Raw genomic sequence first — 57671 nt, forward strand, 5'->3', positions numbered from 1 at the left:
TCCCCTGCTCCCCAAGGAGAATCACCCATGCCCGTATCGTCCCGTAATCTTCCCGGCCGGCGTCCGCTCCTCACACTTCTCGCCCTGTCCGGCCTCGTCCTCCCGGTCGCCGCCTGCGGCAGCGGCTCGGACTCCGCCAAGACGTCCGACGCCAATCCCTACGGCCTGATCGAGGCCGGCACCATCAGATCCGCGACCCAGACCGGCCAGCCACCCTTCGCCTACGCCAAGGACTCCGGTCAACCCACCGGATTCATCGTCGACTTGACCGACGAGGCGGCCAAACGTCTTGGCCTCGAGGTCGATTACAAGTCGACGTCGATCACCGGATCGCTGGCCGGTCTGACCGCCGGGCAGTTCGACCTGGCCTCGTCCGGGGTCGGGGTCACCGCGGAGCGGGCGAAGAGCGTCGACTTCACCAAGCCGCTGTTCTGGAGCACCGTGACCGCCCTGACGACCTCGAAGAGCACGATCTCCACCTTCGCCGGCTTCAACGGCGAACGGGTCGGCGTGGTGACCGGTTCCTGCCGCGGGTTGTCACGCTCGGTGCGGACGGCCGCCTGGACCAGGCGCCGGTGCCGGAGCTGACCGCGTTGCGGAGGGAGTGCGAGGAGGTGGCGCCGGGCGCGCTGACCGAGCCGTACACCCGACTCGGCGCCGTACGCGGGGACCAGCTGGACATCGAGACCACCCTGCGCCTCGCCCCCGGATCGACCGCCCGGCTCGTGGTCCGCGAGACACCGGACGGCGCGGAGCGCACCGTCGTGGAGGTGAGCCGGACGCACGACGGAGGCGGCACTCTCCTGCTGCACCGTGAGACGAGCAGCCTCGATCCGACGGTCGACATCGAACCCCGGTACGGCGAGCTCCCGTTGGGCGAGGACGGCCGGGTGGATCTGCGCGTCCTCGTCGACCACTCCGCGCTGGAGATCTTCGCCAACGGGCGTGCTCTGACCGCCCGCGTCTACCCCACCCGCCCGGACGAGGCGATGGGCGTCGGTATCGGTGCCGACGGCGACGTGGCCCTGGAGCGGTTCGCCGCCTGGCAGCTGGCGTCGGCCTGCACCGACGGACCCCGGCCGCTGTGGCCGTGACGGCCTCATGTACTGCCACGGCCCGGTTCCCCGGCGCATGAATCGGCAGCTACCAGGCGAAAAGACCTGATGAGAGTCCGCATCGTAAACAGGTTGTACCGCACTACGCGTATAGTTTCGCTGTGAGCAACTACAGTCCAGATACTGAAACGACAGGTTCGCAGTCCGGCGGAGTGCAGTCCGTGGACCGTGCCATCAGCGTGCTGGAGATCCTGGCCCAGCGTGGCGAGGCCGGTGTCAGTGAGGTGGCCGGCGAGATCGAGGTTCACAAGTCGACCGCGTTCCGGCTGCTCGGCGCCCTGGAGGCGCGCGGACTGGTGGAGCAGGCGGGCGAACGCGGCAAGTACCGGCTCGGGTTCGGGATCGTGCGGCTGGCCGGCGCGGTCACCGGGCGCATCGACATCACCCAGCAGGGCCGCCCGGTCTGCGAGCGCCTCGCCGAGGAGATCGGCGAGACCGTCAACATCGCCGTCATGCAGGAGCAGTACGCGATCAACCTGTACGAGGTCCGCGGCCCCGGCGCCGTCACCGCGCACAACTGGGTGGGAGAACTCACCCCGTTGCACGCCACCTCCAGCGGCAAGGCCCTGCTGGCCCACCTGCCCGCCAAGGAGCGCGCCACGCTGCTGGCGGAGGCCGGCCTGAAGAAGGTGACCCCGCACACCATCACCTCGAAGTCGAAGCTGGAGAAGAACCTCGCCGAGGCACGGGAGCGCGGATACACCTGGACGCTGGAGGAGTTGGAGGTCGGGCTGCACGCCATGGCCGCGCCGGTGCGCGACCGGGACGGCGAGGTCATCGCGGCGGTGAGCGCCTCGGGACCGGCGTACCGGTTCACCGAGGAGCGTCTGCACGAACTCGCCCCGGTGCTGGTCAAGGGCGCCGAGGAGATCAGCCACCGCATGGGTTACCTGGGCTGACCCCTCCCCTTGGCTCACCCCTGGCTGATCCCCAGGCGCTCGTTGACCCAGTCGTGGAACGTTCCAATGTGGTGCTCGCTCGGTACCAGCACCCCGCCCTTGGCGTACATCCGGGAGCTCATCCCGGGCTGCGTGCGCTCGCACGCCTCGAAGTCCTGGCGGTTGACCCGGTCGAAGAGTTCCACGGACCGGCTGACGTCCTTGCCGCTCTCGACGACGTGCGGGAGGTAGAGCCAGTCGCACTCGACGATCGTGCGGTCGACGGCCACCGGGTACATCCGGTGGAAGATCACATGGTCGGGGACGAGGTTGATGAACACCTGCGGCTTGATGGTGATCGCGTAGTAGCGGCGGTCCTGGTCCTCGCTCACCCCGGGGATGCGGTCGAGGCCCTCCGAGCCGTCGACGGTGAATCCCTGCACCTCCTCGCCGAACTCGGCGCCGTGGCCGACGTAGTACTGGGCGGCGTAGCCGTCGGCGAACTCCGGTAGCACCTCGGTGAGTTCGGGGTGGATCGTGGCGCAGTGGTAGCACTCCATGAAGTTCTCGATGATGAGCTTCCAGTTGGCCTTGACGTCGTAGACGATGCGTCTGCCCACCGAGAGGTGGTCGATGTCGTAGTGCTCCAGCAGCTCGACGTCGCCGAGCCGGGTGACGACCTCGCTGATGACGTCCTCGTCGAACGACGGCGGGTTCTCCGCCAGGTTGACCCACACATAGCCGAGCCATTCGCGGACGGCGACGCTCACCAGGCCGAACTCGGTGCGGCCGACGTCGGGCATCTTGGTGAGGTTGGGCGCCGCGACGAGTTTGCCGTTCAGGTCGTACGTCCAGGCGTGGTACGGGCATTGGAAGGCCCGTTTCACCTCGCCGGTCTCCTCCGTGCAGAGCTTGGCGCCGCGGTGCCGGCAGACGTTGAAGTAGGCGCGTATCGAGTTGTCGCGGGCGCGGGTGATCAGGATGCTCTCGCGGCCCACGTCGACGGTCCGGAAGGCGCCGGGCTTGGCCAGCTCGGAGGAGCGCACGGCGCAGAACCACATCGTCTCGAAGATGCGTTCCTGTTCCTGGGCGAAGAGGTCCGGGTCCGTGTAGGAGGAGCCGGGCAGGGTGGCGATCAGGCTGTCCGGCAGGCTGGTCGAGGTCACAGTGCGCTCCTCCGAGAACGTCGTGGGTCGGTCATTCACGCGCCGGGCAGAGCGACTCCGGACGGTGTGGTCGGACGGTGTTGTACGTATCAACTCGCCGTAGCGGCAAGCTGTTTGCGCCACCGCATGAACAGCCGCGGCTGGTTCATCGCGAGCACGGCGACCGGCTGCCCGGCACACCGGTAGACGGCGAGGAAACTGCGGTCGCCCGGGGCGCCCTCCTCGACGGTCACACTGTCGGCACCGGCCGCGTGACCGGCGAACTGGATCTTCACGCCGTACTGGTCCGACCAGAAGTACGGCGGTCTCGGCGCCCCCGCCTCCACCGCACCCCACGACAACAGCGCGGCCACGGCCGCATCGGGCCGCTCCCGCGCCCCGGTCCAGTGCTCGACCCGCCGGTGCGAACCCGCCTGCGGGTCATACCAGTTGGCACAGTCCCCTACGGCGACCACGCCGGCGAGGCTGGTGCGGCCGTCGGCACCGCACTTGACGCCGTTGTCGAGCTCGACCCCCGAACCCTCCAGCCACTCGACGCACGGCCGCGCGCCGACACCGACAACGACCATGTCGGCGGGGACAGTTCGCCCGTCCTCCAGCAGCACGGCGTCGACGCGGGCCTCCCCGCTCAGGCCTTTCACCCCGACACCGCACAACAGCCGTACGCCGTGGGCCTCGTGGAGGGCGGAGACGACACCGCCCATGGTCTCGCCGAGCGGTCCCGCGAGGGGGGTCGGCGCGGCCTCGATCACCGTCACATCGAGTCCGAGGGCGTACGCCGTGGAGGCGACCTCGGCGCCGATGAAGCCGCCGCCGATCACCACCAGCCGCCCGCCCAGGGCGAGTTCGTCGCGCAGGGCGCGGGCGTCGTCCAGGGTGCGCAGGGTGTGCACCCCGGCCAGTCCGTCCGTGCCGGGCAGGTTCCGCGCCGCCGCGCCGGTCGCGACGACCACGCCGTCGGCCCGCACCTCCCGCCCGTCGTCGAGGAGCAACACCCGCTCCACGCCGTCGACTTGGAGCCCGACGGCACGGGCACCGAGCAGCCACTCCGCGCGCAGGTCCTCGTCATCCATCTCCAGCAGGAGATCGTCTTCACTGACGGTCCCGGCGAGGAACTCCTTGGACAACGGCGGCCTGTCGTACGGGCGATGGGGTTCGTCGCCGATGACGACGAGTCGTCCGTCGTAGCCCTGTTTCCGCAGTGAGCGCGCCGCCGACAGCCCGGCCAGCGAGGCGCCCACCACGGCCACGGTCCTCACGCGGGGCCCGAGGCGAGCCGGGCCGCGACACAGGGCGGCAGGTTCGGGGCGTCCGTGGACGGCACGACGTAGATCATGCCGTCCTGAACGAGCACCTCGTGCGTACGCACCGGGCGCTTGGCCGGCGGGGCGTCCACGGCACCGGTCCGCAGGTCGAACTTCGAAGCGTGCAGCGGGCATTCCACCTCGCAGCCCTCCAGCCAGCCGTCCGCGAGCGAGGCGTCCTGGTGGGTGCACGTGTCGTCGATGGCGAAGACCTCGCCGTCGTCGGTGTGGAACACCGAAACCGGCGGATCGATGTCGAGCCGGTAGGCCTCGCCTCGCGGCAGATCCACGAGAAGGCACGCGGGAATCATCATGACACCTCGGTGCGTATAGCGAAACGGATTGCGGTAAGCGCAACGTCAGTTTGAGGGCGGCCCCAAACCGTTGTCAAGGTATTCAGGGGCCGGGCGAAGCCCTTACCCAGTGTTGCTTTTCACGCAACATCGCGCGCCATCAGCAACACCGTGCAGGGCTCAGAACCCGCGGTCGATCCACTCCTGAAGATGCGGAGCCTCGGCGCCGACGGTCGTCGTATCCCCATGTCCGGTGTATACGACGGTGTCCCCCGGCAGACCGAGCAGCCGGTCCCGGATCGAGTCGACGATGGTCGGGAAGTGGGAGTACGACCGCCCCGTGGCCCCCGGCCCGCCCGCGAAGAGCGTGTCGCCGCTGAAGAGGGCGTTCAGCGCGGGCGCGTACAGGCAGACGGCGCCGGGTGCGTGCCCGGGCGTGTGCAGCACGGTCAGCTCGACCCCCGCGACCACCACGATCTGCCCGTCGGCCAGTTCACCGCCGGGCGCCCGGTCCGGGTGGGTCTGTTTCCACAGCGGCAGGTCGTCCGGGTGCAGCCAGATCGTGGCGCCGGTGCGGTCGGCGAGTTCGGGCGCCGCGTCGATGTGGTCGTTGTGGGCGTGGGTACAGATGACGGCGACGAGTCGGCGGTCGCCGACCGCCTCCGCGATGGCGTCGGCGTCGTGGGCGGCGTCGATGACGACGACCTCGTGGTCGTCACCGATGATCCAGACGTTGTTGTCGACGTCCCAGGTGCCGCCGTCGAGCGTGAACTGCCCTGCGGTGACGAGGTGTTCGATACGCGCGGCCATCAGAACACCACCACCGAACGCAGCACATCGCCGCCGTGCATCCGCTCGAAGGCCTTCTCTACATCCTCCAGCGCGATGGTCTCCGTGACGAAGGCGTCCAGATCCAGCCGCCCCTGGAGATACAGGTCGATCAGCATGGGGAAGTCGCGGGAGGGCAGGCAGTCGCCGTACCAGGACGACTTGAGCGAGCCGCCGCGACCGAACACGTCCAGGAGCGGGAGTTCGAGCTTCATCTCGGGGGTGGGAACGCCGACGAGAACGACCGTCCCGGCGAGATCACGGCCGTAGAACGCCTGCTTGTACGTCTCAGGGCGGCCGACCGCCTCGATGACGACGTCGGCGCCGAAGCCGCCGGTCAGTTCACGGATGGCCTCGACGGCGTCGGACTCCTTGGAGTTCACGGTGTGCGTGGCGCCCAGCGAGCGGGCCTTCTCCAACTTCCGGTCATCAATGTCTACGGCGATGATCCGCGCCGCGCCCGCGAGCCGGGCCCCGGCGATCGCCGCGTCGCCGACCCCGCCACAGCCGATGACGGCGACGCTGTCACCGCGCCCGACGTTGCCCGTATTGATGGCCGCGCCGATGCCGGCCATCACGCCACAGCCCAGCAACCCGGCGGCGGCAGCCGACGCGGCCCGGTCCACCTTGGTGCACTGGCCCGCCGCGACCAGGGTCTTCTCGGCGAAGGCGCCGATGCCGAGCGCGGGTGAGAGTTCCGTGCCGTCGAGCAGGGTCATCTTCTGCTTGGCGTTGTGGGTGTTGAAGCAGTACTGCGGCCGTCCGCGCCGACAGGCCCGGCAATTCCCGCACACGGCACGCCAGTTGAGGATCACGAAGTCGCCGGGGGCGACATCGGTGACGCCCTCCCCCACCGACTCCACGACGCCCGCGGCCTCGTGCCCGAGCAGGAACGGGAAGTCGTCGTTGATACCGCCCTCGCGATAGTGCAGATCGGTGTGGCAGACCCCGCACGCCTCGACCTTCACCAGCGCCTCGCCCGGGCCGGGGTCGGGGACGACGATCGTCTCCAGGCTGACGGGGGCACCCTTGCCTCGCGCGACGACAGCACGGACCTGATGCGTCATGGCCACTCCTCCGCTGGTGAGAGAGCTGAGCGGAACGTCACTCGGAACGTCACTCGGAACATCGCTCAGAACGTTGCTCATTGCGGCACGCTTCGCGCATGCCGCAACACAGCATCACGGAGGGTCGTACGGGGGTCAAGGATTCGGAGAGGCGGGCACCGCTGACATCACCGGCCGCCGAGCCCCCGCAGAAAGGTGTCGACGACCATGTCGGCCGCCTGGGCATCGGTGAGTTCGGGTAGTTGCTGCGAGGCCAGGTGCATGAGCTGCGGCAGCAGTGAACTCGCCCATGCGGCCGGAACGTCGGCACGCAGGAGGCCCTCGCCGGTGGAACGTTCCAGGAACGCATCAACCTCCCGGATCAAGGCGTCACGCCGATCGCGGATCGTTTCGTCGGCCTTCATCCGGGCGAGTTCCACGGGCCACTTGCGATTGACGCCGATGATCCCCTCGACGTACCGGTGCAGGGCGACGGCGACGGGCGCCTCGCGCAGCCTGGCGTCCTCGACGGCCCGCTCGATGGCCTCGACGCGGGCCTCATAGATGGCCGCCAGCAGTTCCTCGCGGGAGGCGAACCGCCGGTAGACGGTGCGCCGGTCGACTCCCGCCTCGGCGGCGATGGCGGCGATGCTCGCGCCCGGATCGGCGGCGAGCATGCGCGCCCCGGTCGTCAGGACGGCTTCGAGGTTGCGTACGGCGTCGGCTCTCACGCAGCGAAGTATAGCCCGCTACCACCACACACCTGGGGCACTGTCAAAGGTAAGTGCTACATTGAAGTGACAGTTACTGGAATCAGTCACCCTTGGCCTCCCCGGGAGAGAGCACATGATCACCTACGACCGACTCTTCATCGCGGGTTCGTGGACCGTTCCGAGCAGCCCCGAGCTGCTCGACATCCGGTCACCGCACGACCGCACGGTGATCGGCCGCGCCGCGCAGGCCCGCCCCGCCGACATCGACCGGGCCGTGGCCGCAGCCCGCGCCGCCTTCGACGAGGGGCCCTGGCCGCGCACCGCACCCGCGGAACGCATCGCCGTCATCCGCCGACTCAACGCCCTGCGCGAGGCCGACGCCGAGAAGATCGCGGCGCTGATCTCGGCGGAGAACGGTTCGGCCGGCTGGTTCACGCTGGCCGGGCAACCGGGACTCGGGCGGCAGGCGGGCGCCTACCTCAAGGCGGCCGAGGAGCTGGGCTGGGAAGAGACCCTGACCCCGTCCGACCCCGACTCCCCCACCCGGAGCGTGCTGCGCCGCGAACCCATCGGTGTCGTGGCCGCCGTCATCCCGTGGAACTCCCCGTTCTCCGCGGCCCTGGCCAAGGTCATCCCAGCATTGCTGGCCGGGAACACGGTCGTCCTCAAGGTGTCCCCCGAGAACTCGCTCAGCATGGACTTCCTCGCCGAACTCCTGGAACGGTCCAACCTGCCGGAGGGCGTGATCAGCGTCCTGCCCGCCGATCGCGAGACCAGCGAGTACCTGGTGTCGCACCCCGACGTGGACAAGATCGCGTTCACCGGCTCGACCGGGGCCGGCCGCAGGATCGCGTCCATCGCGGGCGAGCAGCTGAAGCGGGTCAGCTTGGAGCTGGGCGGCAAGTCGGCCGCCGTCATCCTGGCCGACGCCGACGTCCAACAGGCCGTACAGGGACTGAAGTTCGCCTCACTGCTCAACAACGGCGAGGCGTGCATCGCGCAGACCCGCGTCCTCGCGCCGCGCAGCCGGTACGAGGAAGTCGTGTCCGCCTTGAAGAACCTCGTCGAGTCGCTCAAGGTCGGCGACCCGAACGACCCCGACACCTTCATCGGCCCGATGGTCCGCCCCGACCAGCAGCAGCGCGTGCGCGACTACATCGAACTCGGCATCAAGGAAGGCGCCCGCCTCGTCACCGGCGGCCCTCAGATCCCGCCCGGCCTCGAAGGCGGCAACTACGTCACCCCGACCGTCTTCGCCGACGTGGACAACTCGATGCGGATCGCCCAGGAGGAGATCTTTGGACCGGTCCTCGTCGTCATCCCCTACGACGACGAGGACGACGCCGTACGGATCGCCAACGACTCGGAGTACGGCCTCTCCGGCGGGGTCTGGTCCGCCGACCAGGCCCGTGCGCTCGCCGTCGCCCGCCGCCTGCGCACCGGAACCGTCACCGTGAACGGCGCGCCCATCGCCTTCGACGGCCCCTTCGGCGGCTACAAGGCCAGCGGAATCGGCCGCGAGTACGGGGCAGTTGGGCTCGCGCAGTATGTGGAGTACAAGACCGTCACCCTGTGACTCGGGGTCGGACTGCGACCCGGCTTCGGCTTCGGCTTCGGCTTCGGCTTCGGCTTCGGCTTCGGCTTCGGCTTCGGCTTCGGCTTCGGCTTCGGCTTCGGCTTCGGCGACATCGTTGCCGTTGCAGCCGCTGCTACGAGGGCGGGACGTCCGCCTCCTGTGCGGCTGCCGTGTCGAGGTCCCGCCATGCTTCCTCGGTCAGATCGGTGACGGCCCAACTGGCGGCCGACACAACCTCCTCAGGGGTGCGGAAACCCGCGACCACGCAGGCCACGCCGGGGTCGCGCAGCGGGAACCGCAGGGCGGCATGCGGGAGTTCGGTGCCGTGTCGACCTGCCACCTCGGCGAGAAGCCGAGCACGACGCAGTGCCGAATCCGACGCGGGGCCGTAGTCGAAGGTGGCGTCAGCCGAGGGGTAAGGACGGCTGAGCAGACCGGAGTTGAACGGAGCGGCGGCCACCACCGCAACCCCGCGTTCGGCACACGCGTCCAGCAAGGGGCGAGCGGTGCGGTCGAGGAGGGTCCACCGCCCGGCCACCATCACGGCGTCGACGTCCGCCTCCGCGACGACGCGCAGCAGCGGGGCGACCGTGTTCGCGCCGACGCCGACGGCACCGATGACACCTTGGTCGCGCAGCGCGATCAGCGTGGGCAGGGCCTGGCCGAGGGCAGCGTCCAAGTGGTCGTCGGGATCGTGGACGTAGACGATGTCCACATGGTCCAACCGCAGGCGTTTCAGGCTGCCTTCGAGACTTCGCAGGACACCGTCCCGTGAGTAGTCGGGGCGGCGGATCAGTGTGTCGGGTACGGCGAAGCCTCCTGCCGTCAGGTCGGATCCGGTGGGTGCCGGGTGTGGTTCCAGCAGTCGGCCGACCTTGGTGGAGAGGGTGAACTCCGTTCGTGGGCGGTGGGCGAGGGCGTCGCCGAGCCGCCGTTCGGACAGGCCGAGGCCGTAGTGCGGGGCGGTGTCGTAGTAGCGCACCCCCATGTCCCAGGCGGCATCGAGGGTGGCCTGTGCCTGGCGGTCGTCGATCGGGCCGTAGAGGTTGCCGATGGGGGCGGCGCCGAATCCCAGCGTGCTGACCTGGACGCTCGTGCGGCCGAGTGGGTCTGCTCTCACGAGATTCCCGCTTCCACGGCCCTCGCCGCACAGAGAAGGATCTGCTTCATCCAGCAGGCAGGACCCTAAGGATGGGATTCATTTCGCGCAACACCCCAGCAGGCATGCGTAGTTCATTGGTTTTTGTCAGCATCTTCGCAGGGCTGCATACCGAGATCTGTCCGATCTCTTCCCAACTCACAGCGGCAGTGCCATATTGGCCGCGGAAAATGAACCTGATTCATTCGTGACGCAAGAGGGGTTCGCCTTGGGTGACTCAACACCGGCCTACCGTCCGGGGTACGAGCTGGTCGCGGAGCAGCTGCTGGAGTACATCGCCCAGCAGAACCTGCGGCCCGGCGACCGCCTCCCCACCGAACAGGGCCTGGCCGAGATCCTGGGAGCATCCCGCAACGTGACCCGGGAGGCCGTGAAGGTGCTGGCCGCCATCGGCCGGCTCCAAGTGCGGCGCGGCGCCGGCATCTTCGTCGCCGCCTCGGTCGGCGGGCTGTTGGACGACGAGCTCTCGCACTTCCGGCCGACCGGCATGGAAGACGTCCGGATGCTCCTGGACTACCGCAAGGTGATCGAGTCGGAGACAGCTCGCCGTGCCGCCTCCCACGCGACCCCGATCGAGGTGCGGGCCATCCGGGAGAGCGCGGAGAGTTCCTTGACGGCGGCCACGATGAACGACGTGGACACCTTCGCCAAGGCGGACGCGGCCTTCCACGATTCGGTGGGGGCCGCCTCGCACAACGTGTTCCTCAGGGCGAGCGTCGCCGGTGTGCGGCGCCTGGCGTCCCAGTCCGACGTGCTGCTCTTCCACGGTGACGTGCCCGGATCGCTGGAAGTCGCCGCGCATCAGCACGTGGCCATAGCGGAGGCGGTCGCCGCGGGGGCGGCCGATCTCGCCGAACGGCTCATGGTGGAACACATCGGCACCACGCAGAGCCAGTTCGAGCGGAAGATCCGCGACCGGCTGTTCAGTACCGACGCTCAAGAGGCCCCCGAGGGACCTCCGGGGCGCTCTCAATAGATGGCAGCACCGGGGCTCCACCACCGTCCGCGGAGGCGGCAGCCCCGTAACCCGGCCGGCCTCGCATGTGCCGCAGCACGGCGATCGGGCCGCCCGACGCCCTGAAGTTCCGGTGGACGACCGGGACTTGCAGGTATCAACCTCCCTCAGGCGATTGGATACGTGTGTCTCATCCGTCTGCGCGCAGGGGCGCCCTCGTGCCGCTGCGAAGAAGTTTCACGGCCGCCTGCTCGGTGGCCGTTGTGGCCGCCCTGCTGAATGCCGGCCCGGCCCAGGCGGCTCCCCGGTCGCCGGACCTGAATGTCTATGTCTCCCCGACCGGTCGGGACGTGGGATCGGGAACCGCCGCCCAGCCCTTCAAGACCCTCGACCACGCGCGGGACTACGTGCGCGACGTCAAGCAGAAGGCCAAGGGCGACATCCATGTCCGGCTCCTGTCCGGCACCTACCAGCTCAGCCGTACGTTCGCCCTGACCGCCCGGGACTCCGGCCGCGACGGACACCGGATCTTCTACGAGGCCGCCCCCGGCGCGCACCCCGTGATCAGCGGGGGCAAGCAGGTCACCGGCTGGACCCCGGCCGACTCGGCAGGGAAGGTCTACAAGGCCAAGGTGGGTGACTTCGACACCCGACAGCTGTATGTGGACGGTGAGTTGGAGACCCGGGCGCGGAGCGGCAAGAACCCCGCCGGGTTCAGCCAGACCGCCACCGGCTACGCCTTCACCGACTCCGCCCTCAACACCTACAAGCGTCCCTCGGACCTGGAGGTCGTCAACTCCTGGGGCTGGAAGCTGATGCGCTGCCCCGTGCAGTCGATCGCCGACTACAAGATGACGATGCAGCAGCCCTGTTGGCACAACGCGCATCTCCAGCAGGGCCAGGAGATCCAGAACCCGACCTGGCTGGAGAACGCCCGCGAACTGTTGGACACGCCCGGTGAGTGGTACCTGGACAAGGGTGCGGGCGAGATCTACTACATGCCCAAGGCCGGCCAGAACCTGTCCACCGCGAACGTCACCGTGCCGCTGGTGCAGGACCTGGTGGACATCGACGGCACCAGGACCGCCCCGGTGAGCAACGTGTCCTTCGAGGGCATCACCTTCTCCAACTCCACCTGGCTCGCGCCCAGTTCCTCCGAGGGCCTCATCGAGGGCCAGGCCGGTTTCCGGATGGTCGGCAACGACCCCACCTTCGACGCGACCCGCCTGAAGTGGCAGAAGACGCCCGGCGCCGTCAACGTCGACTACGGCCACGGCATCGGCTTCGAGGGCAACACCTTCACCCAACTCGGCGCGGTCGGGCTGAACTTGAACACCGGCACCCAGGGCACCGACATCACGGGCAACGTCTTCCGCCAGATCGCCGCCACCGGCATCCAGATAGGCGGGGTCGAGGTGATCGACGCCCACCCCGACGACCCCCGGGACATCACCAAGGACACCAGGGTCGCCAACAACGTGGTCACCAAGGTCGCCGACCAGTACAACGGCTCCATCGGCATCCTGGCCGGCTACACCGACCACACCACGATCACCCACAACAAGGTCTACGACCTCCCCTACACCGGCATCTCCGTCGGCTGGGGCTGGGGCCTCACCGACCAGGGCGGCGACACCAACTACCCGGGAAACCTGGGCGTACCGATCTGGGACACCCCCACGACCAGCCGCGACACCCAGGTCACGGACAACGAGATCTACGACATCATGAAGTCACAGGCCGACGGCGGTGCCATCTACACGCTGAGCACCAACCCCGGCGGTCTGGTGTCCGGCAACTACATCCACGGCACACCACCGCCCGCCTACGGCGCGATCTACCACGACGAAGGCAGCCGGTACTGGACGAACACCGGCAACGCCCTGTGCGACATCGCCTACCAGTGGCTGTTCCTCAACCACGGCATGGACATCGACGCCACGGGCAACTTCACCACCCAGCCCGCCTACTCCACCCAGGCCAACAGCACGGGCAGCACCATCACCGGCAACACCACCGTGGACTCCTGCGCCCAACTGCCCGCTTCCATCGTCAACAACGCGGGCCTGCAACCGAGTTACCGCCATCTCGACCCGAACCCCGCCGACCCCGACCACCAGGCGCCCAGCAGCCCCGGCACGCCGAGCGCGGCCACCGACTTCCCGACGATCGCGGACCTCACCTGGCCCGCGTCCACCGACGACACGGCCGTCACCGGCTACTCCGTCTACCGCGACGGCAAGCTGGTCAGCGCCACCGGCACGACCTCGGTACGCCTCCCGGGCCTGACCGCCGGGAAGTCCTACACCTTCCAGATCACCGCCCGCGACGCCGCCGGCAACGAGTCCGCTCCCAGCCCGACCCTGCGCGTCACCATGCCCTCGGGCACGGACCTCGCCCTCAAGAAGCCGATCACCGCCTCGTCGTACTCGGAGGCCAACACCCCCGAAAAGGCGGTCGACGGAGACCTCTCCACCCGCTGGGCCCAGGGCCTCGGCCTGCCCGACCCGTCCTGGATCCAGGTCGATCTCGGTGCGTCGTACGACGTGAACGGCGCGATCACGACGTTCGAGAAGGCGAGCGGCTACAAGTACCGCATCGAGGTCTCCCCCGACGAGGTCCACTGGAAGACCCTCGCGGACCGCACCGCCACGAACACCACGGCGGCGACCGACTACACCCACACGAACACCCCGGTCACGGGCCGCTTCGTACGACTGACCGTCACCGGCTCCAGCTGGAACGGCGGCAGCATCTACGACTTCCAGGTCTACGGCACCCCGAGGACCGCCACGGACCACACGGCCCCAACTGCCCCCGGACAGCCCACAGTCAAGCCGCTGCTGCCCACTCTGGTCGACGTCAGCTGGCCCGCGGCCACCGATGACACTGGCGTCACCAGCTACGTCGTCTACCAGGACGGCAAGCGGATCGCTGTCACCGACGCCACGCCCCTGCGGGTCTCCGGCCTCACCGCCGACACGTCGTACTCCTTCACCGTCGTGGCACGCGACGAGGCGCTCAACGCCTCCGACCCCAGCGAGGCGGCAGTCGTCACGACACCGGCCGACCACGACCTGGCCCTGAACAAGCCGGTCACCGCCTCGTCGTCGTACTCCAACGACTACGCGCCCGAGAAGGCGGTGGACGGGAGTCTCTCCACCCGTTGGGCGCAGGGCGCGGGCCTGCCCGACCCGTCCTGGATCCAGGTCGACCTGGGCAAGGACACCAGCGTCTCCAGCGTGGTGACCACCTTCGAGTTGTCCGGCGGTTACAGGTACCGCCTGGAGTACTCCACCGACGGCACCGCCTGGTCCGTGTTCGAGGACCACACCGCCGACGCCACCTCGTCGTCGGCCGTCTACTCCTTCGCCGACACCCCCGTCACCGCACGCTTCCTGCGCCTGACCGTCACCGGTTCCAGCGGGAACGGCGGCAGCATCTACGCGCTCCAGGCGTACGGCGGCTTCTGAGCACTCCGCGCCCGAGTACTGCGCGGCCGAGTACTGCGCGGCCGAGTACTGCGCGGCCGAGTACTCCGCTTCGTACTGCGCTGCCGAGTACTCCGCTGCCGAGCCGAAACCTTTCTCCCTACAGAAGACGAAAGCCAGGATGAAGATCACCCATGTCGAAGTGCACCGGATCGATGTTCCGGCAGCCAGTCCGCCCTTCCGCTGGCGCGACGGGCTGAGCGGCAGCGCTCCGGTGGGCGACGGCGCGGTCCTGCACATCGGGACGGACGAGGGTGCCGAGGGCGTGGCGGTGTTCGCCCGCCCCGGCGCCCACTCCACCCTGCGGGACCTGGTGGACCGGGTCTTCCGTGCGGAACTGCTCGGAGCCGACCCGTTCCAGCGGGAGTGGCTGTGGCACCGGGTGTGGGAGCTGGACCGTATCCACGAACTCCCGCTCCCCACCCTGGGGTTGATCGACATCGCCCTGTGGGACCTGGCCGGCCGCTACCACGGCGAACCGGTCTGGCGGCTGCTCGGCGGATTCCGGGACGCCATCCCCGCCTACGCCTCCACCTCGACGTTCGCGAGCATCGCGGAGTTCCTCGACGTGACGGACCAGTGCCTGGAGTTGGGCTACCGAGGCATCAAGCTGCACGCCTGGGGCGACGCCCGCCGTGACGCCGAGCTGTGTCTGGCGCTGCGTGACCACGTCGGTCCCAACATCCCCCTGATGTACGACGGTTCAGCGGGCTTCGACCTGCCCGACGCGATCCGGCTGGGGCGGGCGCTCTCCGAGGCCGACTATCTCTGGTACGAGGAGCCGATGCGGGAGTTCAGCATCTCGGCCTATCAGCGGCTCGCCGAAACCGTCGACGTACCGCTGCTGGTGGCCGAGACGTCCGACGGCGCGCACATGAACGCGGCGGACTTCATCCGGGCGGGTGCCGCCACGTTCGGTGTCCGGACCGGCACCACCCTCCGGGGCGGCATCACCGGCGCCATGCGCACCGCGCATCTCGCCGACGCCCACCGGTTGCGGGCCGAGGTGCACGGTTCGGACATTCCCAACCACCACCTGTGCATGGCCATTTCCAACACCACCTACTACGAGTCCCTGGTGACCTCGGTGAACGTCGTCCGTGAGCGCCATGTGGACGACCAGGGCCTGGTGCACGCGCCCACGGGGCCCGGCATCGCCCTCCCCCTCGATTTCGGCTACGGCAGCCAACTCCTGCCGTTCGTCGAGCAACCGCGCTAAGCGGCGCGAGAACAGAAAGGCAAGGCAAGACGATGGAGTCTTCCCGATCTCGGAGAACCGGCCGGCGTCACTCGCCGCTCCGCGCGGCGGCAATCGCGCTGTCCCTGGCCACCGCGGCCGCCCTCGCGGGCTGCGCCAGCGCCGACACCACCACCCCTTCCTCCTCCAAGCAGTCGGCGTTCAAGCCGGTTGCGCAGAAGGCGAGTTCACAGATCACGGTGTGGGCCGACTCGACCCGGCTGCCGTCGGTGCAGGCGTACCAGAAGGCGCACCCGGACGTGAAGATGAAGGTCGTCACGTACGACGGCGGGGCCGACGGATCGACGTATCTGCAGTCGAAGGTGCAGCTGTTCGACCGGACCGGCAGCGGCTGGCCGGACGTGGTGTTCGGCACGCCGACGGACGCGACCTGGGCGTCGGAGGCCACCAAGCCCGGCGCGCAGCCGTTCGCCGCGCCCCTGGACGAGAAGCTCGTCCCGCAGAGCACCCTGGACGGCTTCGCCAAGGGCTCCCTGACGCCCTGTCAATTCAACGGCCACACCTACTGCATGCGCAACGACATCGCGCAGGTCGTCCTCTGGTACAACAAGTCCCTTATGGACAAGTGGGGTTACCAGGTCCCCACCACATGGGAGGACTACGAGGCCCTCGGCACCAAGGTCGCCAAGGAGCACCCCGGCTACCTCGTCGGCTCGGTCGGCGACACCAACTCCCATGAGTCGTACTTCTGGTCGGGCCAGTGCCCGGCGTTCAACCTGACGAAGCCGGACACCCTGCGCACCGACCTCCAGGACCCGAAGTGCACCCGGATGGCGAAGCTGCTGGACAACCTGATCAGCGCCAAGGCCATCGCCACGCAGGGCTTCTTCAGCCAGGGCTTCGCCAAGAACAGCGGCAGCAAGGTGCTGATGGCGTACGGCCCTTCCTGGTACGGCCAGTACCTCTTCAAGGCCGGTTTCAAGACTCCGGCCAAGCAGATCGCCGCGGCGACGCCGCTGACCTGGAAGGGCGAGAGCACGGCCGCCACGGGCAACGTCGGCGGCGGTGTGTGGATGGTGTCCTCGCACAGCGCCAACCTCAAGGCGTCCTCGGACCTGGTGACTTGGCTGACCACCTCCGACGCGAACCAGGCCACCGCGCCCACCTACCCGGCCTACGCCCAGGCCGCGAAGGCCTGGCTGGCCAACCCGGCCAACAAGGACTACTTCGCCAATGACGTGAGCGGGCCGTTCGAGCAGGCCGCGAACGAGGTGTGGACCGGCTGGTCGAACACCAGGTTCTCGGACTCCACCGCCTGGTCCAGCGTCGTCCTCCCGGCCCTGACCGCCGGAAAGAGCCTCACCGAGACGCTGCCGGCCTGGCAGCAGGAGATCGCCAACGAGGCCAAGAGCCAGGGCTACAAGGTGGTCGATCAGTGACCTTGCTGGAGACCGAGCGCGTCGCCGTCTCCCCCGTGCGCCGCGGCACCACGCCGCGGCGCACGGGCGGCGGTCGCGCGGGCTACTTCTTCGTCGCGGGCTACGCGCTGCTGCTGCTCGCGTTCGGCGTGTTCCCCACCGGGTACGCGTTCTACCTGTCGCTCACCAACGACCGGGGCCAGTTCACCGGGCTCAACCAGTTCACGAAGGTCATCCAGGACTACCGCTTCGCCCCGGCCTTCACCCACATGCTGATCTATCTGGTCATGTGGCTGGTGACGCTCGTCGTCCTGGTCGTGCTGACGGCCGTAGTCCTGCGCAGCCGTGTGCGTCCGGGCACCTCGGCGCTCTTCCGCTTCCTTTACTACATCCCCGGCGCCCTCGCCGGAGTGGCGAGCGTGCTGGTCTGGCTGTTCATGCTGGATCCCGACGTCAGCCCGGTGTCCTGGCTGCTCACGGCCCTGGGGTTCAAGGCGTTCGCCGCCGTCCTGGCGCCCGGCAACCTGCCGTTGATCCTCATGCTGATCGCCTTCTGGACCGGTGCAGGAGGCTGGATGGTCGTGATGTACGGGGCGTTGAACAACATCCCCGACGAGGTGCTGGAAGCGGCCCGCGTGGACGGCGCGGGACCGTGGCGCACCGCCTGGCACGTCCAGATCCCGATGATCCGGCAGTGGATCGTCTACATGGCGATCATGGCCTTCGCGACGGGCACCCAGTTGTTCGTGGAGCCCCAACTCCTCCAGACCGCCAGCCTCGGCAGGGTGAGCCCCACCTGGTCGCCGAACCAACTGGCCTACGTCTACGCCTTCCAGCAGGGCGACTTCAACGGCGCCGCGGCCATCTCCGTCGTCCTCCTCGCCGTAGGACTCCTCGCCGCAGGTCTCCTGGTCGCTCGCTCGAACCTGTTCAAGTTGGACGAGAAATGACACAGACGACTCCCTTCCTGACGGCCGTGAGGCGACGCGCCCGCCCGTCAAGGAGCCTTCCCTTCCTGGTTGTCGGCCTCCTCCTGGCCTTTCTCCTGGTGTTCTTCGTGCTGCCGGTGATCTGGCTGCTGCTGGCACCGTCGAAGACCGCCGGCGAAGTGGTGCGGGACAACCCGCTCTCCTTCGGCTCGTTCCATCAAATAGGCACCGCCTGGCGGCACTTGTTCGCCTTCCAGGACGGCGCCATGACGAGGTGGCTGCTCAACTCGGCCATCTACTCGGGCGGTTCACTCGTCCTGACACTGGCCGTCAGTGTTCCGGCGGGCTACGCGCTGGCGCTGACGAAGTTCCGGGGCCGCAAGACGCTCCTCGTGATCACCCTGGTCACCATGATCATGCCGCAGGCCACCCTGGTGCTGCCGATCTTCCTGGAACTCAACCGCTTCCATCTCATCGGCACCATCTGGTCGGTGATACTCCCCTTCTCCTTCTATCCGTTCGGCGTGTACCTGGTCTACATCTACTTCGGGAGCAGCCTCCCCAAGGACCTGCTGTCGGCCGCGCGCATCGACGGCTGCACGGAGTGGCAGCTCTTCGCGCGCATCGCGCTCCCGCTCGCCAAGCCGGTGGTCGGACTGGTCGCGTTCTTCAGCTTCGTGGGCAACTGGAACAACTTCTTCCTGCCCTACCTCGTCCTGCCGAACAGCGAGCAGTTCCCCGTCCAGGTGGGCCTGAACCAACTCCTCACCTCGACACCGTCGTTCAACCCCGTCGCCGGCGCCGGACTGAACGTCACCATCCCCGAACTCGCCCTGGCCATCATCGTCGCCATCCTTCCGGTGCTGGTGCTCTTCGTCTTCTCGCAGCGCACTCTCGTGTCCGGGATGCTCGCCGGATCGAGCAAGGAATGAGCGCCGCCCTCCTGTCATAGAGGAGACCGTGTGTACCGGCTAGATCCGCGCTACGCCCCCGCCCCGCAAGCCGTCCTCCACACCGGCTGGCAGGCGGCAGCCTCCCAACTCCCCCACGGCCCAACGGTGTTGGCCATCGACGGCCCCCCGTCCGTCGACTGGTCCCTCCTCGCCGATCACCTCGAACGCGAGCTGACCGACCGCGGCACCCCGGTCGCCCTGCTCGACATACGGAGCCACTACGCACCCCCGGCACACATCAGGGGCCGTACCGAACACCCGGCAGACGCAGACGACCCCTACTTCCGCAAGCTCGCCGACAACCCCCTCGACGACCTCTTCGAAACCCTCCCTGCACCCGCACCCCCACAGGCAGGACTGCTCCTCGTCTACGGCCCCGGCGCCGCCCTCGTCGAGCACGACCTGCTCTGGTACGCCGATGTACCCAAGCGCTACGCGGAAGCCGCCGTCGGCACGGGTGAACAGGGTGCCAACCTCGGACTGCCGGACGAGAAGCCCGACTTCAGAAGGCTCTTCTACATCGACTGGCCGATGCTCGACCGACACCGCGACGCGCTCGCCCACCGCCTCGACGCCTGGCTCGACATGCAGCGCCCCGACCACCCGGCATGGATCGACGGAGCGGGCCTGCGCGCCACGTACACCGCCCTGGCCCGCAAGCCCGTCCGCACCCGCCCGTACTTCAACTCCACTCCCTGGGGCGGCCATTGGGCCCAGCGCGAGCTCGGCTTCAACCCCAACTCCCGCGACACCGCGCTCGGTTACGAACTGATCGCACCCGAGGCCGGCATCCTCATCGGCACCGGACCGGAGGCGCAGGCCGAGGTGCCGTTCCAACTCCTGTGCGTGCTGGAGCCGTTGAGCGTGCTGGGGGCACAGGCGCACGCCCGCTTCGGTACGTCCTTCCCGATCCGCTTCGACTACCTGGACACCGTCGGCGGCGGCAGCCTCTCCGTGCACTGCCACCCGAAGGAGCCGTACATGCGCGAGCGTTTCGGCTGGGCGTACACCCAGCACGAGACGTACTACCTGACCCTCGGCAGCACCGACACCAAGGTCTTCCTCGGCCTGCGCGAGGACGCCGACGTGGACGTCTTCCGCAAGGAGGTGGAACGGTCCATCACCGACGGAGTACCGATGAACCCCGAGGACCACGTCCTCGCCTTCCCCGCCGAACAGGGCCAGTTGTTCATGATCCCGGCGGGCACCCCGCACGCCAGCGGCGCGGGCAACCTCGTGCTGGAGATCAGCGCCACCCCCTATCTGTACAGCCTGAGGTTCTACGACTGGCTGCGTCCCGGCGCCGACGGCAACCCGCGCCCCCTCCCCTACGAGCACGGGTTCGCCAACCTGGAGACCGGACGACGCGGTGCGGCCGTCGCCCGTGACCTGGTGCAGGAACCGCGCACCGTGCGCGAGGGCACGGGTTGGCGGGAGGAGGTCATCGGCGACCTGGCCGAGATGTTCTACGAGGTAAGGAGGTTCGTGCTCGACGCCGGGGCCGAGGCGACCGACGACACGCAGGGCCGCTTCCACATCCTGAACGTGGTGGAGGGGGACGGCGTGACGGTGCATACGGCGGCCGGAGACCTCCACGAACTCTCCTTCGCGGAGACGCTCACCGTGCCGGCTGCGGTCGGCGCGTACAGCCTGCGAGCGGCGGCCGGCGTCGGCCCGGTGCGTGTCGTGAAGGCGCTGGTCCGTTGATCCCTGTCCTGGAGATCGGCGGCACGCACGTCACCGCGGCGCTCGTCGACCCGCGTGACGGCCGCGTCTCCAGCCGTACGCGCGAGCCGCTCGACGCGGACGGCGACGCCGAAGCCATCCTCGCCGCCGTGCGGCACTGCGCCGACGGGCTGTCGGTGCCTCCTGGTGCCCGGTGGGGGGTGGCAGTGCCCGGACCCTTCGACTACGCGAGGGGGATCGCCCTCTTCAGGGGCGTGGGCAAGTTCGAGGCCCTGTACGGGATAGATGTGCGGCGAGCGCTCCTCCGTGGACTGCGGCAGCGTCCCGGCGACGTCGTGTTCCTCAACGACGCCCACGCCTTCCTGACCGGCGAGTGGTCCGCGGGCACCGTCCGGGGGCACCGCCGCGCGGTCGGCATCACGCTCGGCACCGGTGTCGGCTCGGCGTTTCTCGCCGACGGCCGCATCCGCGACACCGGTCCCGGCATACCGCCCGAGGGCCGGATGGACCTCACCGAGATCGACGGCCGGCCACTGGAGGCCACCGTCTCCCGCCGGGCGATCCTCTCCCGCTACGGCGACCCCGGCGCCGATGTGCGCGACATCGCCGGGCGAGCCAGAGCGGGGGAAGAGCGGGCCCGGCGGGTACTGGACGACGCCTTCACGAGACTGGGCGTCGCGCTGGCCCCGCGCATGGTGGACTTCGGCGCGACCGCCCTGGTGGTCGGGGGCTCCATGGCCCGCTCCTGGGACCTCGTCGCCCCCGCTCTGTCCACTGGTCTCGCGGCCGGGGGCTGGGCACCGGACGAGCCGCTTGCCGACGCGGATCCACCGGCTCCCGGAGCCCTGGAGGGTCCCGCAGGAGACACTTCGGCGGTCGGCGCGCGGCGTACTCGTCCTCGCACTCGTACGGTGAAACCCGCCGCCCCAGCAGGGGACGCCGCACTGGTGGGCGCGGCTCGCGCGGCGGTGGCGTAGGACCGATCGGCCCCCGAGCGCCGCCACGTTGCACCGGAACGCTCAAGACCCCGTTCTCACCTGTGCAAACGCCCCTTCGGGTGGTCGTATCCAGACAAGGGTCTCCCGGGCTGCCGGACGTACCGGTCACGTCGACCGACCAACACGAAGATAATGTTATCTCTCCTCATTTTCTCATTCAAACGAAGGAAGGGTGTGATGGGCGGGTTAACCACCTCCCTCCAGGGCAGAAAGCCGTTGCTTCCAACAAAGAATGAAAAGGAAGGGCGAGGGGGTGGAAAGAGTGGAGGGGATTTTCGTCGCATGCGGGCATGCGTGAACCCAATCGCCGGGAGCATTTCTTTCGTTCGATCATTGGTGATACGCATGCACTTATGCCGCGATTCTTTCTGGACTGAAGTCCTTCAGCATCGCGAGCGCCTCCTGCGTCTGGTGCGCCGCCGGCTGCCCAATCTGCATGACGCCGAGGACTGCGTCCAGGAGGCCATGCTGCGGGCGGCGACCCACCGCGACCTGGACCGCGACCGGCTCGGGGCGTTCCTGACCACGGTCGCCATGCGGCTGTGCATCGACAGCTACCGGGAACGGGAGCGCTGGCAGCGGCTGCTGCTGCGCATCACCGACGGGGAGCCGGAGATGCTGGAGGAAGCCGTCTGCGACCGGGAATTCGGTCGCTGGCTGCTCCGGCAGGCCGGCCAGCTCCGCGGCAGGGAGCGGCAGGTGATGCTGGCGCGAGCGAATGGGATCTCCATCGCCGAGTTCGCCCGCATCAACCAGATCTCCGTAAAGGCCGCCGAGGGTGCTTTCACACGTGGCAGAGCCAGGCTCCGGCACATGTGCACCCAATCACTGGGCGAATCCTGCGGATGACCGAAAAATGGTTGGGCATCATGGTGAATTCCATGATGCCCCTAGGGAAGGACACCCGAGAGAATGGCTGACAAACCGAGCACGCAGGACACCATCAAGAACTTACTCGGCGACATCGCCGACAGTTCCAACAAGGCCTTCAACGATTTCCTCGACCCGCCGAACAAGTCCAGGAAGTCCGACTACCCGGACTGGTTCGGCTCCGGCAATCCGATGGCGGCCCTGGCCGGGACACCCCTCGGGGCACTGCAGGCGATGGCGGCGTTCGGCGGCGGCGTGAACCCCGCGGCCGCACTCGCCGGCGCCAACCCGCTCGCCCTCCTGGCGGGCGCCTCCTCCGACCGGGGCTCCGGTCCCGTGAACCCCCTGGCCGCACTCGCGAACGCCAACCCGCTCGCCGTCCTGGCGGGCGCGAACCCGGCTGCCGCCCTCGCCGGGCTGGCCGGCCAGTCCACCTCCTCCCACAACAATCCGCTCGCCGCCTTCGGCCAGCTCGCCGGTGCGGCAGCGGGTCTGCCCGGTGCCGTGGGCGGTCTCGGCGGCCTGGCCGAATCCCTGGCGACCCTGCCCCAGCAGATCGCCAGGCTGACCGACCTGCTCTCCACGCTGGTCAGCTCCCTCGACGCGATCAGTGATGTCGCGGCGAGTGCCGGAGTCCGTCCGCCGGCCAAGAAGGGATGACCGACGCCGTCCTGACACAAGGCCGTTGACCCGCGGGCCGTGCCCGGTGCGCCGGGCCGGCTTCCGCAGAACCCTGAGGAGGGAACCCGCGTCGTGAGGACCTTGATCGGCGATCGGCTCCGGCTGGTCGTGAAGGTGCTGGGCAGTCTGATCGCCGACGAGGTCGGTCACACGGCGCGGGAACGCGGCAGATCCAAGGGGAACGGCCGGTCCCCGGCGGAGGATGAGGAATCCGCCGCCGGGGACGCCCAACGGCGTGCCCGGGCCGTACGGAAGGCCCTGGAGAGCCTGGGCCCGTTCTATGTGAAGCTCGGCCAGATCCTCTCCACCCGGCCGGACATGGTGCCGCCCTCGATGATCGCCGAGTTCCAGAACCTGCACGACCAGGTCGACGTGCAGCCGTTCTCCCTGTTCGAGCCGGTCCTGGAGAAGGATCTCGGCCCCGACTGGAAACTCAGGTTCGACGACATCGATACCAGCAAGCCCCTCGGGGCGGCGTCGCTGGCCCAGGTCTACAAGGTGACCCTGCCCGGTGGCCGGGAGGCCGTGGTGAAGATCCAGCGGCCGGAGATCCGCGAGGCGGTCCGGGCGGACATGGCCCTGCTGCGCCGGGCGTCCCGCATCGTGGCCCGGGCGGCACCGCGGTTCAACGAGGTCATCGACGTCGAGGCGATGCTGGGCTCGATCTTCGACGCCATGGAACCCGAACTGGACTTCACCGGCGAGGCCCGCAACATGGAGGAGGGCCGGGAGGCGGCCCGCGACTTCCGCACCCTGGCCGTCCCCGAGGTCCTCTCGGCCACACCCCGGGTGCTGGTGCAGTCGATGGCTCCCGGCATGTCCGTACGGCATCTGGACCCCAGGTCGTTCAGCGACAGCGAACGCACGGACATCGGCAAGGACCTGCTGCGGTTCATGTACCGGGGTTACTTCGTGCAGCGGACGTTCCACGCGGATCCGCACGCGGGAAACGTCTTCGCGCTGCCCGGGGGCCCCGCGACGCTGATCGACTGGGGCATGGTGGGGCGCCTGGACAAGCGGACCAGCCTGCAACTGCTGCCGCTGCTGATGGCGCTGGCGCAGAACGACGGACACGGACTGGCCCGCGCCTGGGCGGACATGGGGAAGCTCACCGCCTGGGCGAACCTGCCGGCGTTCGCCGCCGACATGGCGGCGCTGGTCCCCAAGATCTCCAGCGCCTCGCTGGGCGAGCTCAACTTCGGCGTCTCGCTCACCACGGTGCTGGAGAAGGCCACCAAGCGGGGCATCGGCTCCGCGCCCTCGATCTCGCTGCTGGGGAAGTCCTTCGCCAACCTCGAAGGCTCGGTGCGCTGCCTGGCGCCCGAGCTGTCGCTGGCGGAGATCTTCAAGGGCGAGGTCCGCGGCATCGTGATGTCCCTGCTGGGCGAGTTCATCTCGCTGGAGCAGCTGGGCCGTACGGCGATGGACCTGATGGTCACGGCCACCACCAGCCCCGAGCAGCTGCGCGGACTGCTGGCCGACGCGTCCAACCGGCGGTTCGCGCTCCAGGTCCACCACCCGAGGACGCCGGCCGCCCTGGGAGGTGAACGCGGCTCCTCCTACGCCGGGTTGATCGCCCTGGGGGCCATGGCACTGCTGCTGGACCACCGCCGTAGGTCCCGCTGACGCGCCCGCCCACGCACCCTGCCTCGGCCGTCCTCCAGGCTCCGGCCTCAGCCGTCCTCCAGAGCTGTCCGGAGGGCGGCCAGTGTCGCCCGCATCGTCGCGCGGTTGCGCTCGCGGCGCCGGACCACGCCGGTGACCGCCGGGCTGACGGCGGTGAGCAGTCGTCCGGCGACCGCCGACCGCAGGTCGAGCCACTCCTCCGTGACCTCGCATCCGCCGGGTACCTCCCTGAAGCGGTACGTCCATTGGGACAGGGCGACGCCCAGGAAGCTGACCTTGAAGGAGAAGCAGCTTCCCGGCCGGGCGGAGACGACGGTGCACAGGGTGGCCCAGGGCAGCCACGCGGCGCGGTTGAGTCCCACGAAGCGGGTGCCCACGCGCACGGGCCCGCGGGCGCCCAGCACGCGGGCGCCGCGGACCTCCGGACTCCACTGCCCCATGCGCGTGACGTCGGCTACGGCTGCGTACGCGATGTCCGGCGACACCCGGACCGTGACGCGCTCGACCAGCGGGACCGGGCCGCTCACGCGCGGATGGCCTCTCACGCGCGGATGGTGATGCCGTGCTCACGGTCGTCCGTGAGGATCTCCATCAGGGCGCGGCTATCGGTCTTGAGCGCGGTGCGCCTGCCGGTGACCCGGTTGGCGATCTCGACCGTGCAGGAGCCGATCTTCGTGTTGAGGCAGTGTTTGATCCCGCCGGGCGGGTTGTAGTAGTTGAGGCCCACGAACCGTTCCTTGGGGGCGGTCATCCGGCCGCGGATGTCGACGGTGCCGTCGGACGTGGCGAAGTCCCAGTAGAAGTAGCCGAAGTCCGCCTTGGCGGTGAGCGCCTGACGCAGTGACACGAGCGAGTACTCGCGGTCGTCGTGGCGCAGGACGAGGAAGGTGACCTGCGGGATGTGCACGGGGCCGAGCTTGGCGCGGGCCGTGACGACCTCCAGGAAGCTGTCGGGTTCCCCGTCGAAGCCGGCGACCTGCCCGAAGGCGTAGTGGTCGGTGTGCCGGCTGCCCCAGTTGTGGTTCTGGCTGCCCGTCCAGCCGTCGATGTCGATGCTCTCGCCGTTGACGTCCAGGCTGCCGCTGTACCGGGCGAGCGGCGTGCCGACCAGGCTCTTCGCCTTGGGGAACCCGCCCGTGTACATCCTCGGCGGCAGCAGGAACAGCGGCGGCCGGTCCCCGGTGTACGTCAGGTCCCAGCCGATCCGGCCGTCCGGACCCCGCGCCTCGCCCTTGAGGCGGCCCGGTTCCAGCACGCGGTCGCCGACCCGGGCGCCGAACGAGTCGGTGCTGAAGTGGCAGTCGGCGATGGGGTGTTCCTCCTTGGCCACCACATGCTGACCGGTCACCCCGTCGAACCAGATCGCCCACAGCTCGCCGATGGCCGCCTCGGGCATGTCCGCGGGGCTGAACACGGTGTACCTGATCCAGAAGGCGCGGGGCTCCGTGGGGTGGTTGCCCCGCTGGTAGAAGCTCTCGTAGTGACCGGCCCGCTGGCCCGGCCGGTAGCGGGTCCGGTTGATGTGCTCGGGGTCGAGGAGCGAGGCGTCGGCGTTCATGAGGTCCGTTCTCCGGCGACATGGGCGGTGCGTGCGGCCGAGGGCGTCCGCTGATGCATCGTCATCAGCATTCCGTACCGCGGCCGCAGCGTGATGGTGGCGTGGTTCACCACCCGGTGAGAGGGAACATGGCGGAACTCCCAGCGGCGCACCAGGGCGCACAGCAGCAGATGCGCCTCCATGAGCGCGAAGTGCTTCCCGATGCAGAGATGCGGCCCCGCGCCGAACGGCAGATAGGCGAAGCGATGCCGCGCCTTGCCGGTCTCCGGGAGGAAGCGGTCCGGGTCGAAGCGCTCGGGGTCCGTCCAGTGCCGGGGGTGCCGGTGGATGTCGTACAGGTTCACCAGGACGCGTGACCCGGCCGGCACCCGGTAGCCGCCCAGTTCGGTGTCCCGCCGCACGAGCCGGGGCAGGATCGGTGCCGACGGGTAGAGCCGCAGTGCCTCCTCGAAGACCCGCAGGGTGTACGGCATCGCCGCCAGGTCTTCGGGGGTGGGCAGGTCGTCGCCCAGGACGCCGTCCACCTCGCGCTGGACCCGCTCCAGCACCTCGCGGTGCCGGGAGAGCAGGTAGAAGGCCCAGGTGAGGGTGATCGCGGTGGTCTCGTGGCCGGCGGCGAAGGTGGTGATGACCTCGTCACGCAGCTCCCGGTCGGTCATCCCCTGGCCGGTGTCGGCGTCGCGGGCGGCCAGCAGCATGTCCAGCAGGTCCCCGCCGCCGGTGGGGGCGTCGGGCCGCCGGCGTTCCGCGATGATCCGGTAGATGAGGTCGTCGAGTCCCCGCATGACCTCGTGGAAGCGCCGGTTGCGCGGGGTCGGCCAGGACGTCGGCGGGCTCAGCGGGTTCTGCAGCCGGTCGAAGGCGTAGTTGATCGCGACGTCCACCGCGTCCGGTCCGAGCCCGGCCAGGGTGCGGCTCACATCGGTGCTGAACATGCAGCGGCTGACGATGTCGAGGGTGACCCGCATCATCTCCGTGTGCAGGTCCACCACCGCGCCCGTCCGGTAGCGGTCCCCCATGTGCGCGATCTGCTCGGCCGCCGAGACCCCCATCGTCGCGAACATGCCCGCGAGCGCCTGCTTGGTGTAGATCGGCTGCATCATCCGCCGGTTGCGCAGCCAGCTCTTGTGGTCGTCGCTGGTCAGCAGCCCCTCACCGAGCACGAGCCGCAACGGGTTGTCCGGCCCGAGTTTCCCGAACCGGTCGCTGTCGGTCAGCACCTCAGCGGCCAACTCCGGGCTGGACACACCGTGCACCGCCACCGGCCCGAGCCGGTACTGAACCAGGTCTCCGTGGGCGGTGCGCCCCCGCTGCATGGCCTGGAGGATGTCGCGCCGGAAGTCCAACACGCTGCCCAGCAACGGCAGCCCGGCCGCCCTGGGGGCACCCGCCGCCACACCATCGCGTACGTCGGTCATCGCCATCGCCATCGCCCTCACTTCCGCGCCAGCGCGCAGACCCAGCCCAGCGAACGGCGCGGCTCCGACACGAACCGGGCGTCCTGGAACCCGGCCTTGGTGAGCCGTTCCACCAGGTCGTCCCCGGAGAGGATGTGCAGCCCCGCCCGCTGCGAGCGCTCCGTGAAACGCCGGCCGAAGAACCGCTGGGTCAGCGACGGTTCGTCGGCGGCCTCCCGGCTCATCTCCAGCGTGACGGCCACCTGGCCGCCCGGCTTGAGCACCCGGTACGCCTCGGCGAGGCCGGCCAGGGGATCCGGCCAGAAGTAGAAGGTCTCGATCGCGCAGACCTGGTCGAACGACGAGTCCTCGTACGGCAGTTGGGAGCAGTCCCCGTGCCGGATCTCGACCCGGCCGCGCGCGACGGCCGGCAGATTGCGCCGTACGGCCTGCTCGACCATCTCCATCGAGTAGTCCACCCCGGCGACGAATCCCTGAGCGGCCCGCCCCGACAGCAGCTTCACCGCCATGCCCCCGCCGCACCCGACGTCCAGCACCCGCTGACGGCCGCGCACGTCCATGTGCTCGATCGTCCACGCGGTGAGGCTCCGGTGCTGCACCGCCATCAGATTTCCGAAGAACCGCCCGGCTCGCCCGGTCGGCCTGCGGAAGTTGTCCTCCATGAGCTCCAACGGCCTTGCCAGCAGTGTGCCGATCATTGGTGTTCCTTTCCGGTCAGCCCTGCGTCCGTGTGGTGGTGCGGCGGTCGGGGTGAATCGGTCGAGTGGTCCACGGCTCCTCACCCCCGGGGGCCGAGTTCGGGCCAGGCCGCGCGGCGGACGGTGCGGTCCATCGCGGCCAGCCGCGCCCGCAGGAGCGGCCGGGCCGGTCCCGACACCGGCAGTCGGGGCGCCCGGGAGCGGTGCCAGGGCAGCGGTTCACTCGCGTCCGCTTCGCCCAGCAGGGCCGCGGCGAGGTAGGAGCCGTGCGCCACCGACATCGCGAGACCGTGCCCGTTGCAGCCGCCCGCGTACCAGACACCGGGCCGCCCCCGGACCGGCCCCACCACAGGGAGACCGTCCGCCGTCACCCCGATCCCGCCCGCCCAGCGGTGCGTGACCTCCACTCCGGCCAGCACCGGGTGCAGCGCCCGCAGCCACTGCTCCAGCCGGTGGAACGCGAACACCCGCAGTACGGCCCTACGGCGGGGCCCGGTCCCGTCCGGACACAGGGCGGTACCGCCCCCGACCACCAACCGTCCGTCCGTGGTGAGGCGGAAGTACGGGGCCAGCGGCACCGCATCGATCACCGCCAGGCCACCGTGCCCGAGGAGCGCCCGCGTCTCATGGCCCAACGGCTCGGTCGCCACCGCGTGCACCTCGAGCCCGAGCACCGTGCCCACCGGCAGCCCGAGCCCGGCCACCCCGGCGTTCACCGCCAGCACCGACTTCGGCGCCCGCACGGTGCCGTGCGGGAACAGCAGTTGGGGCTGCTGTCCGTCCCCGCCGCGCACCTCCCGCAGCGGGCTGCCGCCGTAGAGCCGTACGCCCTTGGCCACACAAGCCCTCGCCAAGGCCGCCGTCAGCGCGGCCGGGTCGAGAGTGGCGGAGTGCCGATGGAGCAGACCCGCGTGGTACGGCACGTCGACCCGGCGCCGGATGTCGGCGGCGCAGAGGACGGGCACCTCCAGGTCCAGGGCGCGATAGGCGGCGGCCTGCCGCGCCAGGGACGCAAGCCCGGCACGGGAACGCGCCGCGACGATCTGCTCCCCGTCCGCACAGGGCACACCGAGCCGGTCGCACAGCTCCACGACCTGTCGTACGGCCTCGACGCTGGCCCGGTGCATCCGGCGGGCGACGGCGGGACCGTGCCGCCGCACCGCCCGGTCGACCGGCGGCCCCACCCGGGGACCCAGCAGCCCGGTGCCCCGCCCACTGGCACCGGCCGCCGGCCGCCGCGCGTCCACCACCACGATGTCCAGGGAGGGTTGACGTTCCGCCAGGTGATAGGCGGTGGACAGTCCTACTAGTCCCGCGCCCACCACCGCGACATCGGCACCGATCGAGCCGCGCACGGTGGCCGGCGGGTCGGTGCCGTCCGGGTCCCCGGGCTCCCAGCAGGGCGTGCCCGGCGCGAACAGGGTCACCGGGGCGCCCCTTCCCCGGCCCCGGACAGCGACCCGAACCTCCGGTCGTGCCAGAGCAGCGGCCGCCCCGACGCCACCTGTACCACGGCCACCCTTCCCACCACGGCGCTGTGGTCGCCGTAGCGGCGGATGTCCTCGACCAGGCAGACCGACCAGCCGAGCGCGTCGCCGAAGACGGGTGCGCCCAGGACGCGACGGAGCGGGATCTCGCGGAACCGCTCGCTCGGTGAGACGGCCGGATCCGCGAATTGGGCGGCCCGCGAACGCTGGTTGTCCCGGAGCAGGTTCACCGCGAAGACGCCCTGGCCGCCGATCGCAGACAGCGTGTGCGAGCCGTTGCGCAGACAGGCGAGGAGGAGGGGCGGGCGGGCCGAGAGCGAGGTGAGGGCGGAGACGGTCATCCCGGTGGGCCGCCCGTCCCCGCCCTGGGTGGTGACCACGGTGACGCCGGAGGCGAGTTTCGCGTACAGGCGCAGGCAGTGCTCGGTGTCCGGGCCGGGCTCGTCCCGCAACTGTTCGCCCGGGTCCGGCGGCCGGGCCAGGGCGAGGTTCAGGGCGAGGTCAGCCATGCGCGGCGTCCACGAAATCGGCCGGCGACACCGTGCCGAGCAGACCCTGGAGGATCTTCTCGATGTTCGTACGTAACGTCGACTCGGCCACCGGGTCGAGGATCTCGGCCAGCGTGGGGATCCCCAGGTCGAACGAGGCCCGGAAGGTGACGGTGGTGCCGTCCGGGTGCGCCTCGCAGGCCCAACTGCCCTCGAAGGTCTCGAAGTCGCCGCTGAGCTGCTCGAACGCGATGGAGAGAGTCGCCGGCGAGAAGGTGTCGCGTTCCGTCCAGCGCATCAGCCCGTTGCGGAAGGAGACCGTCCACTCGGAGACCACGGAACCGTCCGGTCGCGGCGGCTGCACCTCCACCGCGCGGACCGTCGTGGTGAGTTGGGGGTATCGGCTGAAGTCGCTGATCCTCCGGTAGGCGTGCTCGGGGTCGATGCCTTGGGCTGTCATCCGGACTGTCACATGGCGCATGGGGTTCGTCCTCACTGACGTGGGTGGGCTGTCGTGACCGGCGGGGGGGGCGTCCTGCTGATATACCTCCTGACCGGTCAGCCGAGGCGGGTGTGCACGGCCCGCAGGGCTTCGGCGAGGGCGTCCAGGAAGAGCTGGGTCTCGTCGGCGTCGGCGATGGCCGGGGGCGTCAGCCGGAGCACGCGCGTGGAGTTGAGCGAGTGGTTGACCAGGACGCCGCGGCTCACCAGCTCCAGCAGCGTCTCGCCGACGGCCTGTGCCCGGACGAACTCGATCCCGATCAGCAGTCCCCGGCCACGGACCTCGTCCACCAGGCGTTCCTGGTAGGGGGCGCAGATCTCCTCGACCCCGGTGAGCAGTTGACGACCCAGCACGGCGGCCCGGCCCACGATGCCCTCGCGGTCGATCGTCTCCACCGCCGCCATCGCCGCGGCACAGGCGATCGGCGAGGCGCCGAAGGTGGAGGTGTGGAGGTAGGGGTCGCGGGAGAACGGACGGTAGGCGTCCTTGGTGGCGACCATCGCGGCCACCGGTACGACACCGCCGCTCAGCCCCTTCCCGACGAGGAGGACATCGGGCACCACACCCTCGGCGTCCACACCCCACCAACTGCCGAGCCGGCCAAGCCCGGTCTGCACCTCGTCCACGATCAGGAAGGCGCCGTACGTACGGCACAGCCCGGCCGCCTCCGCGAGATACCCGGGCGGCGGGATACGCACCCCGCCCTCGCCCTGCACCGGTTCGAGGATCACGCAGGCGCGGTCGCGGCGCGCACGGAGTGCCGTGTCCAGCTCGTCCAAGTCCCCGTAGGCGACCTGCGCGGTGTCCGGCAACAACGGCTCGAAAGGCTTCTGGTAAAGGGAGTTGGCGGTGACGCTCAGCGCCCCCAGGGTCTTCCCGTGGTACCCGGACACGGTGGTCACCAGCGCGTTGCGCCCATGGGCACGGGCCAGCTTCAGACCCGCTTCGGTGGCCTCGGCACCGGAGTTGACGAAGTGCACGTGGTCGAGCCCCGCCGGGGTACGCGCGGCCAGCGCGGCAGCGGCCTGCGCGGCGACGGGTTCCAGGAACACCCGGGTGGCCAGCGGATGCGCGTCCAACTGCCGGCGCACCGCGTCGAGTACGGCCGGGTGCCGATGCCCCAGGATGAAGACGCCGTAGCCCCCGAAGTCCAGGTAGCGGCGCCCGTCGTCGGTGTGCACCCAGACGCCCTCGGAACGCACCTCGGCCATGCCCCCGAGCACGGTGCCCATGACCGCGCGGCCGGTGCCGAGGTGGCGGCGGTAGAGCTCAGCGGTGTCGGGGGGTGGTGGTGTGGGGGGTGGGGCGGTGGTCTCTGCGGGGTGGGGTGGGAGGGGCCGTCTCTGCGGGGGTGGGGGTGGGAGGGGCCGTCTCTGCCGGGGCGGTACCGGCTACCCCAGCTGTGGTGGGAGTGGCCGCCCCTACGGAAGCGTGAGCCGCCACCTCCACGGCGGTCATGACGCCAGCTCCGTCGGCGTCTGAGCCGTCGGCGTCTGAGCCGTCGGACTCTGTGCCGTCCGTGACCGGAGCAGGCCACCTCGCCCAGTTGCCCAGCACTCCACGTTGCGTGCCAGCGCCGAGCGGATCGCGGCGCGGGTGGGGGCCGTGCCGCAGTGCGGTGTTCCCAGGTCGGACGCGAAGGGCAACTCCCGTTGGAAGACCAGCAGGAGCTCCGCGTAGTCCTGGAGCCGGCGCCGCACCAGCGCGGGGAAGGACGGTCCCTCCAGCAGCGGCAGCAGCAGCCGGTGCACCGCTTCCACGGGGATCAGCCGCGGCGGGTGCGGGCGTTCACCGTGGTACTCGGCGAACTCCAGGCAGATGTCGACGACCTCCCGCTGCAGGATGGCCTCGCGCCCGGCGGTCAGCCAGTACTCGCCCTGGGCGACGCCGGACCTGACCAGGTCGCCCACCGCGCGGGCCACCACGTCCTGCGGCACCATGTCGATCCGTGTCCCGGGCGAGCCCGGAAGCACCGGGACCTGGCCTTTGACGATCCCGCCCAGCGCCCGGGTCAGGCCCTGCACCCGGGCGATCCGGCCGGTGGACGAGTCGCCCATGACCAGGGACGGACGCAGGATGACCCCGGGGGCCTCGGTCGACCGTACGGCCTCCTCGGCCGCCGTCTTGGAGGCGAGGTAGGCCGCCGCCCCGGGGAAGCGCTCCTGTTCCTCGGGCGCGAGCGGGTTCGCCACGAACGCGGTGCTCATGTAGAAGAAGGGCGCGTCGGCGCGGGCCGCCAGGTCGAGCATCGACCGGGTGCCGTCCAGGTTGGTGCGCCAGATGTCGGCCGGGGTCAGCCGCCAGTTGGTGGCCGCGGCGGAGTGCACCACCACGTCCACCTCGGCGGCGAGGTCCAGCCGCTGAGCGGGCGAGAGCCCCAGACCGGGGGCTCTCAGATCCGCCGTCACCTCCCGTACCCGGGGGTCGTCCAGCGGTGCCCGGTGACGCAGGCAGATCAGGTCGTAGTCGTCGCAGAGCTCGTCGATCAGTGCCTGGCCGAGCACTCCGGCGGCGCCGGTGAGCAGCAGGGTGGGGCGTTGACTTCGAGGGCGGGACGGGCGGGACGAGTGGGATGGACCGGTGGGTTCTGGCGGCATGGTTCGGGAACTCCCATCGGGTGGAGGGGTGTTGGAGTGGGGTGGGAGGCGGTCGTGGAGAGGTGAGGAGTCGTGCCCGGGATCGGGATCGGGATCGGATCAGGCGACGGTGAGCGGGCCGTCCGCCAGGTGGGCCGCCAGCGGGCCGGTCATCCTGCACCGTGCGGGCGGGTGCAGGGACAGCCCGTTGGCGCAGGCCGCGAGGTGTCCGACCTCGTCCGAGCTCATGAAGTTGAGGCCGCCGAGCAGCTCCACCGCCCGCGGGACGATGCGGGCAAGGGCGTCCTGCACGCAGTACCGCACGTACAGCGAGTCGGCGAGCGTCGACTCGTCCGGGCGGCCCTCGTCGAGCCGACGCGCGACGCCCTCCGCGGCGGCCATCGCGCCCTCGGCCTCCACCAGCAGCCGGACCCGCTCGGACTCGGGCACCCGCTCGTTGCCCAGCACCCGCTCCACCAGCGCACTGGCGACCCCGAGATAGCTCCCCGTCATCAGCAGCTCGAACCAGACCAGCCCCGCGGTCTGCAGTTCGTCCAGGCGCCCCTCCGTGGCCGAGGTACGCAGCAGCAGCTCCGGCGGTACCAGCACATCCGTGAGGGTGACCTGGTCGCTCTCCGCTCCCGACAGGAAGGAGCTGGACCAGAAACCGCTGACGCTCACGCCCTCGCTCTCGGCGGGCACCAACGCCACCGCCAGCTCGTCACGTGCTCCCCGCTCACCGGGTACCAGGACACTGGCGGTGAGCAGATCCATGGACCGGGCTAGGCTGCACGGCCGCTTCACCCCGCTGATCCGCACCCCGTCGGGTCCCACCGTGGCGGTCATCGACGGGGAGAGGATGCCGGCGCCCGGACGCCCCTCGGCGAAGCCGGAGGCCACCAGGCGGTTGCCGGAGGCCACTCCTTCGACGAGCATCCACTCCAGGCCCTCGCCGTCGGTGACCAGGCCGACCAGGGTGGCCATGGAGAAGTGGTGCATCGTGGTGGCCACCGCCAGGGACGGCGACCTGCTGCCCAGGGCACGCTGCACCCGCAGGGCGTCCAGCGCGGTGGCGCCCTTCCCCTTGCAGGAGACCGGCACCACGAGCCCCGGACCGCCACTGTCGCGGAAGAGCCCGATACCGGGGCTGCGCGGACTCTCCAGCTCCATGAGCGGCACCGCCCGCAGACTCTCGTCGAGCCCCGGCAGCAACTTCGTCAGTACGGCGCGTTCGCGCTCCAGAAACCTCATGTGCTCCCCTGCTCCGGGACGACCCGGTCGCGCTGGACCCCGTCCGGCGGACGGGAATGACGGCAATGGCGTGACTGGCAGGACTGGCTGGACTGGCGGGACTGGCAGCAATGGCGGGAATGGTTGGCCAGGCCCTACAGCGCCCGGGTCGCGCGCAGCAGCTGCCACACCGCCGAAGGACCGGGCCGCCCCTGGAAGGCGATGTACTCGGGCAGCACCACATGGGGCGCCCATTTCCGCTTGTACTCGAGCTGTGCCGCGGCCGGGTAGATCCGTCCGCCGTGCTGGGCGAGCAGCCGCACGCAGCGCGTGAAAGTACGGCTCGCACACGGCAGTTCGTGCTCGTCGGAGAGACCGGTGAACGGCGTGAAACCGAAGTGCAGCCAGCCCGCGCCGTCGGCCGACATCCGCTCCATCGCGGTCGCGTTCAGCGCCTCCATCACCCCGGGTGGAGCGTCCGGGGAACGCCGGCTGAGGTCGTGGAGCCAGCCCGGTCGGCTGCCGAAGACCGGTGAGTAACTGATGTACCCGAGGGCCACCCCGCCGATCCGCCCCACGAACAACCGCCGGTGCCGCTGGGCCAGCCCGGTCCGCTCCCCCACCAGGAACCGCAGCTCCTTGGCACCGCCCTTGCCCTGGAGCCAGGCCCGGTCGATCAGATCCAGTTCGTTCTGCACCTCGTCGTCGGCGACGGAGGAAGCCTCGACCACCTCGAGGCCGGCACGCCGGGCCCTGGATATCTTGTTCCGCAGCCGTACGAAGGCCGATCCGCGCAGCGTGAACCGGGCCAGGTCGACCGCGTACGACGCCCCCAGCTGGTTCACCGTGAACCCGTGCGCCCCGTACAACTCCGCGTCGGCCCGCTGCAGTTGTACGGCCACCAGCCGCCGCGGCCGGGCCTGCGCCGCGAAGGCGTCCAGCAGACCGGCGCGCTGCTCCTCGGCCGCGAAGGGGCCCGCGAACTGCAGCAGGTGCCGCCCCGACCGGCGATAGACACAGGTGCCGTCGAAGCGCGGATCTCGGAAGTATTCATTGCCCTGATTGAGGGCGAGGAACGAGCTCGGATTGTCGCTGTGCCGGACCAGGGTCTCAAAGACGGACGGCATCGGCACCCCTTCGGGATTCACCGGAATTCTCTCCGGTCGAATGCGAGTACGCCCGCTCGAAATCGACGTACGCCGGATGCGGATGCGGTTCAAAAAGCACCCCGAACGGCTTGAGTGAATTCCCGAACAGGGCACGGTCTCCCAGCAGGTGCAGAGGGAGAGCGAGCAGCGCCCATTCCGGCTTCACCAGCAGCGCCCACAGACCGGCGACGACGCCCGCGGTCACGAGGCTGTGCATGGTGTTGTACGCCACGAAGTACCAGCGCGAGATACGCCCGTCCCGGCTTCTCCGGAATGCCAGGGCGCCGGGGAGATAGCCGATGGCGTCGATGACGACGAAGAGCGCGATGAACACCGCCCACCGGATCTCCGAAAAATGCCGCACGGCGAGCGCGGAACATACGGCCAGGCCACCCAGCCATTCCAAGCGCAGCAGCAGGAAGGTGGTTCTCGTCTCGAATCTGTTTTCCGCATCCATGTGCCCTCCACCCTTCACCCTTGTTTACGGGGGAAGCGAAGGAAACCCTCACAGGAAAACAAATACAGAATTAATCACTTTTACGATAACCCCACGATGCCGGAGTCGGTTGCGAGGGGTCGGTGGCCTCATGTCCGGGTCACCCCTGCTGCTCCTCGCCCAGCAGGAGCCCCGAGTCGCGGCGCCAGGCTTCGCCCTCGGGTGTCCAGGTGACGCGGGTGCCGAGGGTGATCCAGACGCCGAACTGTCCGGGAGACAGCTCAGCGTGCTGCTGCACCCAGACGCTGTTCAGGCAGAGTTGCACGCCGCAGTTCTTGGAATCGGACAGGCCGCGCCAGCCGCAGTTCCAGCTGACGTCCAGACTCAGTGGCCCGAGCGCGGAGACCATCCGGTCCAGTTCCTCCTCGGTGGCGTCGTCCTCGGGCTCGCTGTCGGCGGTACCGAAGGGCAGGGTCGTGTCCAGGGAGAGCATCACGCCCTCGGGCAGCGGCCAGAGGTCGGCCAGCTCGGGGCCAAGACGTAGGTCCGCCGTGAGCCACGACCTCGGCTGCTCCGCGTCGAACGCGATGGCATCACGGCGCACGAGTTCGTCCAGGAAGGGGAAGACGACGGGATCCCGGTCCGCGACCATGCGGGCGGTGCCGAAGGAACGAAGAGCGTACGCGTACTGCTCGGCCGTGCTGATCGGTTCCAGCCGGGGCCAGGGGTCGGTGGACCAGTCGGCCAGATCGCGCATGATCGCCCGCGCCCGCGCCAGCGCACTCGCGGCGTCGGGAAAGGATTCGAGCACTGGATAGAGCATCGAGGCCAAGAAGCGTGCCTTTCGGGGACAGGGACAGGGGCGGACGCGCCGTCGCCGTACGCATCCGCCCGCGTCCCGGGGATCACAGCTCGAGGTCGGACAGCGGTGGGCGGTTCAGCAGGAGTGCCCGTTCGGTGAAGAGTAGGCATGTCCCTCGACGCGGCCTTCGTCGGCGTCGCGGATCCGGACCCGCCACGGCGAGGTCGTCTTCCACGAGCACCCGCGGAGGCAGACCGTCAGGTGCGGTCGTCGTGCTGATCTCAACCCCCCGGATCAGGTCGAACCGTCCAACGGCGGTTTGCCGCGGCCGGATTGCGGCTAGGGTGCTGACGGCTCACGCCGAGGCGCACGGGCCGGGAGCGGGGATCCGCGGGGCGGTCATGGGGTCACGGTCGCCGGAGAGTGCATCGGACACGACGGGGGCTCGGGTTGGATCACGGCGGGCGGCAGCGGAACAAGGGCACCACCCCAGGTCGACCGGACGCGGTGAACGGGTGACCGGCCGGCCGGCGCCATCGGTGCTGCCCCCGTCGCTGCGCCCGTGGCTCGGGCTGATCGCGGTCCTCGCCGCGCTGGTGGTCGGCGCGCTCGGGGTCCTGTACTCCGGTCACAGCGAGCCCGGCACGGTGGACCGGTGGATCATCCAGCCGACGGCGGACACTCTGGGGCCACCGTGGCGGCGCGTCGCCCTGGCCCTGGACTTCCTGGGGGAGCCCGTGGGGTCGGCGGTGCTGATCGTGGCCGGCGTGGTGGGCTGTCTGCTGCTTCGGCGTCCCCGCGCGGCGGTGCTGGTCGTGGCCGGCGTCGGCACGACCGTGGGGGCGACCACACTCATCAAGCATCTGGTGGGACGCACCATCCACGGCCCCGGCAACCTGTCCTACCCGAGTGGGCACACCGCCTTCGCCACCGCGCTCGCCCTCATGGCGGCGCTGCTCGCGACCCGCCGACTCGGCCTCGGCAGGACGGCCGGCACGTCCTTCGTGCTCGGCTCGGCGCTGGTCGCCGGCGCCGCCATGGGCTGGGCACAGGTCGGACTGGGCGCGCACTATCCGACCGACGTCCTCGGCGGCTGGTGCACCGCACTGGCGGCGATTCCGGCCACCGCGTGGCTGGTCGACCGGATCGCCGACCGGATGACCGACTCCGGTCGGCGGGAACACCGCTGACGTCACGTCACCTCACGACAAGCGGCGGAACACCGGCTTCACGGGTCGCCCGACCAGCCAGGGGGTGGGGTCGGCGGCGTCCAGCGCCTTCCGGTACACCGCACACGCCTCGGCCACCACGTCGACGGTACGGTCGATGTCCTCGTCGTCGAGTGCGTTGCTCACCACGAAGGAGGGGGCCAGCACTCCGCCCGCGAGGAGCCGGCGCAGGAACAGGGTGCGGTACTGCTGCGACGGTTGCCCGTTCTCGTCGAGGGTGGCGAAGACCAGGTTGCTGGCCCGGCCCCGGACGACGAGGTGGTCGCCGACGCCCATGCCGTCCGCGACCTCGCGGACACCGGCGGCCAACCGCTCGCCCAGGGCGTGCAACCGCGCGGTGACCCCCTCTTCGACGTAGGTGGTCTGCACGGCCATCGCCGCTGCCAGGGAGTGCGTTTCCGCGCCGTGCGTGGTGGACAGCAGGAACACCCGGTCGCCGGAGTGACGCAGTCCGCCCCGCTCCATCAGGTCGCGGCGCCCGGCCAGCGCGGAGACGGCGAATCCGTTGCCCAGCGCCTTGCCGAACGTGGAGAGGTCGGGGACGACGCCGTACAGGCCCTGGGCGCCCGCCTCGGACCAGCGGAAGCCGGTGATCATCTCGTCGAAGATCAGTACGCAGCCGTACCGGTCGGCCAGCTCGCGCAGGCCGGCGAGGTAGCCCGGCGGCGGCTCGGTGGCTGTGGCGGGTTCGAGGATCAGGCAGGCGATCTCGTCCGGGTACCGGGTGAGCATCTCCTCCGTGGCGGCCAGGTCGCCGTAGGGGAAGGAGGCGATGAGGTCGGTGGTGGCCGCCGGAATGCCGGCGGACATGGGTGTGGTGCCGATGAACCAGTCGTCGACGGAGAAGAACGGGTGGTCGGAGCAGAGGGCCACCCGCGTGCGGCCGGTGGCGGCGCGGGCGAGGCGTACCGCGGCGGAGGTGGCGTCGGAGCCGTTCTTCGCGAACTTCACCATCTCGGCGGTCGGCACGGTGGCCAGGAAGCGCTCGGCGGCCTCGACCTCCACGATGGACGGCCGGACGAAGTTGCTGCCGCGGCCGAGTTCCCGCCGCACGGCCTCGATCACGCGTGGGTGGGCGTGACCGAGGCTGACCGACCGCAGGCCGGAGCCGTACTCGATGTAACGGTTGCCGTCGACGTCCCACACGTGGGCACCGCTGCCGTGGCTGATGACCGGGGCCAGGTTCTCGGGGTACTGGTCGTCGCCCTTGGCGTAGGTGTGAGCGCCCCCGGGGATCATGGCGTGCAGCCGCTCGTTGGCTGTCCGCGACAGGGGCAGGTCAAGCACTTCGGTGTCCACGAGGACCTCATCTTTCTCTGTGCTTCAGGACCTCGGCGAGGCTCGGCGCCTCGCGGTCCCGTTGGGACATCAGTGCAACCGGCAGCGGCCAGGGAATGGCGAGCTCCGGGTCGTCGAAGGCGATGGTGACGTCCTCGGTCGGATCGTGCGGGCGGTCGATCCGGTACGAGGTGTCGGCGGTGTCGGTCAGTGCCTGAAAACCGTGCGCGCATCCCGCGGGAATGTAAAGAGTTGGCTGTGATTCTCCTGTGAGTTCAAAGGAAGTCCAATGGCGGTAGGTCGGGGAATCCGGCCGCAGATCCACGACGACGTCGAAGACCCGCCCGTACGAGCACCGCACCAACTTGGCCTCGCCCGCGCCGGATCGCAGGTGCAGACCGCGCACCACGCCCCGGACCGAGCGGGACAGGCTGTCCTGGACGAAGGCGTCCGGGTCGAGGCCCACCGAGCGGACCACGTCGGCGTCGAACGTGCGGCAGAAGAAGCCGCGTTCGTCGGCGTACGGCGTCGGTTCGAAGAGGAACGCGCCGGTGATCTCCGGGACTTCGGTCGCTTTCATGGAGACTCCTGGCGGGCGTGAGCATGGGTGTGGTCGGTCGCGGGGAACACGGCCGCGGTCAACGAGCCGAACTGGTCCCGCAGTTGGCGGGCGGCGGCCAGGTTCCGCTCGGCGAGGGTCCCCCGTAGCTCGGCCGATCGCTTCTCCAGCGCCCGGAATTGCTCCAGCAACCGGTCGGCGTCGACCTCGCGCGCCGGGTGGCAGTACGCGCCGAGGCCCATCCGGTCCATGAGCGCGTCGCTCTTCGCCGCATAGCTGAGGGCGAGCACCGGTGTGCCGGTCTTCAGCGCGCAGATCAGGTTGTGGTAGCGGACCGCCACCACGGTGTCGGCGGCGACCATCTCGTTCATCAGGTCGTCCAGGGAAGTCGGTTCGGCGGCGGTGACCAGCGGTGAGTCGACCGCGTCGAGGATCGCGGCGACCACCGTGGCATCGCAGCGGTCGCCGGTGAGGAGCCGGACCGGTCTCCCCTCCTCGACCAGCGTGCGGACGAACCGGATCGTCCCGTCGAGGTAGCGCCGGTATATCTCGTCGGCCCGGGCGCGGTCGTCGTTGCCGCCGTGGAAGTCCATGACGCCGACGCAGACCGTGCCGGGCGGGCCCGAAGGCATGCTTGTCCGCGGCGCAGGCAGGGAGAACGCGAGGTCCGGGTAGACCTCGTCGCGCGCGGTGTCCACGCCCATCGCCCGCATCGCGTCCCGGGACTGGGCGTCCCGGTACGACCGGTACGCGGCCAGCCGCCCCGACCAGCGGACCAGGGCGCGGGTGGGCCGGTTGCGGATCTCGGCGGCGCCGACGCTTACCAGCGCGACCCGGGTGCGCATCAGCCGGCCGCTCGCGCAGAGCAGGAACAGCGAGTACGGGAAGCCCCACGGCCGTAGCGGCAGGGTGGCCTCCAGGACGCCCATGCCCGGCACGATCACCACGTCGTGCTTCCGCACCCAGGCGGCGGTGCGGAAGATGTCGACGAACTTGCCCAGACCCTTGGACGCGATCGAGCCCGCGCGTGACGCGGTCCGGTACTCGGCGCGGTTCCAGTGCATCCGGGTGGCGGGGATCCCGAACCGGGCCGTCACGGCCTCGGGTCCGCCGCACAGGGCGTCCACGACCGCGTCCGGGTGGTCGGCGCGGAGGTATGCGAGGACGGCTTCGAGCGATCCGTCGTTGCCGAGGTTGCCGGAGCCGAGCAGGCCGAACACCCCGACGCGCACCGGCCCTTCGGGCGCTGACGTCATGCGCGCCTCCCCTCGCGGCCGGCGACGAGGGCGTCGACGGAGACCGTGAGCTGGGCCGGGTCGACCGGGGCGCGGTCCTCGACGCGCTCGCCTGCGCCCGGCCGGACCCGGCTGGTCATCCAGGAAGCCAGGTGGCGGTAGCAGGCGCGCCGGTCGGCCGGGGACAGCGGTGCCCGCCGGATCGCCGAGGCGAAGCCCCAGATGTACTCGGCGAGCAGGCGGGGCGTCGGGTGCAGCGCGCCGGCCCGGCGCGGGTCCAGGTTGACGCAGCGGGCGCGCTTGGAGGGGTTCGCGCGTTCGGCGCGGGTGGGGTGGTCGCGGCGGAAGTAGAGGAGTTCCGGGACCTGGTGGAAGCGTCCGTGCAGGGTGATCTCGGCGACGAACGTGCGGTCCGCGTGGTGGTAGCTGTCCATCGGTTTCACCCGGCGCAGCACGTCGGCTCGGATCACGCCGTAGAAGTCGTCGCCGCCCGGCTCGAACAGCAGGCTGCGGAAGCGGTCGGGTGCGTGCGGGGAGTCGGTGGCGAGCGTGTAGTCGTAGGGCACCGTCACCTGGCCGTCGCCGTCGATGACCGCCTGGTCGGTGTGCGCGAGGATGACGTCCGGCCGCTCGTCCAGTGCTTCTATGCAGCGCGTCAGCAGGTCGCGGCCGTAGAGGTCGTCGTGCGAGGCCCACTTGAAGAGTTCGCCGCGGGACTCGGCGAAGACGTGGTTGTGGTTCGGCGTGGCGCCGATGTTGCGGGGCAGCCGGAGGTAGCGGATGCGGGAGTCCTGCGCGGCGTACTTGCGGCAGATGTCCTCGGTGGCGTCGGTCGAGGCGTTGTCGGAGACGACCAGTTCGAAGTCCTCGTAGGTCTGGCCGAGGAGGGCGTCGAACGACTCGGCCAGGTACTCCTCGCCGTTGTACACGGGCAGGCCGATGCTCAGCCGCGGTCGGTCGGTCATGAGGTCCTCACTTCGGGGATGGGATCGCGGTGGCGCTCGCGCAGGGCGGAGCGCAGTTGCAGCCACCACACGGCCGAACCGCTGATGGTCGCGGCGGCGACGCCCCAGGCCGAGCCGGCCGTGCCGCCGAGGGCAGCCCCGCCGAGCCCGCCGCCGACGTAGCAGGCGGAGGCGAACAGCTGGCATTTCAGGCTGCGCCGGGCCGCGCCGAGCGCGCGCAGTCCGGCCGCGGCGCCGGTGCCGAGGCCCGCTCCGGCGACGCTGAGGGTGATCTGCACGATGAGGTGCGAGGAGGAGTGCCAGACGTCGCCGAGCGCCAACTCGCCGAACCTGCCCGGCATCAGCAGCAGCGCCGAGCCCCAGAGCAGCGCTCCGGTGGCCTGTCCCCCGCCGAGGAAGAGGCAGAACCTGCCCAGTCGGTGCGGGGCCTGCCGCAGCACGCGTGCCGCCTCGGGGACGGTGACCAGGGACAGCCCCATCAGTACCGCGAGGAAGGGGCCGAGGAGGAGTTCGGCGCCACGCACCGCGCCCACCGCGCTCACTCCGACGATCGCGCCGAGGCCGTACGCCCGGAGCTGGCTCGCGCCGCTGAGGCTGACGTTCTCGACCAGGTACCGGTAGCCGAGATCGCGCTGTTCGCGCAGCCACCCGCGGGCCTGTGCGGTGCGGGGCCGGATGCCGGACTGGACGCAGCCGTACCCCGCCGCCACCGTGGCGGACGCGCCCCAGGCGAGCACGAAGGCGGCCACGGTGCCGACATGGGCCGCCACCACCATGGCGGGGATGAGCGCGATGCCCCACACGATGTCGTTGACGAACGCCTTGCGCCCGTCGCCGGCGGCGAAGAAGGAGAACCGCCAGGCGTCCTGGAGCAGCAGCCCCGGCATCATCAGACCGAGGGCGGCGAACGCGGGCCCCACCCGGCCGCCGAGCCCGAGCCCGGCCGCCAGGCACAGCACTCCGAGGGCCGTGCCGACGCAGAGCGCGGTACCCGTCGAGCGGGCCACCGCCCCGCGCCAGGACGGCTCCGGTACTCCGCTGAAGCGCACCACGAGCGGGTCGGTGGCCAGGCCGCGGGAGACGTTGAGCACCACGCCATAGGTCACCCAGGCGAGGCTGAACACGCCGAACGCGGTCACGCCCAGCGAGCGGGCCACGTAGATGCCCACCGCGAAGTTGCTGATGCTGGAGGCCGCCTGGTCGGCCAGTCCCCAGGACAGCCGCCCGACGAGGGCCCGCTTGGCGGACCGGGCGGGTCTCGCCGTTGTCCGAGGATTCTCCCCGTCGGTGGTCATCGGCGTCATGTCTTGATCAGCCCGGCCTCGTGCAGCGCACCGGCCGCGTCGGCGACGGTGTCGAACGGCAGCCCGGACCGCTCGGCGACGTCCAGCAGACTGTGCTCGCCGTCGGACAGGTTGAGCACCCAGAGCATGGCCATCTGGGCCTGCTTGGTGTCGCTGCGCCCGCCGAGCGCGTCGTACAACCCGCGCCGGCCCAGCTGTGGTTCGCCGTAGGGGCTGAGGTTGAGGTACCGCCGGTTGCGGTCGAGAACGGCGAACGCCTCGCGGCAGACGGCGAGGGTGTCCGCCATCGCCGTCGGGGAGACGTAGTCCAGGTTGTCCGCCGAGGTGTGGTACTCGGGGTAGCCCGCGTACGGGGTCCGGGTGAGCGAGCCCACGCCCAGGTTGAAGCCGGGCGAGCAGTACTGCCGCTCGTCGTAGCCGTACGGGGTGAACTCGTTGACCTGGTGCGGGCGTTCGGACGCGGCCAGCACGTGCCGCAGCACCCGGTCGATCTCCGCGTCACCGCGTCGGCTTTGTTTGTACGTCAGTTGACCCGAGTCGCCTGCGCAGGCCAGCACCAGCCCGTGCTTGACCCGGTCCACCCGTTCCGCGTTGCGGGCCAGCCAGGTGATCGCCCCGATGGTGCCGGGCGCGTAGATGAACCGGTAGGTGTAGTACGGCGTTTGCTCCGCCAGCGCGCGGGCGAGGAACGTCGCCACCGCGATGCCGGCCAGGTTGTCGTTGGCCAGCGACGGGTGGCAGGTGTGGCAGGAGACGATCACCTCGTCGGCGACCTGTCCGGGGACCACGTGCTCGGCGTACGTGAGGTGCCCGTCGGCGAGCGTGGAGTCGATCCGTACCTCGTACTCGCCGTCCGGCAGCGCGTCCAGGGTCTCCTGGGCCAGGCAGAAGCCCCACTCCGGCTTGTAGTAACTGGTGCGGTACGGCACCCAGTTCGGCTGGTCCGGCAGGGTGTGCAGGTGGGCGCGCAGCTCGGACAGGGGCATGGTCCTCGCGACCGGCACGCTGTAGCCGAGGACGTGCAGGCTGGACGCGGCGAAGTCGACGACCCGCCGGCCGGTGCTGTCGGCGATGTACGCGTCCCGGATGTTCCACTCCTGCGGCACCGTCCAGTCGAGGACCTGTGTCCCGGTCGGCACCTCGTGCACCTGGAGCGGGAGGTACTCGCCGACGATGTCCAGGGTGGCGCGCACGCCGTCGCCGGTGATGCTCCGGCAGAGCGGGTACAGCCGCTCCACCAGGCCGTACATTTCCTCGCCCGTGTCGGTCATCGGCGCCACCGCAGGGTGTCGTCGACGGTGCCGGCCTCGGTCGCCGCGCGCAGCACGGCGAGGCGGGTGAAGCGCTGCTCGAAAGCCTCCCGGGTCAGGTCGAACTTCCGGTAGGCGTCGGCGAGTTCGAGCGCGCCCTGCTTCACCGTCCACTCGCAGTCGAAGCCGGGGATCGCGTTGCGGAAGCGCGAGAAGTCCACCCGGTACGAGCGCGGGTCGGCGCCGTTCTCGCCGGTGATCACCACCTTCGCGCCGGCCACCGCCTCGGCGACCTGGTCGGCGATCTCGGCGACCGTGACGTTGTTGATCTCGCTGCCGATGTTGAACGCCCGGTCGTGCACCGCCTCGCGCGGTGCGGTGAGCGCGGCCGTGAAGGCGCGGGCGATGTCGGCGGCGTGCACCAGCGGGCGCCAGGGAGTGCCGTCGGAGAGCACCAACACCTCGCCGGACAGCAGCGCGTGGCCCACCAGGTTGTTCAGCACGATGTCGGCGCGCAGCCGGGGCGAGTAGCCGAAGGCGGTGGCGTTGCGCATGAACACCGGGGTGAAGTCGCCGTCGGCCAGCGCGTGCACGTCGTCCTCGACCCGCACCTTCGACTCCGCGTACGGCGTCACCGGGCGCAGCGGGGCGTCCTCGGTCACCAGGCCGTCGCCGCCGGAGGCGCCGTAGACGGAGCAGGTCGACGCGTACAGGAAGCGCCGAACTCCGGCGTCACGGGCCAGCTTTGCCAGGCGTACGGACGCGTGGTGGTTGATGTCGTAGGTGAGTTCCGGCGCCAGCGATCCCAGCGGGTCGTTGGAGAGGGCGGCCAGGTGGATCACGGCGTCCACCCCGGCCACGTGCTCGGGGGTGATGTCGCGCAGGTCCACCCGTACCCCGGGCGGGTCGGCGGGCTGCGGACCGAGGACGGAGTCGGCGAACAGGCCGGAGTCGAGGCCGACGACCTCGTGTCCGGCGGCGGTGAGGATCGGGGCCATGACGGTGCCCAGATAGCCCTGGTGTCCGGTCAGTAGTACGCGCAAGGTGTTCAACCCCCCAGGTTGAGCGTGAGTTTGGTGACGGCGAACGCCTCGGCGTATCGCGCGTGGCATTCGATGCCGCGGATCCGGGCGAGGCCCAGGAAGGCCTCCCGGTCGTACCAGGGCCGGTGTCGCTGCGAGGCGTAGTGCTCCTGCAGCAGCCGCACCTTCTGTTCGGCGGTCTCCGGCGACAGCGGCTGGTACGCCGCCATGCGGCCGAGATCGCCGTCCCACTTGACGATCTCGTAGCCGAGCACGAGGTGGTCGCGGAACGCGGTGGGTATCAGCTGGGCCAGGCCGCGGTGGTCCTGGTGCGCGTCATCGGTACGCGGGGCCAGGATCAGGTCCGGGTCGGTCCGCTCGCGCAGTTCCTCGACCGCGGCCTTGGCCTCGTCCCAGTGCGTGGGCAGCCGGCCGTCCGGCAGCTTGTGCACGGTCAGCCGCAGGTCGGCGCCCGGGCAGAAGGCGGTGAGCGCGGCCTGCTCCTCCTGCTCCCGCTCAGTGCCGCCGCCGGAGAGCACCAGTGCGTCGACGCGGATGCCGGGCCGGGCCTGGCACAGCGTCAGCAGGGTGCCGCCGGCGCCGATGGCGATGTCGTCGCAGTGGGCGCCCACGACGACGATCCGGTCGAGAGGACCGGCTCCGAGCCTGATCACGCACGCACCTCTGCGCTGTCCCGCTCCCACACGGCCCACGGGCGGTCGCCCCGGGTGTAGGCCTCGTCGAGCGCTGCGCGCTCCTTCACAGTGTCGGTCGGCTTCCAGAAGCCGCGGTGCTGGTGCGCCACCAGCCGTCCGCGCTTGGCCAGTTGGGCGCATCCGTCGGCGACCAGGTCCCCGTTCTCCGGTATGTGGTCGAAGACCTCCTGGCGGAGCACGAAGTAGCCGCCGTTCTCCCACAGCGGCATGTCACTCACCGCAGTGATGCCCCCTACGAGGCCGTCCTCGCCCAACTCCACGCAGTGGAACGAGGATTGTGGCGGTACGACCATCATCGACGCCCCGGCGTCGCGCTGGGCGAACCGGTCGATCATCTCGGGCAGCGGGGCGTCGGTGAGCACGTCGGCGTAGTTGGCGAGGAACATCTCGTCGCCGTCCAGATGGTGCCGCACCCTGCGCAGCCGCTCCCCGATCGGTGACTCGATGCCGGTCTGCGCGAAGGTGATCGTCCAGTCGGCGATGTCGGTGGACAGCAACTCGGTGCGCCCGCCCCGCAGGACGAAGTCGTTGGACGCCGTCTCCTCGTAGTTGAGGAAGAAGTCCTTGATGTGGTGCGCCCCGTAGCCGAGGCAGAGGATGAACTCCTTGTGCCCGAAGTGCGCGTAGTAGCGCATGACGTGCCAGATCAGCGGGCGCGGCCCGACCATCGCCATCGGCTTGGGCACGTCGTCGGAGGTTCCGTTGCGCATGCGCATCCCGTAACCGCCGCAGAACAGGACGACCTTCATGCCGTGACCTCCTTCAAGACGCCCTCGACAACGCTCAGTTCCGGGATCGGGAAGACCAGCCGGCCGCCCCACTCGTGCACGAACGACAACTGCTCGACCAGCTCGGCCCGCAGGTTCCACGGGAGGACGAGGACGTAGTCCGGCTTGTCGGCGGCTATCTGCTCGGGCGGCAGGATCGGGATGCGGGTGCCCGGGGTGAACCTGCCGTGCTTGTACGGATTGCGGTCGACCGTGTACGTGAGCAGGTCGGGCCGGATGCCGCAGTGGTTGAGCAGGGTGTTGCCCTTGCCCGGGGCGCCGTAGCCGACGACCGTCTCGCCGCGCTCGGCGGCGTCGATGAGGAACCGCAGCAGATCCCGGCGCACCTTGGCCACCCGGGCGGAGAACTCGGTGTACCCCGACAACTCCTGCAAGCCGGCGGCCTTCTCCCGGGCCAGCACGTCGGCCACCCGCTGCGACGGCTCCCCCGCCACCTCGGCGGGCCGGGCCCACAGCCGGATGGAGCCGCCGTGCGTGGGCAGCAACTCGACGTCCACGAGGGCGAGTCCGCCGCTCGCGAGGGCCCGGATCGCGGAGGCGACCGTGTAGTACTGGAAGTGCTCGTGGTAGATCGTGTCGTACTGGTTGTCCTCGATCAGGGTCAGCAGGTGCTGCACCTCGATGGAGACCCAGCCGTCGTCGGCGACCAGCGCGCGCAGCCCCTGGGTGAAGCCGACGACGTCGGGGATGTGCGCGTACACGTTGTTGGCCACGACCAGGTTCGCCGGGCCGTGCTCGGCGCGGACGGCCGAGCCGGTGTCGGGGCTCAGGAACGCCGTGTGCGTGGGCACCCCCGCCTCCCGCGCCGCGGCACCGACGTTCACCGACGGTTCGATGCCGAGGCAGCGGATCCCGCGGTCCACCACATGTCTCAGCAGGTAGCCGTCGTTGCTCGCGACCTCGACCACGAAGGCGTCGGGACCGAGCGCGAGGCGCTGTACGGCATCGGCGACGTACGTGCGCGCGTGTTCCACCCAGGAGGTCGAGAACGAGGAGAAGTACGCGTACTCCTTGAACGTCTCCTCCGGCGTGATCAGCGGCGGGAGCTGCGCGAGCCAGCAGTCGGTGCAGACCCGCAGGTTCAGCGGGTACGTCTGCTCCGGCCGGTCCAGTTGGTCCGCGGCGAGAAAGCTCTCACACGGTGGTGTCGCTCCAAGATCGACGACGCTCGTCGTCGCTTCCGAGCCGCAGAGTCGGCATCGTGTCATCTGCTGTCCCCATCCCCCCTGCTCGCGCGGGTGTCCCCGCCGCGAGCCAGTGCTGACCGACCCGCGATCGCGGTGCGGTACTCCTCCAGCAGGCGCTCCAGGCCGACGGCCGGGCTGAATCCCTGCTCGTAGCGGCGCCGGGCCGCCTGCCCCATCTCCCGGTTGCGGGCCGGCTCGGCCGCGATCCGGCGTATGCGGGACGCGAGCGAGGCGGGCTCGCCCGGCCGGTGCAGCAGCCCGGTGACGCCGTCCTCGACGAGTTCGACGAAGGCGCCGTGACCGGCGGCGACGGTCGGCACCCCGGCCGCCATCGCCTCCACGACCACCAGGCCGAACGCCTCAAGCCACGTCGAGGGAGCCACCACGGCGACCGACCGCGCGATGGCCTCCCGGCACTCCGCCGCGTCCAACAGGCCGACGTAGCGCACGTCGTCGCGGCCCGCGGCCCAGGCGGTCACCTCCGGCTCCAGCGGCCCGGTGCCGGCGATCACGAGCGGTACGCCCACACCGCCGCCCGCCGCGATCTCGTCCCACGCGGTCATGAGCAGCCGCACGCCCTTGGCCTCCGCGAGCCGGCCGAGATACAGCACATGCTCGCCGTCACCCGTGCGGCGACTGCCCGGCTCCGGCACGAAGTTGTGCTTCACCGCCAGCCGCTCGGCCGGCATGCCGGACCGCACCAGGACGTCACGCTGCGCCGCGGAGATGCAGAGGAACCGCTCCACGCCGGACCACCAGCGCCGCCGGTTGACCGACAGGCTGACCGCGAGCGGCACGGTCGCCAGGCGGGAGTTGCGGTAGCAGCCGTGCCGGACGGCGGGCAGCGGCGTCGAGCCGACGCACTCGGTGCACGGTCGGCCGTCCCGCTGGAGTGTGCCGGGCGGGCAGACCTGGGTGTAGTTGTGCAGCGTGGCGACGGCGGGCACATCGGCGTCGGCGCAGGCGGCGAGCACGGCGGGCGACAGGAGCGGGAAGACGTTGTGGACGTGCACCACGTCCGGCCGCTCGGCGCGCAGCTTGGCGGCGAGCTCCGTACGTACGGCCGGGTTCCACGGCACCAGGAGCGGCACCGCGACCTTGCCGAGGAGGGAGCGGGCGCCGATGTCGTCGCTGCGCCGCTCGAACACCTCGACCCGGTGGCCGGCCGCGCGCAGCAGCTCCACCTCCTGGTCGACGACCTTGTTCTCCCCGCTCGGCTGCGCCGAGTTGTAGCGGTTGTGCACCACGAGAACGTGCATGCTCACTTCGCCTCCGATCTACGGGCCCAGCGCGGGACGTGCCGTCGAGGGGCTTCGGGCAGCGCGAGCGGAACGGCCCGGGCGGGTACCGCCAACAGCGAGGCGGCCAGGGCCAGATGGAGCAGATACGGCGAGGCGTCGCCCAGACCGGCCTCGGTGTACGAGGCGATCGCGCAGTAGCTGATCAGGAAGATCGCGCAGGCCCGCTGCAACGACGGCGGGCGCAGCAGCGCGACGCCGCCCAGCACGGCGATGATCAACGCGACGAGGGTGACGCCGATCAGACCCTGCTCGTTGTAGACGGCCAGCCAGCTGTTGTCGATCGGCAGCCCGCCGAAGGACTTGTCGCCCAGGCCCACGCCGAACGCCTGCTGCGCGGCGGACCGGGGCTCGGCCAGCAGGGCGTTCCAGACCTTGGCCCGGCCGGTGAGACTGGAGAAGTTCTCCTGGCTCTGTCCGCGCAGGAACCAGGTCTGCAGCGCTGAGGCGAAGCCGACCGCGGCCACCGTGGAGATCAGCACCGCCCAGGTGAAGAAGCGGCGGGCCGCGGCGCTGGTCAGGATGAGCGAGCCGATCGCCAGCGCCAGCCCGAGGAGCAGGCCGAGCGTGGCCGTCCGGGTGTGGGTCAGCGCGAGCAGCACCAGCGACGGCACGATGACCAGTACGGCGCTGGTCCGGTCGGTCCGCCTGCCGATGACGAGCAGCGCGGTGAGCCCGATGATCACCGCCGCGTACTGCCCGATCTGCGGCGGGGTGAGCGGCCACAGCGCGCCGACGAGGCGTCCGCCGTAGAGGCCGGGCAGGGCCTTGCCCGGGGAGACGAGCAGGCCGAGGGCCACCGAGCCGAGGACCGCGAAGTAGGCCCGGATGTGGTAGCGGACGAACGTGAGACTGCCGTCCCACCAGCGGCTGAGCAGCCACAGTGTGCCGACGAAGAGAGTCAGCCGGAAGCAGCGGAACAGCGCGCCCATCCCGGACTCCAGGCTCGCGCTGGCGATCACGCTGGACACCAGCAGCAGGGAGAGCAGCAGTACATAGGCGCTGGCCCTGATCCGCACCCGCTGGTTGACCACGAGCGCCAGCGTGAACGCGGCGACCAGCGAGCCCATCGTGACCATCTGGATGAGGGAACGGGGCAGCGGGACGATGGTCTTCGCCCCGGCGGAGCCGAGCGTGTTGAGGACCAGCAGTCCCCACACGATGCCGACGGTCTTCGGTGTGCCGGCCGGGCGCGGTGCGGCGCCCGGCCGCGTGCCGACCGTGTCCGGTCCGCGCGTCGGGTTCTCCCCCATCTCAACCACCGGCCTGGAGGTCGAGGGTGCTGCCCTTGTCCTGCAGATACGGCGCCGCCTGCCACTGCCCGAAGTCGAGCACCCGGCTCTGGTCCTCGGCGTCGAACTTCCACGGTCCGACGTAGACGTTGTCGTGCCAGCGGTTGTGCTGCTTCTCGGTGATGGCGTCGGCCACCTGCTCGCCCTTGTACGGCGACCAGTCCGGATAGGTGCCGTAGTTGGACAGCACGGCCATGCGGTCGCACATCTCCGTGCACTTGACGACGGACTCGTCGAGCACGAAGCGGTTGTCGTGGATGTCCACCCGCTGGGTCTTCCACCGGCAGTCGGAGTAGAGGGGTGCCTTGGCGATCGCCGGTCGCACACAGGTGCTCGTCTTCTTCACCAGCAGCGTGCAGTCACCGGACGAGGTGTTGGCCGGGCTGTTGCAGAACCGGTCGGCGTTCTCCCACAGGGTGATCCCGGACCAGTTGTCCTCCAGCACGTTCCGGTAGATCTCGATCTTGTCGGTGCGGGCCTTGACCCTCGGTTCGCCGCCGGACTCGGACAGGTAGACGGTCGCGTACGGGAAGTTGTCACCGCCGTCGGCCGCCTTGCGGCCCTCGACCCAGTTGTTCCGCCGGATCGTGTTGTCCCGGATGACCGCGTTGTAGCTGGTCTCGTAGATCAGCGCGGCACCGTCATTGGCCTCGATCACGTTGTTCTCGATGCGGAAGTCGTTGTTGTTGGTGTCCGCCCACAGCCCGGCGCCGCGGTTGTCGTGCACCCAGTTCCCGCTGATCTCCGCGCCGTCGACCTCCCAGAACTTGATGCCTCCGGTGCAGCCGCAGCCCTCCTTGCGCCGCTCCCAGTCACCGGTGTTGTTGCCCGTGATCTCGTTGCCCTCGACCACCAGGCCGGTGATACGGCCGTTGCCCTTGTAGGCGTTCATGCCGTACTGGCCGTTGTCGCGCAGGCAGTCGGCGCGCACCTGCTGGCGGGCACCGGCCATCAGCCCGGCGCCGGAGTTGTCCTTGATCGTCGAGTGTTCGATGACCCACCCGTCGGCCGAGTCGTGGTTGACCACGCCCTCGTCCTGCGGCGCGACGAATCCCCGCACGGTCAGAAAGCGGATGGTGACATCGGCGGCATTGCCGGTGAAGGCGTACTGGTTGACCTTCCGGCCGTCGAACACCGCGCCCGGCGCACCGATGTAGTGGTCCCCCTTCTTGGGGATGACCTGGGCGTAGCGGTCCCGCTCCAGCTTGTGCGTGCCCGGCTTGAGCCAGAACGTGGTGTTCGGGGGGCTCTTCTTGGTCTTCGCCGCCAGGTCGCCGACCACCTTCGGGTCCACGGTGACCGCGCCCGCCGGTGCCTTCGCCGGCCCGGCGGCGGGGTTGGCGCACACCCGGGCCACGGACCGGGCGGCGGACGTGGACGTGGACGGCGCGGCGGTCGGCTTCGTCGTGGCCGGGGCGCTCGACGTGCTGTCGCAGCCGGTCGCCGTCAGCAGGGCCAGCGCCAGCGGTGCCACCGCCAACGCCCAGGGCCGCCTGTTGATCCTCACGCGCCCCCCTGGCCGCGGAACCCGAGCACGGTGGTGAACTCGCCCGCGCCGTCGGCGAAGCCGGTGCCGATCAGCGTGGTGGTGGGTTCCTTGCGCCCGAATCCGGCGGAGTACCAGCCCAGCGGCGGGTCCGTCTCGCCGCGATGCGCCTGCCAGGACAACTGCGCGGGCAGGTCGAGCACCGCTGAGCGGTCCTCCCCGTCCCGGGTCCAGGTGAGCACGGCCCGGTGCCCGGCCAGGTCCGCGGCGATCGCCGGGCCGAGGTGGAACGCCAACCGCACGTCCCGGCGCGGGCTTTGCCGGCCGCGGACCTCGTCGACGATCCTCAGCTCCTGGCTCTCGGCCGTCAGTTCCACCCGGCGGCGGTGCGTCGAGCCCTGGTAGCCGTCGTGCTCGGCGGCCCAACGGGCCACCCCCGCACCGGAGTTGTCCACGTCCAGGACGCGGCTGCGGGCGTGCCGGGTCCACAGGAACGGGCCGCCGGAGACGGACTGGTCACCGCCGTCCAGTTGCAGCGTGTTGTGGCCGAGGGTCGACCGGAAGTACTGCCGCCATGCGGGCTGTCCGTGGTAGCAGTACGTCCCCGGGTCGGCGAGCACATCCACCCCGTCGTGCCGGACCTCCACGGACAGCGCGTCGGCGTGGGCGTGCGCGGCGATGGACAGGAAGCCGTGCGGACCGCCGTCGCAGCGGCACCAGATCTCCTCGGGACCGCGCAGGACGGTGAGCCCCGCGTCGGCGAAGCGGTCGGGCCTGGTCGCCGGGCGGGCGGTTCCGTCCTTCGCGTACGGCCGGACGAGCGCGGCCAGCAGCGGGGTGCGCACGTCGGTGCCGGTCACCGTCGGCCACCAGGCGAGCCGGCCGAACACGGCGTCGCCGGTGGCCAGCAGCGAACCCCAGCGGTCGGTGCCCGCGCCGTCCACGACCAGACCGAAGCCGTCGTCCGCGTCCCCCTGGCGGGGCGGACGCAGCCGGTTGTCCACGACGGCCGCCAGCGCGTCGGTCATCCGCAGCAGTACCAGCCGGAGCGGCTCGGGGACCGGCACGTCGGCGGCATCCGCCTCGGCCACCGCGGCCAGGCCGAGTTCCAGGACGAGTCCGTGATATTCGGTGGCCAGCTCGCGGTTGAGGCCGGAGTCGAAGGTGTTGGCGCGCAACTGCCGCTCCAGCGACCGCAGCGCGCCGGACCGCCAACGCACCGACGACGGGAACCAGTTGAACGCGCAGGCCGCGGCGAACTGTCCGGCGGTCTCGGCGATGACGTGGTTGTTCGCCGAGGATCCCCGGCTGGGGAAGGCGGCCAGCCAGCGCTGGTGGTGCCAGATCTGGTTCAGCGCCACCGGGTTGTCCTCGAACAGCTCGGCCGCGCCCGGCCAGCCGTCGAGCAGCCGCCGGATCCACACCCAGGACAGCAGCCGGATGCCCAGCTCGATCCCACTGATCCAGTGCACGCCACGCAGCGGTGGGTTCGCCTTCCACCACGACCGCAGGTGATCGGCCACTCGCTCGGCGTACCGCTCGTCCCCCGTGACCGCGTAGGCGGCGGCGAGCACGGTGAGGTACTGATGCCGGGACAGCTCCCAGATCTGCTTGATGTCCCCGACCACGCCCTCGTTCCGGTACGGCACGTCGAAGGCGTAGCCCCAGGGAGCCCGGCGCCCGGTCTTCGGGTCGCACCACCAGTCCGGGTCGTCGAGGTCGTCGCGGACCACCCCGAAGAACTCGACGTGCCCGTACATCAGCCGGTCCGCCTCGGCGACGAGCCGTTTCGCGGCGTCCGGCGGCACCGAGGCGATCGCTCCTTCGGGCAGGACCGCGGTGAACCGGGCGCCGGTCACGCTCGGGGAGTCCGGCCGCGCCGACCGCCAACGCCGCCTGCGCACGGCGTCGCCCGCCCGGCCCGCGACCTCGCGCGGTCCCATCCGGGACAGCCGCCGCAGGTACCAGCCCGCGCTCATGGTCATGGCGTCCTCGTCAGCGTCACCGGCGCGTCGCCGGCCAGGCCGGTCTGTACGGCGAGGGTGGCCGCCGTGGTGGCGACCAGCGACTCCAGCGGCACCGGCATCGGTCCGCCGGTCCGAACCGCCTTGATGAACGCGGCCAGTTCGGCGTTCTGGCCCTTGTCCCTGGCCTTGGGCAGCCGCGAACTGACCCACTTCTTACCGCCGTAGACCGAGGCACGGACGAAGTCGTCGAGCCGCAGCACCTTGCCGTCCGCGACCAGGTCCAGCGTCTCCTTGGGGAAGCCGGGTGCGCCGGTGGTGACGTAGCTGATGGTGGCGGTGGACCCGTCCGGGTAGCGCAGGACGACCTGGAGGTCCTCGTTGCCGGGCGCGGCTGTCGCGTAGACGGAGACCGGGTCGGCGTCGAGGAGCCAGCTCGCCGTGTCGATGAAGTGGCCGCCCTCGCCGGCGAACCGCGAGCCCTCGGCGCCCTGTTGGAGGTACCAGCTGCCGTGCTGGAGCTTGCCCGCGTTGACCAGGTAGCGGAGGCTCGCCGGACCGGTCCGGGTGCCGAAGCGGTTCTTGGCCTCCTGGAGCAGCGGCGCGAACCGGCGGTTGAAGCCCACCTGTAGCCGGTCGTTGCCGGACTCCTCCACCGCCGCGAGCACTCCGGCCAGTTCGTCCTCGGTGAGGGCCAGGGGCTTCTCCACGAACACCGTCTTGCCGGCCAGCAGTGCCTGCCGGGTCAGTTCGGCGTGCGAGCTGTGCCGGGTGACCACGAACACCGCGTCGATGGACTTGTCGCCGAGCACGGCGTCGAGGTCGGTGGTCGCCTGGGCGAAGCCGAACTTCCGCTGCGCGTTGGCGGCGGACAGCGCCGTCGTGGTGACGACGGTCGACAGCTCGACGCCCTCGCGCTGTGAAAGGTGCGGCAGCAGCATCGACGTCGCGTAGTTTCCCGCGCCTACGAAAGCGAGCCGCACCGGCGTCTTGGCGGATCGGGCCGGGGCGACGGTCGTGCCGGTGCGTCGCACCTCGGGCACGGATACCTCCGGGGCCGCCGACTCCCCTTGTTCCGCCGCTTGTTCGGGGTAGCGGAACAGCACGGCAACGGCTTTGAGGTCGCCGTCCTTCAGGCTCCGGTAGGTCTCCACGGCGTCGTCGAAGTCGGCGATGTGGGAGACCAGGGGCTCCACGTCGACCCTGCCGCGGGCGAGGAGATCGAGGAAGCACGCCAGGTTGCGGCGCTCGGTCCAGCGCACGTAGCCGATCGGGTAGTCGCGTCCCTCCAGCTCGTACGACGGGTCGTAGCGCCCGGGGCCGTAGGAGCGCGAGAAGCGGACGTCGAGTTCCTTCTCGTAGTACGCGTTCCACGGCAGGTCCAGGCGGCACTTGCCGATGTCGACGACCCGGCCGCGGTCCCGTGCGAGCCGGGCGGCCAGCTCGACGGGCTGGTTGCTGCCGCCGCCGGCGGCCAGGAACACCTGGTCCACGCCGTGGCCGTCGGTGAGTTCGGCGACGGCCGCCTCCACGGCCGGGGACGCGGGGTCGCCGCAGGCCGCGGCGCCCAGGCGCTCGGCGAGTTCGCAGCGCGTCGGGTCGGGGTCGGCGCCGACCACGCGGACTCCCGCGGCGGTGAGGAGCTGCACCACCAGCTGCCCGATCAGGCCGAGGCCGATGACCAGTGCCACCTCGCCGAGTTGCGGCTCGCCCTGGCGGACGCCCTGCATCGCGATCGAGCCGACGGTGCCGAAGGCCGCGTGGCGCGGCGCGAGTCCGTCGGGGACCGGGGCGTAGAGGTTCTTCGGCACCCAGTTCAGCTCGGCGTGCAGCGCGTGCTCGTTGCCGGCGCAGGCCACGAGGTCGCCGACCTTCACGTCGTCGATCCCGGCGCCGACCTGCTCGACCACCCCGCACAGCGAGTAGCCCAGCGGCGTGTAGGAGTCCAGCTTGCCCATCACCTTGCGGTAGGTGGCGGGCACCCCGTTGGTGGCCACGCTCTGCATGACCTTGGCCACCTGGTCCGGCCGTGAGCGGGCCTTGCCCAGCATCGACATGCCGGCCTCGGAGACCTTCATGAGCTCGGTGCCGGTGGATATCAGCGAGTAGGCGCTGCGGACCAGCACACCGCCCGGCTTGCACCCCGGTACCGGAACGTCGAGCACCGCCAGCTCGCCGCTCTTGTAGTTCTGTACAACCTGCTTCACCAGAACTCCTGTTTTCTAAGCCGTCGTCCGAGCGCTCTGGGCGGAGCCAGAGGTCGCGTCGCGATACCAGTACTCGAGGGTCAGTACGTGCCACAGATGTTTGGAGTAGTCCGCCTGTCCGGCGGCGTCCTCGGCGACCATGCGCGCCAGCGCGTCGCGGCGCAGGAGCCCGGAGTTGACGAGCACGCCGTCGTTGACCACCTCGCGCACCAGCGGTGCCAGGTCCCGGCTCATCCAGGCCCGCAGCGGGGCGCTGAACAGGCCCTTGGGCCGGTACACGATCTCCCGGGGCAGGATCGAGGTGGCCGCTTCCTTGAGAGCGGCCTTGCCCTGCCGTCCGACGATCTTGCGATCGCCGGGCACGGCGAACGCCGCCTTGACCACCTCGACGTCCACGTACGGCACCCGCACCTCGGTCGACGCGGCCATGCTCGACCGGTCCGTGTAGGCGAGGTTCAGTCCCGGCAGGAACATCCGGGCATCGGTCAGGCACATGCGGTTGACGAAGTCGTCGAGGTCGTTGTCCTGGTAGACGTCGGCGTGTTCGGTCAGCACATCGTCGACCGTCCCGGCCAGATCCGGGTTGAGCAGGGCCAGCAGTTCGTCCTGGTCGTACATGGTGTAGCTGCGCCGGAACGCGGTCTCCTCCGGCAGATCGGCGAAGG

At 70.2% G+C, this 57671-nt stretch carries 52 protein-coding genes (1 of these 52 running past the window's edge); 16 read left to right on the forward strand and 36 right to left on the reverse strand.

The window, feature by feature from the left end; translation table 11 throughout:
• Positions 1–27 precede the first annotated feature (27 nt).
• The 3 genes from SPR02S_RS57245 to SPR02S_RS37120 all read left to right on the forward strand — a co-directional run bounded on the left by SPR02S_RS57245 (position 28) and on the right by SPR02S_RS37120 (position 2014).
• The gene (locus tag SPR02S_RS57245; protein WP_019062083.1) at positions 28–588 is read left to right on the forward strand and encodes a transporter substrate-binding domain-containing protein; all 561 of its coding nucleotides are present in this window, start codon (positions 28–30) and stop codon (positions 586–588) included.
• Positions 576–1094, forward strand: a complete 519-nt coding sequence (locus SPR02S_RS37115; protein WP_019062084.1) for a GH32 C-terminal domain-containing protein — start codon at positions 576–578, stop codon at positions 1092–1094. The genes SPR02S_RS57245 and SPR02S_RS37115 overlap by 13 nt, the downstream gene beginning before the upstream one ends.
• Positions 1095–1267: 173 nt before the next feature.
• The gene (locus SPR02S_RS37120; RefSeq protein ID WP_019062085.1) at positions 1268–2014 is read left to right on the forward strand and encodes an IclR family transcriptional regulator; all 747 of its coding nucleotides are present in this window, start codon (positions 1268–1270) and stop codon (positions 2012–2014) included.
• Between the two features lie 14 nt (positions 2015–2028).
• On the opposite strand, the gene SPR02S_RS37125 is transcribed toward SPR02S_RS37120, so the two are convergent.
• From SPR02S_RS37125 to SPR02S_RS37150, 6 genes are all read right to left on the reverse strand, one after another.
• Positions 2029–3159, reverse strand: a complete 1131-nt coding sequence (locus tag SPR02S_RS37125; RefSeq protein ID WP_019062086.1) for an aromatic ring-hydroxylating oxygenase subunit alpha — start codon at positions 3157–3159, stop codon at positions 2029–2031.
• Between the two features lie 89 nt (positions 3160–3248).
• Complete coding sequence (locus SPR02S_RS37130) at positions 3249–4418, reverse strand: NAD(P)/FAD-dependent oxidoreductase (RefSeq protein WP_026151200.1); 1170 nt, start codon at positions 4416–4418, stop codon at positions 3249–3251.
• Positions 4415–4777, reverse strand: a complete 363-nt coding sequence (locus SPR02S_RS37135) for a bifunctional 3-phenylpropionate/cinnamic acid dioxygenase ferredoxin subunit (protein WP_019062088.1) — start codon at positions 4775–4777, stop codon at positions 4415–4417. The genes SPR02S_RS37130 and SPR02S_RS37135 overlap by 4 nt, the downstream gene beginning before the upstream one ends.
• A 159-nt stretch (positions 4778–4936) precedes the next feature.
• On the reverse strand, positions 4937–5566 hold the full coding sequence (locus SPR02S_RS37140; RefSeq protein ID WP_019062089.1) for an MBL fold metallo-hydrolase: 630 nt from the start codon (positions 5564–5566) through the stop codon (positions 4937–4939).
• Positions 5566–6651 carry an S-(hydroxymethyl)mycothiol dehydrogenase gene (locus tag SPR02S_RS37145; RefSeq protein ID WP_019062090.1) on the reverse strand — a complete coding sequence of 362 codons (1086 nt, stop codon included), beginning with the start codon at positions 6649–6651 and terminating at the stop codon, positions 5566–5568. Before SPR02S_RS37145 ends, SPR02S_RS37140 begins: the two co-directional genes overlap by 1 nt.
• Positions 6652–6818: 167 nt before the next feature.
• Positions 6819–7307 (reverse strand): TetR/AcrR family transcriptional regulator, encoded by a 489-nt coding sequence (locus SPR02S_RS37150; RefSeq protein ID WP_043258760.1) that lies wholly within the window; start codon positions 7305–7307, stop codon positions 6819–6821.
• A gap of 169 nt (positions 7308–7476) precedes the next feature.
• Between SPR02S_RS37150 and SPR02S_RS37155 the strand changes: the two genes are divergently transcribed.
• Positions 7477–8919 carry an aldehyde dehydrogenase gene (locus tag SPR02S_RS37155; protein ID WP_019062092.1) on the forward strand — a complete coding sequence of 481 codons (1443 nt, stop codon included), beginning with the start codon at positions 7477–7479 and terminating at the stop codon, positions 8917–8919.
• A 133-nt stretch (positions 8920–9052) separates the two neighbouring features.
• Here SPR02S_RS37155 and SPR02S_RS37160 read toward each other — a convergent pair whose 3' ends face one another.
• A complete protein-coding gene (locus tag SPR02S_RS37160) occupies positions 9053–10039 on the reverse strand; it encodes an aldo/keto reductase (protein ID WP_019062093.1) in 987 nt (328 codons plus the stop codon).
• 247 nt (positions 10040–10286) lie between these two features.
• On the opposite strand from SPR02S_RS37160, the gene SPR02S_RS37165 reads away from it, so the two are divergent.
• The 11 genes from SPR02S_RS37165 to SPR02S_RS37215 all read left to right on the forward strand — a co-directional run bounded on the left by SPR02S_RS37165 (position 10287) and on the right by SPR02S_RS37215 (position 24883).
• Entirely contained in the window at positions 10287–11054 is a 768-nt protein-coding gene (locus SPR02S_RS37165; protein WP_043258761.1) for a FadR/GntR family transcriptional regulator, read from the forward strand.
• Positions 11055–11251: 197 nt separating this feature from the next.
• Complete coding sequence (locus tag SPR02S_RS37170) at positions 11252–14506, forward strand: discoidin domain-containing protein (protein ID WP_245607680.1); 3255 nt, start codon at positions 11252–11254, stop codon at positions 14504–14506.
• 139 nt (positions 14507–14645) lie between these two features.
• Positions 14646–15743, forward strand: a complete 1098-nt coding sequence (locus SPR02S_RS37175; RefSeq protein ID WP_019062096.1) for an enolase C-terminal domain-like protein — start codon at positions 14646–14648, stop codon at positions 15741–15743.
• A 32-nt stretch (positions 15744–15775) separates the two neighbouring features.
• Positions 15776–17161 carry an ABC transporter substrate-binding protein gene (locus SPR02S_RS37180; protein WP_026151201.1) on the forward strand — a complete coding sequence of 462 codons (1386 nt, stop codon included), beginning with the start codon at positions 15776–15778 and terminating at the stop codon, positions 17159–17161.
• Positions 17158–18090 (forward strand): carbohydrate ABC transporter permease, encoded by a 933-nt coding sequence (locus SPR02S_RS37185; protein WP_019062099.1) that lies wholly within the window; start codon positions 17158–17160, stop codon positions 18088–18090. Before SPR02S_RS37180 ends, SPR02S_RS37185 begins: the two co-directional genes overlap by 4 nt.
• Complete coding sequence (locus tag SPR02S_RS37190; RefSeq protein ID WP_019062100.1) at positions 18087–19001, forward strand: carbohydrate ABC transporter permease; 915 nt, start codon at positions 18087–18089, stop codon at positions 18999–19001. Before SPR02S_RS37185 ends, SPR02S_RS37190 begins: the two co-directional genes overlap by 4 nt.
• A gap of 30 nt (positions 19002–19031) precedes the next feature.
• Positions 19032–20729, forward strand: a complete 1698-nt coding sequence (locus SPR02S_RS37195) for a class I mannose-6-phosphate isomerase (RefSeq protein WP_019062101.1) — start codon at positions 19032–19034, stop codon at positions 20727–20729.
• On the forward strand, positions 20726–21685 hold the full coding sequence (locus SPR02S_RS37200; RefSeq protein WP_019062102.1) for an ROK family protein: 960 nt from the start codon (positions 20726–20728) through the stop codon (positions 21683–21685). The genes SPR02S_RS37195 and SPR02S_RS37200 overlap by 4 nt, the downstream gene beginning before the upstream one ends.
• Positions 21686–22051: 366 nt before the next feature.
• Positions 22052–22555 carry an RNA polymerase sigma factor gene (locus SPR02S_RS37205; protein WP_078623111.1) on the forward strand — a complete coding sequence of 168 codons (504 nt, stop codon included), beginning with the start codon at positions 22052–22054 and terminating at the stop codon, positions 22553–22555.
• A gap of 63 nt (positions 22556–22618) precedes the next feature.
• On the forward strand, positions 22619–23236 hold the full coding sequence (locus tag SPR02S_RS57255) for a hypothetical protein (RefSeq protein WP_019062104.1): 618 nt from the start codon (positions 22619–22621) through the stop codon (positions 23234–23236).
• 93 nt (positions 23237–23329) lie between these two features.
• A complete protein-coding gene (locus SPR02S_RS37215; RefSeq protein WP_019062105.1) occupies positions 23330–24883 on the forward strand; it encodes an ABC1 kinase family protein in 1554 nt (517 codons plus the stop codon).
• A 47-nt stretch (positions 24884–24930) separates the two neighbouring features.
• Here the strand turns inward: SPR02S_RS37215 and SPR02S_RS37220 are convergent, their stop codons facing one another.
• From SPR02S_RS37220 to SPR02S_RS37280, 13 genes are all read right to left on the reverse strand, one after another.
• Positions 24931–25428 (reverse strand): SRPBCC family protein, encoded by a 498-nt coding sequence (locus SPR02S_RS37220; protein ID WP_078623112.1) that lies wholly within the window; start codon positions 25426–25428, stop codon positions 24931–24933.
• A complete protein-coding gene (locus tag SPR02S_RS37225; RefSeq protein ID WP_019062107.1) occupies positions 25425–26441 on the reverse strand; it encodes a hypothetical protein in 1017 nt (338 codons plus the stop codon). Before SPR02S_RS37225 ends, SPR02S_RS37220 begins: the two co-directional genes overlap by 4 nt.
• Positions 26438–27859, reverse strand: a complete 1422-nt coding sequence (locus SPR02S_RS37230) for a cytochrome P450 (RefSeq protein ID WP_106437099.1) — start codon at positions 27857–27859, stop codon at positions 26438–26440. The genes SPR02S_RS37225 and SPR02S_RS37230 overlap by 4 nt, the downstream gene beginning before the upstream one ends.
• Before the next feature lie 17 nt (positions 27860–27876).
• Positions 27877–28557 (reverse strand): class I SAM-dependent methyltransferase, encoded by a 681-nt coding sequence (locus SPR02S_RS37235; protein WP_019062109.1) that lies wholly within the window; start codon positions 28555–28557, stop codon positions 27877–27879.
• A gap of 80 nt (positions 28558–28637) precedes the next feature.
• On the reverse strand, positions 28638–29984 hold the full coding sequence (locus tag SPR02S_RS37240) for an NAD(P)/FAD-dependent oxidoreductase (RefSeq protein ID WP_019062110.1): 1347 nt from the start codon (positions 29982–29984) through the stop codon (positions 28638–28640).
• Positions 29981–30553, reverse strand: a complete 573-nt coding sequence (locus tag SPR02S_RS37245) for a flavin reductase family protein (RefSeq protein ID WP_019062111.1) — start codon at positions 30551–30553, stop codon at positions 29981–29983. The genes SPR02S_RS37240 and SPR02S_RS37245 overlap by 4 nt, the downstream gene beginning before the upstream one ends.
• Positions 30546–31013: a type II toxin-antitoxin system RatA family toxin gene (locus SPR02S_RS37250; protein ID WP_043258754.1), complete on the reverse strand. Its 468-nt coding sequence runs from the start codon at positions 31011–31013 to the stop codon at positions 30546–30548. The genes SPR02S_RS37245 and SPR02S_RS37250 overlap by 8 nt, the downstream gene beginning before the upstream one ends.
• A 77-nt stretch (positions 31014–31090) precedes the next feature.
• A complete protein-coding gene (locus tag SPR02S_RS57260; RefSeq protein ID WP_245607681.1) occupies positions 31091–32245 on the reverse strand; it encodes an aspartate aminotransferase family protein in 1155 nt (384 codons plus the stop codon).
• Between the two features lie 243 nt (positions 32246–32488).
• Complete coding sequence (locus tag SPR02S_RS37260) at positions 32489–33631, reverse strand: SDR family oxidoreductase (protein ID WP_019062114.1); 1143 nt, start codon at positions 33629–33631, stop codon at positions 32489–32491.
• A gap of 99 nt (positions 33632–33730) precedes the next feature.
• Positions 33731–34861: an acyl-CoA dehydrogenase family protein gene (locus tag SPR02S_RS37265; protein ID WP_019062115.1), complete on the reverse strand. Its 1131-nt coding sequence runs from the start codon at positions 34859–34861 to the stop codon at positions 33731–33733.
• A 134-nt stretch (positions 34862–34995) separates the two neighbouring features.
• Complete coding sequence (locus tag SPR02S_RS37270; protein WP_019062116.1) at positions 34996–35967, reverse strand: bifunctional lysylphosphatidylglycerol flippase/synthetase MprF; 972 nt, start codon at positions 35965–35967, stop codon at positions 34996–34998.
• Positions 35951–36445: a hypothetical protein gene (locus SPR02S_RS37275; RefSeq protein ID WP_019062117.1), complete on the reverse strand. Its 495-nt coding sequence runs from the start codon at positions 36443–36445 to the stop codon at positions 35951–35953. The genes SPR02S_RS37270 and SPR02S_RS37275 overlap by 17 nt, the downstream gene beginning before the upstream one ends.
• Positions 36446–36584: 139 nt before the next feature.
• Entirely contained in the window at positions 36585–37235 is a 651-nt protein-coding gene (locus tag SPR02S_RS37280) for a hypothetical protein (RefSeq protein WP_245607682.1), read from the reverse strand.
• 506 nt (positions 37236–37741) lie between these two features.
• On the opposite strand from SPR02S_RS37280, the gene SPR02S_RS37285 reads away from it, so the two are divergent.
• A complete protein-coding gene (locus tag SPR02S_RS37285) occupies positions 37742–38416 on the forward strand; it encodes a phosphatase PAP2 family protein (protein WP_019062119.1) in 675 nt (224 codons plus the stop codon).
• Between the two features lie 12 nt (positions 38417–38428).
• Here the strand turns inward: SPR02S_RS37285 and SPR02S_RS37290 are convergent, their stop codons facing one another.
• The 16 genes in view from SPR02S_RS37290 to asnB are tightly spaced (at most 15 nt apart) and all read right to left on the reverse strand, a layout consistent with a single transcriptional unit that may run on beyond the window.
• Positions 38429–39754: a glutamate-1-semialdehyde 2,1-aminomutase gene (locus SPR02S_RS37290; protein ID WP_019062120.1), complete on the reverse strand. Its 1326-nt coding sequence runs from the start codon at positions 39752–39754 to the stop codon at positions 38429–38431.
• A 7-nt stretch (positions 39755–39761) separates the two neighbouring features.
• A complete protein-coding gene (rfbC, locus tag SPR02S_RS37295; protein WP_019062121.1) occupies positions 39762–40313 on the reverse strand; it encodes a dTDP-4-dehydrorhamnose 3,5-epimerase in 552 nt (183 codons plus the stop codon).
• On the reverse strand, positions 40310–41548 hold the full coding sequence (locus SPR02S_RS37300; RefSeq protein ID WP_019062122.1) for a polysaccharide pyruvyl transferase family protein: 1239 nt from the start codon (positions 41546–41548) through the stop codon (positions 40310–40312). Before SPR02S_RS37300 ends, rfbC begins: the two co-directional genes overlap by 4 nt.
• Positions 41545–42492 (reverse strand): glycosyltransferase family 2 protein, encoded by a 948-nt coding sequence (locus SPR02S_RS37305; protein WP_019062123.1) that lies wholly within the window; start codon positions 42490–42492, stop codon positions 41545–41547. Before SPR02S_RS37305 ends, SPR02S_RS37300 begins: the two co-directional genes overlap by 4 nt.
• Complete coding sequence (locus SPR02S_RS37310) at positions 42489–43796, reverse strand: MATE family efflux transporter (protein ID WP_019062124.1); 1308 nt, start codon at positions 43794–43796, stop codon at positions 42489–42491. Before SPR02S_RS37310 ends, SPR02S_RS37305 begins: the two co-directional genes overlap by 4 nt.
• Positions 43793–45076 (reverse strand): DUF4910 domain-containing protein, encoded by a 1284-nt coding sequence (locus SPR02S_RS37315; protein WP_019062125.1) that lies wholly within the window; start codon positions 45074–45076, stop codon positions 43793–43795. Before SPR02S_RS37315 ends, SPR02S_RS37310 begins: the two co-directional genes overlap by 4 nt.
• Entirely contained in the window at positions 45064–46089 is a 1026-nt protein-coding gene (locus SPR02S_RS37320; protein ID WP_019062126.1) for an NAD-dependent epimerase/dehydratase family protein, read from the reverse strand. Before SPR02S_RS37320 ends, SPR02S_RS37315 begins: the two co-directional genes overlap by 13 nt.
• A 5-nt stretch (positions 46090–46094) precedes the next feature.
• Positions 46095–46742 carry a PIG-L deacetylase family protein gene (locus SPR02S_RS37325; protein ID WP_019062127.1) on the reverse strand — a complete coding sequence of 216 codons (648 nt, stop codon included), beginning with the start codon at positions 46740–46742 and terminating at the stop codon, positions 46095–46097.
• Positions 46739–47533, reverse strand: coding sequence for a sugar phosphate nucleotidyltransferase (locus SPR02S_RS37330; RefSeq protein WP_019062128.1), 795 nt, complete (start codon positions 47531–47533; stop codon positions 46739–46741). The genes SPR02S_RS37325 and SPR02S_RS37330 overlap by 4 nt, the downstream gene beginning before the upstream one ends.
• Entirely contained in the window at positions 47530–48780 is a 1251-nt protein-coding gene (locus SPR02S_RS37335; RefSeq protein WP_019062129.1) for a class I SAM-dependent methyltransferase, read from the reverse strand. Before SPR02S_RS37335 ends, SPR02S_RS37330 begins: the two co-directional genes overlap by 4 nt.
• On the reverse strand, positions 48777–50018 hold the full coding sequence (locus SPR02S_RS37340) for a glycosyltransferase (protein ID WP_026151205.1): 1242 nt from the start codon (positions 50016–50018) through the stop codon (positions 48777–48779). Before SPR02S_RS37340 ends, SPR02S_RS37335 begins: the two co-directional genes overlap by 4 nt.
• A 2-nt stretch (positions 50019–50020) precedes the next feature.
• Positions 50021–51310, reverse strand: coding sequence for a membrane protein (locus SPR02S_RS37345; RefSeq protein WP_019062131.1), 1290 nt, complete (start codon positions 51308–51310; stop codon positions 50021–50023).
• Between the two features lies 1 nt (position 51311).
• Positions 51312–52856 (reverse strand): right-handed parallel beta-helix repeat-containing protein, encoded by a 1545-nt coding sequence (locus SPR02S_RS37350; protein WP_086021689.1) that lies wholly within the window; start codon positions 52854–52856, stop codon positions 51312–51314.
• On the reverse strand, positions 52853–54820 hold the full coding sequence (locus tag SPR02S_RS37355; protein WP_019062133.1) for a heparinase II/III family protein: 1968 nt from the start codon (positions 54818–54820) through the stop codon (positions 52853–52855). Before SPR02S_RS37355 ends, SPR02S_RS37350 begins: the two co-directional genes overlap by 4 nt.
• The gene (locus tag SPR02S_RS37360; protein ID WP_019062134.1) at positions 54817–57006 is read right to left on the reverse strand and encodes a bi-domain-containing oxidoreductase; all 2190 of its coding nucleotides are present in this window, start codon (positions 57004–57006) and stop codon (positions 54817–54819) included. The genes SPR02S_RS37355 and SPR02S_RS37360 overlap by 4 nt, the downstream gene beginning before the upstream one ends.
• A gap of 15 nt (positions 57007–57021) precedes the next feature.
• A protein-coding gene (gene asnB / locus SPR02S_RS37365; RefSeq protein WP_019062135.1) for an asparagine synthase (glutamine-hydrolyzing) crosses the window boundary here: on the reverse strand, positions 57022–57671 show its 3' portion. It continues 1285 nt past the right edge of the window; only the last 650 of its 1935 coding nucleotides appear in the window; the start codon falls outside the window, past its right edge; the stop codon is at positions 57022–57024.

Source organism: Streptomyces prunicolor NBRC 13075 (assembly GCF_000367365.1).
GTDB classification, from domain to species: Bacteria; Actinomycetota; Actinomycetes; order Streptomycetales; family Streptomycetaceae; genus Streptomyces; species Streptomyces prunicolor.

Coding starts and splice junctions, on each gene's coding strand:
- SPR02S_RS57255 (WP_019062104.1), top strand. CDS start 22,619: ATGGCTGACAAACCGAGCACGCAGGACACCATCAAGAACTTACTCGGC.
- SPR02S_RS37355 (WP_019062133.1), bottom strand. CDS start 54,820: ATGACCATGAGCGCGGGCTGGTACCTGCGGCGGCTGTCCCGGATGGGA.
- SPR02S_RS37190 (WP_019062100.1), top strand. CDS start 18,087: ATGACACAGACGACTCCCTTCCTGACGGCCGTGAGGCGACGCGCCCGC.
- SPR02S_RS57260 (WP_245607681.1), bottom strand. CDS start 32,245: ATGGCCGAGGTGCGTTCCGAGGGCGTCTGGGTGCACACCGACGACGGG.
- SPR02S_RS37300 (WP_019062122.1), bottom strand. CDS start 41,548: ATGACGTCAGCGCCCGAAGGGCCGGTGCGCGTCGGGGTGTTCGGCCTG.
- SPR02S_RS37330 (WP_019062128.1), bottom strand. CDS start 47,533: ATGAAGGTCGTCCTGTTCTGCGGCGGTTACGGGATGCGCATGCGCAAC.
- rfbC (WP_019062121.1), bottom strand. CDS start 40,313: ATGAAAGCGACCGAAGTCCCGGAGATCACCGGCGCGTTCCTCTTCGAA.
- SPR02S_RS37205 (WP_078623111.1), top strand. CDS start 22,052: ATGCACTTATGCCGCGATTCTTTCTGGACTGAAGTCCTTCAGCATCGC.
- SPR02S_RS37155 (WP_019062092.1), top strand. CDS start 7,477: ATGATCACCTACGACCGACTCTTCATCGCGGGTTCGTGGACCGTTCCG.
- SPR02S_RS37340 (WP_026151205.1), bottom strand. CDS start 50,018: ATGCACGTTCTCGTGGTGCACAACCGCTACAACTCGGCGCAGCCGAGC.
- SPR02S_RS37335 (WP_019062129.1), bottom strand. CDS start 48,780: ATGACACGATGCCGACTCTGCGGCTCGGAAGCGACGACGAGCGTCGTC.
- SPR02S_RS37180 (WP_026151201.1), top strand. CDS start 15,776: ATGGAGTCTTCCCGATCTCGGAGAACCGGCCGGCGTCACTCGCCGCTC.
- SPR02S_RS37235 (WP_019062109.1), bottom strand. CDS start 28,557: ATGATCGGCACACTGCTGGCAAGGCCGTTGGAGCTCATGGAGGACAAC.
- SPR02S_RS37135 (WP_019062088.1), bottom strand. CDS start 4,777: ATGATGATTCCCGCGTGCCTTCTCGTGGATCTGCCGCGAGGCGAGGCC.
- SPR02S_RS37230 (WP_106437099.1), bottom strand. CDS start 27,859: ATGACCGACGTACGCGATGGTGTGGCGGCGGGTGCCCCCAGGGCGGCC.
- SPR02S_RS37140 (WP_019062089.1), bottom strand. CDS start 5,566: ATGGCCGCGCGTATCGAACACCTCGTCACCGCAGGGCAGTTCACGCTC.
- SPR02S_RS37310 (WP_019062124.1), bottom strand. CDS start 43,796: ATGACGCCGATGACCACCGACGGGGAGAATCCTCGGACAACGGCGAGA.
- SPR02S_RS37260 (WP_019062114.1), bottom strand. CDS start 33,631: ATGCCGCCAGAACCCACCGGTCCATCCCACTCGTCCCGCCCGTCCCGC.
- SPR02S_RS37225 (WP_019062107.1), bottom strand. CDS start 26,441: ATGAACGCCGACGCCTCGCTCCTCGACCCCGAGCACATCAACCGGACC.
- SPR02S_RS37275 (WP_019062117.1), bottom strand. CDS start 36,445: ATGGATGCGGAAAACAGATTCGAGACGAGAACCACCTTCCTGCTGCTG.
- SPR02S_RS37270 (WP_019062116.1), bottom strand. CDS start 35,967: ATGCCGTCCGTCTTTGAGACCCTGGTCCGGCACAGCGACAATCCGAGC.
- SPR02S_RS37150 (WP_043258760.1), bottom strand. CDS start 7,307: ATGCTCGCCGCCGATCCGGGCGCGAGCATCGCCGCCATCGCCGCCGAG.
- SPR02S_RS37345 (WP_019062131.1), bottom strand. CDS start 51,310: ATGGGGGAGAACCCGACGCGCGGACCGGACACGGTCGGCACGCGGCCG.
- SPR02S_RS57245 (WP_019062083.1), top strand. CDS start 28: ATGCCCGTATCGTCCCGTAATCTTCCCGGCCGGCGTCCGCTCCTCACA.
- SPR02S_RS37250 (WP_043258754.1), bottom strand. CDS start 31,013: ATGCGCCATGTGACAGTCCGGATGACAGCCCAAGGCATCGACCCCGAG.
- SPR02S_RS37265 (WP_019062115.1), bottom strand. CDS start 34,861: ATGAGGTTTCTGGAGCGCGAACGCGCCGTACTGACGAAGTTGCTGCCG.
- SPR02S_RS37305 (WP_019062123.1), bottom strand. CDS start 42,492: ATGACCGACCGACCGCGGCTGAGCATCGGCCTGCCCGTGTACAACGGC.
- SPR02S_RS37145 (WP_019062090.1), bottom strand. CDS start 6,651: ATGACGCATCAGGTCCGTGCTGTCGTCGCGCGAGGCAAGGGTGCCCCC.
- SPR02S_RS37245 (WP_019062111.1), bottom strand. CDS start 30,553: ATGGCTGACCTCGCCCTGAACCTCGCCCTGGCCCGGCCGCCGGACCCG.
- SPR02S_RS37175 (WP_019062096.1), top strand. CDS start 14,646: ATGAAGATCACCCATGTCGAAGTGCACCGGATCGATGTTCCGGCAGCC.